This is a genomic window from Thioclava sp. F36-6 (genome assembly GCF_002020305.1).
Classification (GTDB): Bacteria; Pseudomonadota; Alphaproteobacteria; order Rhodobacterales; family Rhodobacteraceae; genus Thioclava; species Thioclava sediminum.
This window is the reverse complement of the sequence record NZ_MPZX01000003.1, coordinates 568,896-619,313: the sequence shown is the minus strand read 5'-3', so window position 1 is coordinate 619,313 and position 50,418 is coordinate 568,896. Positions and strand designations below refer to the sequence as shown.

The window sequence follows — 50,418 nt, the reverse complement described above, 5'->3', positions numbered from 1 at the left end:
GCGGTTGTAGCTCAGTTGGTTAGAGTACCGGCCTGTCACGCCGGGGGTCGCGGGTTCGAGCCCCGTCAACCGCGCCACTTTCCCCTCCTTTACGGTAAAGTTGCGTTTGTGAACCGCGCTACCATCGCTTATATCCGGGCGAAGTTTCGGGAGGAGCGCATGCGCTGGATCAAACAGGTTTTCGACCACATCACTCTTCTGCAGGCGGTGCTTTTCGCAGCACTGCTCGGTCTCGCGCCATTCACCCCAGAGCCACATATCTGGGAAAAGCTGAAAATGTTGGTGGCGGGCACGCTGGTGCGTCCGATCGACTGGTTCGATCTGGTGATGCACGGGCTGCCGTGGATCGTGCTGGCGGTGAAGCTGGCGCAATGGGTGAAGACGGGACAGACCGGGAAATCCGGTAGAGGTGCGCAATGAAAGACGACATGGACGCCAAAGGGCTGATCGAGACGATGGGCGCGGCCGCGCGTGCGGCGGCGGCGGAGCTGGCCTTCGCCAGCGCTGAGGTGAAGAAAAAGGCGCTGGAAGCGGCCGCCGATGCGGTGCTCGCGCGCAAGGGCGAGATCATTACCGCCAATGGCGAGGATATGGCCTACGGCGCGGAGAAGGGGCTGAGCCCCGCGATGATGGACCGGCTGATGCTGGACGACGCGCGGATCGAGGCGATCGCCAAGGGCCTGCGGGCGGTGGCGGCTCAGCGCGATCCGGTGGGCGACACGATCGCGGAATGGGACATGCCCTCGGGGCTGCATATCAAGCGCGTGCGCACGCCGCTTGGCGTGATTGGCGTGATCTATGAATCGCGGCCCAACGTGACCGCGGATGCGGGCGCGCTGTGCCTGAAATCGGGCAATGCGGTGATCCTGCGCGGCGGCTCGGAGAGCTTCCATTCCAGCCGCGCGATCCATGCCTGCCTGCTCGAAGGTCTGCGTGCCGCGGGCCTGCCCGAAGCGGCGGTTCAGCTTGTGCCGACCCGCGACCGCGCCGCCGTGGCCGAGATGCTGCGCGCGACCGAATTCATCGACGTGATCGTGCCGCGCGGGGGCAAGGGGCTCGTCGGGCTGGTGCAGGCCGAGGCGCGCGTGCCGGTCTTCGCCCATCTCGAGGGCATCTGCCATATCTATGCCGACGGGGCCGCCGATCTGGAACAGGCGCGGGCGGTTGTGGTGAACGCCAAGACCCGACGCACCGGGATTTGCGGTGCGATGGAATGTCTGCTGATCGACCGCGCCTTCTGGGACACCCATGGCGGCGTGCTGATCGAGGACCTGCTGAAGGCGGGCGTCGAGGTCCGCGTGACCGGCGATCTGCTGCAAATCGAGGGCGTCACCGAGGCGAGGGCGGAAGATTTCGGGCGCGAATTCCTCGATATGATCTGCGCGGCGAAGATCGTGGACGGCGTGGATGGCGCGATCGAACATATCCGCCGCTATGGCAGCCAGCACACGGAATCGATTCTGACCGAGAATGACGCGGCTGCCGACCGCTTCTTTGAGCGGCTCGACAGCGCGATCCTGATGCGCAACGCTTCGACCCAGTTCGCCGATGGTGGCGAGTTCGGGATGGGCGCAGAGATCGGGATCGCGACCGGCAAGATGCATGCGCGGGGCCCGGTGGGTGCCGAGCAACTGACATCGTTCAAATATCTTGTGACGGGGCATGGTTCGGTGCGCCCCTAAGGCGCACCGAACATCCCTGAGCGCTCAGAACGCGATCGTGCCGCCCTCGGTGTCGACCGACCAGTCGAGCCTGCGACCCTGCCGCACCGCCTCGCGCGGCAGCATCGCGAATTGCACCCGCGCGGGCGTCAGCTCCATCTGGGCGCCGTCGAGCACGGCGAAAACTTCCCGATTAGGCCGTGCTTTTTCGGACCGCGCGGTGATCATCCAGCCATCGCCGCAGGGCAGCGCGCGCAGCGTGCCGCCGAAGGGCAGCGCGGTCTCCAGGCAGAGCATCGCGAGAAACGCCAGCTTCACCTCGGCGCGCGGTGCATCGCCCGGCACTTTCCATTCGTAGTCCAGACGGCTTTGCGCCGATAATTCGCCCAACAGACCGGAGACCTCCGCCTCGCCAAGCTGTTGTTCAGCGCCGGCTCGCCCGAAAGCCACCCGGAAGAACTTGACGCGCGCATTCGCCGCCGCCACGCTTTGGGTAATCAACTCGAGCTCGGGGCCGGGCGCATCGCTCGTCATGGTCAGCAATTCGACCCCATTGCCGATCGCCCCGATCGGGCTGATAAGGTCATGACACAGGCGCGAGCCCACAAGGGCGGTCAAATCATCGTCGTCCGTACCGGCATTGGCGGTCTCGAATGGCATTAAACTCTCCAATAGGTGAAATGTGATCTATGAAATTCTCGAACCCGGAATGCTGGTCAGAAACCCGGCCCAGCCCGACTGGGGCACCGGACAGGTTCAATCGCGTATCGGCGAAAAAGTGACGGTAAATTTCGAGCATCAAGGCAAGCTTGTCCTGGACGGGCGGCGGGTCGCGCTGGAATTGGTTTTCTCTGAACAAAGTTGACGAATGGTTAACAGCTTCGTGAGGTCGTGTGGGAAACCTTCAACCTTGGGATGTGGCGATTGAACCCTCCGTGATGCGCCGATGACACGGCGCGCACCGCGCGATATTGCCAATCCGGGCGCGGCTTTCTAAACCGGGCCAGCGAAGATCGGCAGGAGGACGCCCGTGATCGACAGCGCCGCATTCGAAATCAGGCTGGCCCGTGATGCCGCCGATCTCGTGGCGTCGCAGCGGCTCCGTTATCGCGTTTTCGTTGAAGAGCTCGGCGGCGGCGGTGAGACGGTCGATCACGAAAATCGTCTGGAAAGCGACCGGCTCGACCCCGTCTACGATCACCTGCTGCTGGTCGACCCGGCACGCGCGGAAGGCGAGCATGTGGTGGGGGCCTATCGGCTGCTGCCCTCGGATCGGCTGGAACGGGCGGGGCAGTTCTATTGCGACAGTGAATATGACCTCGCGCCGCTGATCGGCACGGGGCGCAAGCTCTTGGAGCTGGGCCGCTCCTGCGTCGACCCGGACTATCGCGGCGGGGCGGCGATGTTGCTTCTGTGGAACGCGCTGGCCGACTATGTGCTGGCCCATGACATCGAGATTCTCTTCGGTGTGGCCTCCTTCCACGGCACCGATGCCGAGATGCTGAAAGCGCCGCTCTCCTGGTTGCATCACCACCATCTTGCGCCCGAACATATGCGCCCGCGCGCACGGCCCGAAGCCTATCAGCCGATGGACCTCGTGCCCGAGGAGGCGCTGGATCGGCGCGCGGCGCTGGCTCAGATGCCCAATCTGATCAAGGCCTATCTTCGGCTTGGCGGCTTCGTGGGTGAGGGCGCCTTCATCGACCGTCCCTTCAACACCACCGATGTCCTTTTGCTGATGGATACCAAGGCGATGAGCGACAAGCATCGCAGCTTCTACACCCGTCGTTTCGAGGGCCGCGCGTGAGCTGGATCGAGGACGAGCCCGATCCCAAACCGCTTGGCACGCTCGATTGGACGCGGGCTGTGTTGCGCGGTCTGTTCTGGGGGTTGATGCTGCTGATCGGGCTGATCGTGCTGCTGCTGGTGCGGCTGGTGGAGCGCCCGGTTCACGGGCTCGCGCGGCCCTGGACGCCGTGGATCACGCAGGCGGTGTGCCGGATGAGCTTCCCGATCCTCGGGATCTCCTATCGCGTCACCGGGCGCCCGATGACCAAGATCGGCGCGGTGGTCGCCAATCACGGATCGTGGCTCGATATCTTCGCGCTCAACGCCTGCCAGCGGGTCTATTTCGTCTCCAAGGCCGAGGTCGCCAAATGGCCCTTCGTCGGCTGGCTCGCACGGGCCACCGGCACCGTCTTCATCAAGCGCGACCCGCGCGAGGCCAAGACGCAGCAGGGGCTGTTCGAGGATCGCATCCGCGCGGGCCATCACCTGCTGTTCTTCCCCGAAGGCACCTCTACCGATGCGCGCCGGGTGCTGCCGTTCAAGCCGACGCTGTTTCAGGCCTTCTACAGCCACGGGCTGGAGCGCGTGATGCAGATCCAGCCGGTCACCGTCGTCTACACGCCGCCTGCGTGCGAGGATGTGCGGTTCTATGGCTGGTGGGGCGATATGGGCTTCGGGCCGCATCTGATCAAGGTGCTGGCCCAGAAGCGGCAAGGCGCGGTCGAGATGGTATTCCACACGCCGCTCTCCGTCTCCGACTATCGCTCGCGCAAGGAGCTGGCTTGGGCGGCGGAAAGTGCCGTGCGTCGCGGCCTGCCTTACGAGATCGCGCGCGCCCGGTAATAGGCCAGAACGTAGAGGCGGATTGCCGTGGCAAGCCCCGTCTCGGTGCCGCGATCTACATCAATTTCGGCTGCCAACTCGTTGAGGCCAAGGTTTTTTTCGGTCGCGATGTCGCGGAAGGCACGCCAGAATTCATCCTCCAGCGTGACCGAGGTGCGGTGCCCGCCCAGCGTCAGAGAGCGTTTCTTCGGTCGGCTCATTCGTCGTGCTCGCGCTGATGCCCGTCGAGATCGCGCCGCTCTTTCGTGGCGCGGCTTTCCTGCAGCGTCTTCTCTGCCTTGCTGCGACCGAATTTCTCAGCGTTCACAGAGCCTTGCTCGCGTTTCTTCACGCGGGCCTGCTGTTTGCGAAACTGGTTGAGATTGGTGACCTTGCTCATAAGCAAAGACTGCCACAGCCGATCGGATCGGGAAAGGGGCTTGGGCGCGCCCGCATGAGGCGCGCCCGAGAGGTTTACTCGACTTCGACCAGCGCGTGGCGCTTCTTGCCCGCGCTCAACTTCACCGGGGTCTCCAGATCGGCCGCGGTGAACATGCGGCCCGGATCGGCGCAGGTCTCGTCATCGACCTTGAGCGCGCCTTCCGCGATCAATCGCTTGCCGTCCTTGCCCGATTTCGCAAGGCCCGAGCGGACCACGAGCTGCGCGAGGCTGATCCCGTCGCCCAGTTCCTCGACCGTCAGCGTGAGCGTCGGCAGATCCTCACCCACGCCGCCTTTCTCGAAGACTTCGCGCGCGGTCGCTTCGGCGGCATGCGCGGCGTCCCAGCCGTGGCAGAGCGCCGTGACCTCATTGGCCAGACGCACCTTGGCCTCGTTGATCTCGGAGCCTTCCAGCGCGCCCAGACGCTCGCATTCCGCCACCGGCAGCTCGGTATAGAGCTTCAGGAAGCGACCGACATCGGCATCGGTCGTGTTGCGCCAGAACTGCCAGAACTCGTAAGGGCTCAGCATGTCCGAGTTCAGCCAGATCGCACCCGAGGCCGATTTGCCCATCTTCTTGCCGTCCGAGGTGGTCAGAAGCGGCGAGGTCAACCCGTAGATCTCGTGATCGAGCACACGGCGCGTCAGGTCGATCCCGTTGACGATATTGCCCCACTGGTCCGAGCCGCCCATCTGCAGCAGGCAGCCGTAGCGGCGGTTCAGTTCGAGAAAGTCATAGGCCTGCAGGATCATGTAGTTGAATTCGAGGAAGGACAGCGATTGCTCGCGATCCAGCCGCGATTTCACGCTCTCGAAGGACAGCATCCGGTTGACCGAGAAATGCCGCCCGATATCGCGTAGAAATTCGAGGTAGTTCAGCCCGTCGAGCCATTCCGCGTTGTTCAGCATGAGCGCATCGGTCGGTCCGTCGCCGTAATCGAGGTATTTCGCGAAGACCTGCTTCATCCCGGCGATGTTTTCGTCGATCGCTTCGGGCGTCAACAGCGGGCGCTCATCGGAGCGGAACGACGGATCGCCGACCTTCGTGGTGCCGCCGCCCATCAGGGTAATCGGCTTGTGGCCGGTCTTTTGCAGCCAGCGCAGCATCATGATGTTCAGCAGGTGGCCGACATGCAACGACTTCGCCGTCGCATCATAGCCGATATAAGTCGGCACGACCCCCTTCGCCAAAGCCTCGTCCAGCCCCTGATAATCCGTGCAGTCGGCCAGAAAGCCCCGCTCGATCATCACGCGCATGAAGTCTGATTTCGGATGGTAGGTCATCGTGCTTGTTCCTTTCGTCTGAGCGTGCGTATATCGGGGCAGGCGACGAGAGGGAAGCCATGTTGAAATCCGGGCCGGTCTGGGCAGTTGGCGCCATGTCGGGCACGTCCTTGGACGGGGTGGACGCGGCGCTCGTTTTGACCGACGGAACCCGCATTCTCGATTTCGGCCGCAGCGACTACCGCCCCTATACCGAGGCCGAGCGTGCGACGCTCCACGCAGCTCTCGGGCATTGGCCCGGAGAGGCGGGGGTGGAGGACGCCTGCGAGGTGGTCGAGACCGCCCATGCGGAACTGCTCAGCGGATTGGGAGAGGCGCAGGTCGTGGGGTTTCACGGCCAGACGCTCGCCCATGATCCCTACGGGATGCAAGGCCCGCGCCGCACCCATCAGGCCGGCGACGGCTCGGTTCTGGCCGAAGTGCTGTCGCGCCCGGTGGTCTGGGATTTCCGCTCCACCGATGTGGAGATGGGCGGGCAGGGCGCGCCGCTCGCGCCGTTCTTCCACTTCGCCTGCGCGAAATACGCCAAGCTCGATGCGCCGGCGGTGTTTTTGAACCTCGGCGGCGTCGGCAATGTCACCTGGGTCGATCCGCGCCAGCCCTCGGCAGAAGTGCCGGGCGCCGTTCTGGCGTTTGACACCGGCCCCGCCAACGCGCCGATCAACGACCTGATGCGGCTGCGGCGCAAGGCCGAGTTCGATGCGGGCGGCGAATTGGCGCTGGCAGGTAAGGTCGACGAGGCCATGGTCGAGGCCTTCCTGATGCATCCCTATTTCCTGAAAATGCCGCCCAAATCGCTCGACCGGAACGATTTCCACGACATCCTGACCCGCGTCGCGGAGCTGGACGATGCCGATGCGGCGGCGACGCTCACGGCCTGCGCCGCAGCCTCGGTCGCTCGCGCGGGCGAGCATTACCCGACGCCGCCGAAAGCGATCTATGTCTGCGGCGGCGGGCGGCTCAACACCGCGCTGATGGTGGCTTTGCAGCGGCGCATGAACGTGCCGGTGCAGCCCGTCGAGGATATCGGGCTCGATGGCGACATGCTCGAGGCGCAGGCCTTCGCCTATCTCGCGGTGCGTGTCGCGCGCGGCATGGCGACCTCGGGACCCTCCACGACCGGGGTCTCGGCGCTGATCGGCGGCGGCAAGGTCTCGCGGCCCGGCTAAATTCATATCACTTGACGCCGATCATGCCGCGCCGCGGCGCAAGGCGCTAGGATCGGCCTCATTGAAGAGGGTAGTCCGATGTCTGAAACTCCAACCGATCCCTGTCCCACGCCGCAGGCGCGCAAGCAGGCCCCGTTCTCGAACCGGGCCGCGGCGGTCTTCCTCGCGGGGCTCAGCTTTGTCGTCATGGTCATCTCCGGCCTCGTCGTCAGCATCGCGCCCTCGGGCCGGGTGGCGCGGGATATCGACTGGTCGCTCCTCGCGCTGAACCGCGCCGATTGGGAGCTGTTGCACCTCGCGATGGGGGTGCTCTTCATTTTCGCCGGGGTCTGGCACATCAAGCTGCACTGGCCGGTGATCCGCAACCTGCTGTGGTCGGCAGCGGCGCAGACGCTATGTCACCGGCGCGAACTGGCGCTGGCGGTCGGGCTGGTGGGTGCGGTGATCGTGCTGACGCTGCTCTGGTGGCCGCCGATCAGCTGGCTCGATCAGCTATCCCGCTGGGCGAGCATCGGGCTCTGGTGATCAGCGGGGGATGTCGAAGCCTCTCGGAGCCAGCTCGAACCCCTCGAAGCGAAAGCCCGGTGAGACGGTGCAGCTGACGAGGCTCCACGCCCCGGTGGAGCGCGCCGATTGCCACTGGCCCGCGGGCACGATCCCCTGCGGTTGATCGCCGCCGAGCACGTCGGGGCCCAACAGCAGTTCCAGCACCGGCCCCGCCTCCTGCGGCGCGATATCGAGCTGCACCGGCGCGCCTGCGTGGAAATGCCAGATCTCGGTCGCATCGACCCGGTGCCAATGGCTGCGCTCGCCCGCTTTGAGCAGGAAATAGATGCAGGTGCCCGCCGGGCGCGCACCGTCTGCGGCCTCCGCCTCCCAGGTCTGGCGGTAATGTCCGCCCTCGGGATGGGGCGCGAGACCGAGGGCTTCGATGATCGCGTCGGCCTCACTCATGCGAAAAGCTCCTTCGCCAGCGTCTCGAAATCGGGCGCGATCGCGTCCCATTCCTCGCTCGCCACAAGGTCCTTGTCCTGAGCGGGCCCGTATTCGGTGGGGCGCGGCACGAAAGCTGTCTGCAGCCCCAAGGGCCGGGCAGCTGCGAGGTCGTCGTTATGCGCGGCCACCATCATCACCTCTTCGGGCGGCAGGCGCAGCGCGGCGCAGGAGGCCAGATAGACCTCGGGCTTGGGTTTGTAGTCGCGGGCGATATCCGCGCCGAGAATGCAATCCCACGGCAGCCCCGCATGGCGCGCAAGCCGCGTCATCAGCGCGATGGACCCGTTGGAACAGGGCGCGATGATCGCATGGCGCCTCAGCGCGTGAAGGCCGCCGACCACATCGGGCCACGGGGTCAGCCGCTCCCAGACATGCGAGAGGCTATCGGGCGCCGAGACCGCAAAGCGTTTCGCCACCCGGTGCAGGTTCTCGCGATGCAGATCGTCGAGCGCCACATAGCCGCGCCCGCCGTCGCGAATGCGCCGCATCGCAGGATCGTATTCGGCGCGCCACGCATCTGCGAAGGCAAGGGAATCGATCCCGGGAAAGGCGATTTCCACCTCATGCGCGACCGAGTTGCGCCAATCGACACAGGTGCCGAACACATCGAAAATCAGAGCCTTGATCATGGCCCGACAGTGACGCGGATCAGGGCGCGGCGCAATCGCCCCTTCGGCTTGGCTCAAATATCCTCGCCGAAGGCGAAACGAAAACCCCCGGCGAAGCGCGTGCTCCGCCGGGGGCTTGGGTGTCTCAATTCAAGACGCGCTTAGCGCAGGATCGAGCGACCCGCATATTCCGCCGTCTCGCCCAGCGATTCCTCGATACGGATCAGCTGGTTGTATTTCGCGAGCCGGTCCGAACGTGCCAGCGAGCCGGTCTTGATCTGACCGCAGTTGGTCGCGACCGCGAGATCGGCGATGGTCGCGTCCTCGGTCTCGCCCGAGCGGTGGCTCATCACGTTGGTGTAGCCCGCGCGATGCGCCATATCGACGGCCTGCAGCGTCTCGGTCAGGGTGCCGATCTGGTTGACCTTCACCAGCATCGAATTCGCGACGCCCTGCTTGATGCCATCGGCCAGACGGGTCGGGTTGGTCACGAAGAGATCGTCGCCCACCAGCTGCACCTTGTCGCCCAGACGCTCGGTCAGGAGCTTCCAGCCTTCCCAGTCGTCCTCGGCCATACCGTCTTCGATCGAGATGATCGGATAGGCGCCCAGCAGCTTCTCGAGATAGTCGACATTCTCTTCCGAGGTCAGCGACAGGCCTTCGCCCTTCATCTCGTATTTGCCGTTCTTGTAATACTCGGTCGAGGCGCAATCCATCGCGAGGTAGATGTCCTCGCCCGGCTTGTAGCCCGCTTTTTCGATCGACTTCAGGATGATGTCGAGCGCGGCGGTGGTCGAGCTGAGTTCCGGCGCGAAGCCGCCCTCATCGCCCAGACCCGTTGTCATGCCCGCCGTCGAAAGTTCTTTCTTCAGCGTGTGGAACACTTCCGAGCCCATGCGCACCGCGTCGCGGATATTGCCCGCCGAGACCGGCATGATCATGAATTCCTGGATGTCGATCGGGTTGTCGGCATGCTCGCCGCCATTGATGATGTTCATCATCGGCACCGGCAGGACGCGCGCCGAGGTGCCGCCGACATAGCGGTAAAGCGGCAGGGTCGAGAAATCAGCGGCCGCTTTCGCGCAGGCCAGCGAGACGCCGAGGATCGCGTTCGCGCCGAGGCGGCCCTTGTTCTCGGTGCCGTCGAGTTCGATCATCGCGCGGTCGATCTCGACCTGCTCGGTGACGTCTTCGCCGACGAGATTTTCCGCGATCTCGCCGTTCACGGCCATGACCGCTTCCAGAACGCCTTTGCCCATGTAGCGGGCCTTGTCGCCGTCGCGGCGCTCGACCGCTTCATGCGCGCCGGTGGACGCGCCCGAGGGCACGGCCGCACGGCCCATCGTGCCGTCTTCGAGGATCACGTCGACTTCGACGGTGGGGTTGCCACGGCTGTCGAGAATCTCGCGGGCGTGGATGTCGATGATGGTGCTCATGGGGGCGCTCTCCTCGGGCTCCGGTTGATGCTTGGCTAGGTGCATACACCCGTGCTGCGCCTGCGAAAAGGCCGTAAGGGCGATTTCTGGAAGAAATGTTACCGCTAACGGCGGCCTTCACGACGCAATTTGGCCTGACGCCACAGCGCGTAAAGGCCAGAGCCCACGATCACCGCCCCGCCGATGAGCGTCCAGCGATCCGGCGGCTCGGCGAAAACGAGGGTCGAAATCACGACGGCGAAGGCGAGGCGCGAATAGCGAAACGGCATGATGACAGCGATCTCGCCCAGCCGCACCGAGGCGATCAGCGCGTAGTAACCGACCGGCCCGATTGCGAGCGCGCCCGCAAGGTAGAGCCAATCCATCGGCTCGGGCGTAACGATCGGCTCGGGTAGGACCGCCAGCAGCACCAGACCCAGCGGCAGCACGCAGAAGAAGCCCAGCGTCGCCACCTGCAGCGAGGTCACATCGCGCGGCACGCGTCGCGTGGTGACGTCGCGCATCGACAGGCCGATGACCGCGCCGACTGCGAGAAGCGAGAGCATCGAGAATTCGTCCGTGCCGGGGCGGATCACGACCAGCACGCCCAGAAAACCGACCAGAATAGCCGAGAGCCTGCGCCAGCCGACCCGCTCCTTGAGGAAGATCGCCGCGCCAAGCGTGGTCGCAAGCGGCGTCGCCTGATGGATCGCAGTCGCCTGGGCCAGCGGGGTGAAGGCCACGGCGGACACGAAGAAGCCGGTGCCGACGATCTCGCCAACGTTGCGCAGCCAGAGCGCCGAGGACAGCAGCGAGCGGGTGAAGATCCGTTCGCCTTTGAGCTTGGCGATCACCGCGAAGATCGTCGCGCCGCCAAGCCCTACGGCGGCGAGAATTTGCCCCACCGGCCAGTCGCCCGCGAGCATCTTGATGAACATATCCTCAAGCGCGAACCCCGCCATCGCGAGGATCATCAGCATCGAGCCGCGCAGGTTGTCGTGGTCGGTGGGTTCGGGTGTCATGGGGTGCTCCTGACCGGATGGTCAAGGCCCACCTAGCGCGGGTGTGATCGGCCTTCAAGGCGCGTCACGCGCGGGGATGCGCCCGGGTGACAATGCCGCCGATATCGGCCCAGATCGGCAGGTGATCCGAGGCCACCCGCGCCAGCGGCGTATCCAGCACGCCCTTGCGCACCACGCGCAGCCCCGGCGAGGTCACGATCCGGTCGAGCTGGCCGATCGGCGCGCGCGAGGGGTAGGTCGCGCCCGGCGCGTGGATGTGAAACCCGGTCAGCGCCTCGAACCCGTGCCGCGCGCGCCACTCGTTGAAATCGCCGATGGCGAGGGCGGGATGCGGTTTGACCCCCGCCATGATCTCCGCGATCCGCGCCCATTGCGCGCGCCGATCCGTGCGCCGCAGCCCCAGATGCGCCGCGATCAGCAGGAAGGGCGCGCCGCTGTCGGGCGCGATGTTCACCGCAATCGCGCCGCGTGGCTCGAGACCGGGTAGGGTGACCGGCTCGACCCCCAGCACCCGCGAGCCGCGCCGCACCAGAACGACCTGCCCATGCCAGCCCAGCGAGGCGGCGGTGGTGCGGGGCATGTCGTGCCGGATGAAGTCGGTCTCTTCCTCGATCAGCTTTTGCGGCAGTGCCGCCGGTCTCTCGCCCATGCGTTTGTCGACCTCCTGCAAGGCGATCACATCGGCATGCAGCGCATTGATGACATTCACGACCCGCGCCGGATCATGCTTGCGGTCGGTCCCCACGCATTTGTGCAGATTGTAGGAAGCGATCCGAAGTGTCATTTTTCTGAGTGCCTTACAGGGTGTTCTTTATGTGCCGCAGAAGGTCCGATACACCCGTTCATCGGATTTCGGCGCAGCTTCATATGCGGCGTAACGCGGGTCCTCCGCATAGGGATCCGCGAGCGCGGCCATGAGGCTATGGAGCGGGCCGTCATCGCCTTCGACCGCCGCCGCGATCATTTCCTCGATCCGGTGATTGCGCGGGATGCGCAGCGGGTTCGCGGTGGCCATGACGGAGCGCGGATCGTCCTCACTGGCGATCCGCTTTTCCCAGCCCTCGCGCCAGAGATCGAAGGCCATCGGCTCGGTGAATTCCTTGCTCGCTGTCTTAGGATCGCGCCGCAACGCACTGAAGACGCTCGTGAAATCAGCTTTCTCGGTCGACATTCGGTTCAGCAGATCCTCGATCAGTGGCAGATCGTCCTCGGTCGCTTCCGCGATGCCGATCTTGCGGCCCATCAGTCGCAGCCACTCGCGCTGATAGACGCCGATGAAGCTGTCGACCGCGGCGCTCGCCTGTTCGATGGCGGCATCATCGTCACCGATGAGCGGCATCAGGCAGGTCGCGAATTGCGCGAGGTTCCAGACCGCCGCTTGCGGCTGGCGCGCATAGGCATAACGCCCTTGTTGGTCGATGGAAGAGAAGACGCGCCCCGGATGGTAGTGGTCCATGAAAGCGCAGGGGCCATAGTCGATCGTTTCTCCCGACAGCGCCATGTTGTCGGTGTTCATCACGCCATGGATGAAGCCGATCGCCATCCATTTCGCGACCAGCTCGCCTTGCTTTGCTGCGACCGCTCGCAGCACCTCAAGTGGTGTTTCGCAATCGGGATAGTGGCGCTCTATCAATGTGTTGAGGAGCGTTCTTAATCCTTCTCGGTCATTGCGCGCCGCGAAATACTGGAAGGTGCCGACGCGGATATGGCTGCGCGCGACGCGGGTCAGGATCGCGCCGGGACGCCCCGAGGCGTCGCGCACCACCGTCTCGCCCGTGCGCACCGCCGCCAGCGCGCGCGTCGTCGGCACGCCCAGCTTCGCCATCGCTTCGCTCAGCACATATTCGCGCAGCACCGGGCCGATCCACGCCCGCCCGTCAGAGCGACCGCGCGAAAACGGCGTGCGCCCCGCGCCTTTCAGCTGAAGATCGAACCGCGCGCCGTCCGGCGCCACGATCTCGCCCAGCAGCACCGCGCGCCCGTCGCCCAGACGCGGCACGAAGCCACCGAACTGGTGGCCCGCATAGGCCTGCGCGATCGGCTCGGCACCTTCGGGCATCGTGTTGCCCGCCAGCATCGCGAGACCTTCGGGGCTTTCCAGCCAATCTGCATCGAGACCCAAACGCTCGGCAAGGTCGCGGTTCAGGATCACCAGCTCGGGCGCTTTTACCGGTTGGGGCGGCTGACGCTCGAAGAAGCTGTCGGGCAGGCGGGCATAGCTGTTATCGAAGGGAATGGTCATGGGGTCTCCTTGCCTCCCTATCTAAGCCATGTGCCGGTCAATCCAATCCCCGTGGATGACCCGCAGCCCTCAATGGTCCATATCGGGCAGACCTTCGCGCGAGAGCAGCACCGCCAAGGGTCGCAGGCGCGGGCTTTGCGCGCAGATGATCATCAGCGCCACCATGATCGGCACGGCGAGGAACATCCCCGGCAGCCCCCAGACCGCGCCCCAGAAGGCGAGCGAGATGATGATCCCGAAGCTCGACAGCCGCAGTGCATGGCCCATCAGCATCGGGTCGATCACGTTGCCGATCACGAATTGCAGGATGCCGACCGCGACCAGCACCGTGCCCGCGGTATAGGGGTTCTGGGTCAGCACATAGACCGCGAGCGTCGCGATGACGGTTGCGATGATCGAGCCGATTGAAGGGATGAAGTTCAGCGCGAAGGTGATGATCGCGACGGGCAGCGCCAGATCGAACCCGCCCACGGTGAAGACGCCATAGACCGCGACGGCGGTGACCGCGCTGACGATGGCTTTCACGAGAAGGTAGTGGTTCACCCGGCGCATGATCGTGCCGACCATTCGCGCGATCCGCTCGGCGCTCTCGGAATCACCCATCAGCGAGTTGAGCTTGGCATCGAACCAGATCCGCTCGGCAAAGAGGAAGCCCACGAAGAGGATGATCAGGATTGTGGCCGACAGCAGGTTCGAGGCCTGACCCGCCAAGGTGGTCAGATAGCCCGCCACCTGAATACTCTGCATCGATTCCAGCACCGATTGCTCGACCTCAGGGCCCATCCAGCCGAAGAGCTGCGCGATCGCCTGCTGCGCGGGGCCCGCATAGTTCAGCACCATCGTCACGACCGTGTTCACCTGAGAGATGAGCACCGCGCTCAGCGTCAGCAGCCCGCCCGCGATCAGCGCCAGCGCCACCAGCGACGCCAGACGCGGCGGGATCGAGACCGGCCCGATCCGCAACCGTCCGACCGCGTTGATCGCCTCGGAGGTCAGCGAAAACAGGATGATCGCAATGGCCAGAGAGATCAGGATGAACTTCGCCTGCACCATCAGGAACAGCGCCAGCGCGAAGGCGATGATGCCCAGAAGCACATTGGTGAGCGCACGCGGCTCGAACGCGCGCCCATCGATCAGGGCAGGGCGGCCCTCATCGGGAGTGTCCTTCATCTTCATCATCTTCCTGTGCCTGACCCTGACGGGGGCGTAACCTGTTTTTCTTATGCTAGGAGCCGCCGCGCAGGCGCGCAAGCGCCGAACCCGCGTGATTTCAGGGCTTTTTCATGACCTGCGCATTATTCCGGATCGGGTCTTGCATCCCGCCCGGATTTGCGGATAAACCCGCCGGCGGAGCGGTGGCCGAGTGGTCGAAGGCGCACGCCTGGAAAGTGTGTAGGCGGGGAACCGTCTCGAGGGTTCGAATCCCTTCCGCTCCGCCATAATTCCCCAGCATTCGCCAATAATACCCGCTTTGCGCAGGCAACGCGTGATCTCTTTTCGGTCATGTCCACGCGGGCAGGCGCGCCGCCCGCGTGTTCGGTTCACGTCACCCCACCACGTTGAAGCCCGGCCCGTAGGGATAGCCGGTGATGTCTTCGCCGCCGGCCTCGGTGATCACGAGGATGTCGTGCTCGCGGTAGCCGCCTGCACCGGGCTGGCCCTCGGGGATCGTCAGCATCGGCTCCATCGAGATCACCATGCCGGGCTCCAGCACCGTGTCGATATCCTCGCGCAGCTCCAGCCCCGCTTCGCGCCCGTAGTAATGCGACAGCACCCCGAAGCTGTGGCCATAGCCGAAGGTGCGGTATTGCAGCAGGTCGCGCTCGGCGAAGAAGGCGTTGATCTTCTCGGTCACCTCGGCACAACTCGCGCCCGGCTTAAGCAAGCTCATCCCGTATTCATGAGCGGCGACATTCGCCTCCCAGATCGCGCGCGAGGCGTCGTCGACCTCGCCCACGAAGAGCGTCCGCTCCAGCGCTGTATAATAGCCTGAAATCATGGGGAAGGTGTTGAGCGAGAGGATATCGCCGCGCTGCAACACGCGCCCCGTGACCGGGTTATGCGCGCCATCGGTATTGATCCCCGACTGGAACCAGACCCAGGTGTCGCGATATTCGGCCTCGGGAAAGCGCTTGGCAATCTCCAGCTCCATCGCGTCGCGGCCCGCCATCGCAACGTCGATCTCGCGCACGCCTTCGCGGATCGCCTCGCGGATCGCGTAGCCACCCACATCGGCGACGGCCGCGCCTTGCCGGATCAGGTCGATCTCGGCGGGGGATTTGTGCATCCGCTGGCGCATCGTGGCCGGAGCAATGTCATGGGTCACCGACGGTTCGAGGAAATCCTGCAGAAGCGCTGCCTGCGCCAGCGTCAGGTGATCGGATTCGACGCCCAGCACCCGGCGCTTGCCCGTCACCGAGGCAATCGCGCGCCAGTAATTGTTCCGCGCCCAGTCGGTATAGGTGATGTTGTCGCCATGGCAGCGCCGCCACGGCTGCGCGGCATCGATCCCTGCCGAGATCGTCACGCTGTCGGTCGGTGTCACGACCAGCGCATAGGGCCGCCCGAAGGCGCAGTACAGAAAGCCCGAATAATAGGCGATGTTATGCATCGAGTTGAACAGGCAGGCATCAATGCCCGCCTCATTCATCGCCGCGCGCAGACCCGCGAGCCGTGCGTCGTATTCGGTGGCGGCGAAGGGCAGGATGCGCTCGCCTTGGTGAAAACGGTAAAAAGCAGGACGGTCCATCGGCACTCTTCCTTATCAGAGGCCACAGCGCGCCGAGGGACGATCTTCCCCCGTCGCGCGCTGCGACAAAGCAAGATCCCGGCGTGCAGGATGGGTGAGACAGGGCAGGCGCAAGCTGCGCCGGCGACGCCATCGCCTTCAGCCCTGCGCGGCAGATTGGGCGAAAATCTCCTCGCTGCCAAGTCCCCTCATTCCGTCGCGTGCGATTTGCTTTTTCACAAATCGGCGGAACCCGGCGCACGCATGAAACATTGATCGATCCGAGGGAACCCTGCCGAGACGTGCGGGGATTGGGCGCCCAGTCTCGTCAACCGACGCGATCCGGCGCACCAACAGAAAGGGAGACCAATGCACGATAAGATGCCGCAAGAACGGCTGTTCATATTCCCCAAGGTCCACAAGACGGTGTTCCTCGTCTCTGCGGTCCTCATCATCGGGTTCATCATCTTCGGCGCCATGTTTAGCGATCAGGCCAAGGCGCTCTTCACCGGCTTGCAGGACTGGCTCGCGACCAATCTAGGCTGGGCGCTGATCGTCGAGGTGAACCTGTTTCTCGCCGCGACCGTCTTTCTCGCCTTCGGGCCTTACGGCGATATCCGACTGGGTCGCATGACCGACAAGCCCGCTTACGGGCTTTTTTCATGGACGGCGATGCTGTTCTCCGCCGGGATCGGGATCGGTCTGATCTACTGGGGCGTGGCCGAGCCCCTGTATCACTTCTTCGCCCCGCCTGTCGGTGAGGCGGAAACCCAAGCCTCCGCCCGGCAAGCGATGACCATCGCCTTCATGCACTGGGGCTTCCAGGCCTGGGCGATCTATGCGGTCGTGGCGCTGGCGCTGGCCTATTTCCACTTCCGCAAGGGCCTGCCGCTGACGATCCGCTCGGCGCTCTATCCAATTCTGGGCGAGAAGATCTACGGGCCGTGGGGCTCTGCGGTCGATATTCTCGCGGTCTTCGGCACCATGTTCGGGATCGTGACCTCGCTGGGTCTGGGCGCGATGCAGATCAATTCGGGCCTCGGCACCGTCTTCGGCATCGACCAATCGCCCTTCGTGCAGATCATCATCATCGCCTGCATCACGGCGGCGGCGACCCTGTCGGTCGTGGCGGGCCTCGATGGCGGGATCAAGCGGCTGTCGAACCTCAATATCGGCCTTTCGATCGTGTTCCTCGCCTTCATGGTGATCGTCGGCCCGACCATCTTCATCTTCGACCTCTTCGTCCAAAGCTATGGCGATTACATTGCGGAGCTCGTCAGCTGGGGCTCCCGGACCGAGGCGTGGCAGAAGGACGGCTCGTGGCAGAATAGCTGGACCATCTTCTACTGGGCGTGGTGGATTTCCTGGTCGCCCTTCGTGGGCGTATTCATCGCGCGCATCTCGAAAGGGCGCACGATCCGCGAATTCGTGGTGGGCGTGATGCTCTTGCCGACAACGATCATGTTCTTCTGGTTCTGTGCCTTCGGCGGCACCGCGCTCGACATCTCGCTGGGCGGTGACAGCACCATCGTGGATGCGACGAAGAATGCCTATGGCGACGCGATGTTCGCGCTGCTCGAGCATTTCCCGCTGGCGAGCCTGATGTCTGGCTTCGCGGTGATCCTGATCGTGATGTGGTTCGTGACCTCCTCGGACTCGGGCTCCTTCGTGATCGACATGCTGACTGCAGGCGGCGATGCCGATCCGCCGAAGGTGCAGCGGATCTTCTGGGCGATCACGGAAGGCGCGGTGGCCTCGGTGCTGCTGCTCGCAGGCGGGCTGAACGCGCTGCAGGCGGCGGCGGTCGTCGCGGGCTTCCCCTTCGCGATCGTGTGCTTCTTCATCCTCATCGGCTTGCTGAAAGCGCTGCGATGGGACCCCTTGATGCTCTATCGCCACAACCAGCGCTACCAGAGCGACGAGGAGGCCGATCATGCGATGCCCTCCGAATTGCCGGGCGATCTCTACGGGGCCGATCCGACCCCGCCGCCCGCACCGCAGGGCGCGCAGGCTAAACCTGCGGAATGATCGCAAGATCGAAGACGAGAGAAGGCCGGGCCACAGCGCCCGGCCTTTCCATGCGGCGCGCAGGAGGGGCCGCGATTTGGCGTTAGGGATTTCTTAATCGTGTTGACGCAGCGTTAGTGGAGTTCCTAACGGATGGGTAAGGTCGATGAAGATTTCCCTGATTACTGCGGTCTATGACGCTGAGGACACCGTCGGCGATGCCATCGCCTCGGTCGCGCGGCAGAGCCACCGTAATCTCGAGCATCTTATCATCGAGGGGCGCTCGCACGACGGCTCTCTCGCGGCGATCGAGGCTGCGCGCCATTCTCGGATGATAGCTTTCAGCGAGGCCGATGGGGGCCTCTACGATGCGCTCAACAAGGGTATCGCGCGGGCCACGGGCGAGGTGGTCGGCTTCGTTCATGCCGATGACATGCTGGCCCATCGTGATGCGCTGGCCCATGTCGCCGCCGCCTTTGCCGATCCGCAGGTCGAGGCGGTCTTCGCCAATCTCGATTATGTTCTGCGCGGCGACCCTGATACGGTGATCCGTCACTGGGCCAATGGCGGCTTCACCCCGGCCAAGCTGCGCCGGGGATGGGCACCCGCGCACCCGACGCTCTACCTGCGGCGTTCCACCTATGCGCGGCTGGGAGGCTTTAACACCTCTTACCGGATCGCGGCGGATTACGACTTCATGCTGCGGGTCTTTAGCGCGCCCCAAGGTCGCGCGGTCTACCTGCCGGAGCTTCTCTACAAGATGCGGCTGGGCGGCGTCAGCAACCGCTCGCTCGCGCATCTGCGGCGCAAGATGGCCGAGGACTACCGGGCGATCCGTGCCAATCATCTGGGTGGGCCGGTCTCGGCGCTCGGCGTGCTCGCGCGCAAGAACCTCTCCAAGCTGCGCCAGTTCGTCGAGCGTGACCAAGGCGCCACCACACCAGCCGATCACGCCCTTTTGCTGGACGCGAACCCGCGCAAGGCCCTATAGCTTGGGGAAATGATCCGCGCTGGGGGCAGGGCGCACCCGTCCCACGCGCCATCCGGAGCGCAGAATGTCGAAGACCATCCATATCCTCAACGGCCCGAACCTGAACCTTCTGGGCAAGCGCCAACCCGAGATCTACGGCTCGGACACGCTCGAGGACGTGGAGCGGATCTGCCGCGAGGAGGCGCAGCCCAAGGGCTTCGAGGTCGCGCTGTTTCAGTCGAATTTCGAGGGCGAGATCGTCGAACAGATCCACCGCGCGCGCGACGCGGCCTGTGCCATCGTGATCAATGCCGGCGCCTATACCCACACCTCCGTCGCGATCCTCGATGCGCTCAACACCTTCGAGGGGCCGGTCTTCGAGGTGCATATTTCGAATGTTCACAAGCGGGAAAACTTCCGCCATCATTCCTTCATCTCGCAACGCGCAGAGGGGGTTCTGGCGGGCTTCGGAATTGAGGGTTACGCCCTCGCCACCCGCCGCGCCTGTTCGGTTCTAAGTTAAGAGAGGGCTTTAAGATCGGTCTGCAAGCATTTGAAAAATCAATAAGTATTGCCCGCGGTGTCGCCCCCGGCGCCACCTGCCTTGCGCTTGCACTCAGCCTCGCGCTCCCCGCGCAGGCGCGCGACACCGCCGCCGATCGCAACATCGCCAGTTCCGGCAAGATGAGCGATCGCGACTTCTACCGAGCGATGGCCTGCGCCGCGCGACCCGGGGGCGCCTGCACCTTGCCCTATCGCCGATGGGCAGCCAGCAAGTGCCGCGATCTGACGGTGGGCCTCGCTTTCCGCTCAAAGCACTTCCCCGCCAAGCGCGCCCATGCCATCGAAGAGGCCGCCCGCGCGGCGATCGACCAGATCAACAAGACCGGCGCCGCGCTGCACCTGAGCTATGCCGGGGCGCGCCCCGCGGATATCAATCTCTATCTGACCGACACGCCCGTTGGCGGCACCGTGCGGGGAACGCCCTCGCACCGCCTCAACGGCAGGCGGCTCGGTCGGGGCACGGTCGCGAAAGTGACCTTCTATTGGCAGACGAATACGGGCCGGATCACCGATGCCGATATCGCCTTCAGCCGGGACATCCAGATGCGCGACATCCGCTCGGTCGTACTCGAGGAAATCGTGCAATCGCTGGGCTTCTCGACCGATCTGGAAGACCCGTACTATACGCAAAGTTCGATCTTCTCAGAGAACGGGAATTCGGTTACGCGGCTGATCGGGCAGGACGCGATGACCCTGCGCAGCCATTACCCGCCGCGCTGATCACATCACCTGCATCCCGCCGCGGATCAGCAGCAGAACCGACAGCACCGCCAGCATGATCTGGATGACCCGCATGTAGAGCTGCTGCGACAGCCGCGCGGTCAGCCAGCGCCCCGCAACGGTGCCCGCGATCCCCGCCACCGCAAGCCCCGCGACCAGCGACCAGTTCAGCCCGTCGAGCTGGCCGATCACCCAATAGGCGGGCAGTTTCACGATATTGCCGATCGCGAAGGCGATGGCGATGGTGCCCGCGAATTCCAGTTTCGGCAGTTTCTGCGGCAGGAGGTAAGCCTGCACCGGCGGCGCGCCGGAATGGGTGATGAAGCTCGCGATCCCGGTCAGCGTGCCCCAGAACAGTCCCGGCACGACGCGGGCTTCGCCTTGGCTATCGTCATGCCGTTTCAACCACGCCCGCGCGACATGCCAGATCCCGATCAACCCAGTGAAGACCAGCAGCGCCCATTCGGGTGTGTAGGGCGTGATAAGGGTTGCGATGGCCACACCCGCGAGGATCGCAGGCACGAGGATATAGAGGTTCCGCTTCGAGAAATGGTGGCGGTAGAGCCAGACGCCCACCCAATCGGTCACGATATAGACCGGCAGCAGCGTCGCCGCCGCTTTCACGGGGTTCATGAACAGCGCCAGCATCGGCACCGCGATGGCCGCAGCGGTCGAAAGCCCACCCTTCGACATCCCGACGATCAGGGCCGCCACGATCAGCAAAACGGTTTCATACATGTAAGTGGGGTCCGGTCGGGAAGGGTGGATCGGGCGGCCCGGCGGGCCGCCCGAGTGTTAGGAAAGATTAAGCGCCCGCTTCGGTCAGGCGGCGCATCTCTTCGTCAGTCAGGCTCATCTCGACGGCCTTCGCGAAGCTTTCCACCTGCGAGAGGCTTGTGGCGCTCGCGATCGGAGCGCTGACGCCCTCGCGGTTGATCAACCATGCCGTCGCGACCTCGGCCGGTTTCGCACCTTTCTGGCTGGCCACGTCTTCAAGCACGTCGAGGATCGCCATGCCGCGATCTGTCAGGTATTTCTCGACCATTCCGCCACGCTTGCGGCCCTCAAGATCGGCTTTCGAGCGGTATTTCCCCGACAGGAACCCGGCGGCGAGCGAGAAATAGGTGACCACGCCGATATTCTCCCGCAGGCAGAGGTCGCGCAGCGGCCCGTCGAAGCCGTCACGGTCATAAAGGTTATATTCCGGCTGAATCACCTGATAGCGCGGCAGACCTTCTGCAACCGCGGTCTCCAGTGCCGCCATCAGCAGATCGGCATCGTAATTCGAGGCCCCGATCGCGCGGATCTTGCCTGCCTTCAGCAGCTTGTCATAGGCGGCCAGCGTCTCGGCATGGCTGACGCTGTCATCGGGCCAATGCGAGAAATAGAGATCGACGTGATCGGTCTTCAGCCGCTCCAGCGAACGGTCGATGGCCTTGGAAATCCACTCCGCACCGAGGCCTTTCTCGCCCGGTCCGCCCATATCCGAGCCGACCTTGGTGAACAGCTTCACCTTCTCGCGCATGCCCGGACGCGCCTCGAACCAGCGGCCCAGAACCGTCTCGGATTCGCCGCCCGAATTGCCCTCGGCCCATTTGGAATAGACATCGGCCGTGTCGATCGCATCGAACCCGTGGTCGACGAAGGCGTCGAGGATGCGGAAGCTCTCGGCCTCGTCCAGCGTCCAGCCGAACACGTTGCCGCCAAAGACGATGGGGGCGATCTCGAAGCCTGTCGTGCCGAGGGGGGTGCGTTTCATGGGAGGTCCTTTCGCTTGCTCAGATCAGCAGCCCGCCGCCTTCGACAAAGACGGTGGAGCCGGTCATGTAAGGGTTGTCCATCAGGGCGAGCGCCTGAATGGCGATATGTTCGGGCAGGCCGACCTGACCCACGGGCAGACGCTCGGCCGCATTGTCGAACATCGCGCGGCGTCCATCGCCCTCGAGCGTGTCATACATCTCGGTTTTCACCAGCCCGGGAGAGATGCAGTTAACCCGCACCGGCGCGAATTCCAGCGCGAGGCCACGGGTCAGCCCTTCGAGCCCTGCATTGATCGCGCCCTGGATCGCCGCGCCGGATTTGGGCCGTTGCGACAGAAAACCCGAGGTGAAAGTGAGCGATCCGCCTTCCGCGACCTTGGCCGCGCGGGCGAGGCGGTAAGCGCCCCAGAATTTCGACTCGAAAGAGGCTTGTGCGTCTTCCAGCGGCAAATCCTTCACCGCGGCGACCTTGGTGCTAGCCGCCGAGCAATAGACATGGTCCCACGGTTCGCGCTCCGCGAAGAAGGCCTCCAACGCGGGCGCATCGCCGGTGTCGAGCGTTACGCCCTCGACGGAACCGCTTAACCGCGCGCAGGCCTCGTCGACCTTCTGCGCCGAGCGCGAGGCGATTGTGACCCGTGCGCCGCGCGCGAGCGCCGCCTGCGCCACGCCGAAGCCGATCCCGGACGAGCCGCCCACGACGAGAATGCGGTTGTCTTTCAAACTCATGGCGAAGGTCTCCTGCTTGGCCCGGCAGCGTTCGAACACGCCGCAGCCGCTCCAGATCGACATAGGGCCAGGGCTTCGGCGGTCCCGAATTTCTTTTCACTTTGTGCGGAGCACGGCGCGGTTAGGCGGCGATTGCGTCGGTGTACCGTTGTCGAAAATCAATGCCGCGCCCTCGATGGCACGGCACGCTGGCTTCCGACCGCGTCCATGGGCAAGGGAGGCCCGCATGAGTGATCTCGAAGGCTATACCGACCGGACCGAGGCGGGGATCGTCCTCGCGCGTCAGCTTGTGGCCTATCGCGGGCGCGACGCGGTGGTTCTTGCGCTGCCGCGTGGCGGAGTGCCAGTCGCGTGGGAGGTGGCCGAGCGCCTGGATCTGCCGCTGGATCTTGTCTTCGTGCGCAAGCTCGGCGCGCCCAGCAATCCCGAAGTGGCGCTTGCGGCGATCGCGGGACTGCGTGGCGAGGTGCTGGTGCGCAACGCCGATGTGATCCGCGCCAGCGGCTGCGATGAGGCAACTTTGGAGGGCCTCGCCGCCCGCGAGCGCGAGGTGATCGCGGACCGTGTCAAGCGCTACGGCGCGCCGGGTCTGCCGCTGGCCGGGCGGGTCGCGATCCTCGTGGATGACGGGGTGGCGACGGGGGCCACGATGCGCGCGGCATTGCGCGCGGTACGGGCCGCCGGTCCCGAAGAGCTGGTCTGTGCGATCCCGGTTGCCTCCGAGGACGCTCTGGAGGCGATCCGCACCGAGGCCGACCGCGTGATCTGCCCGCTGGTGCCATCGTATTTTGGGGCGGTCGGGGCCTATTACACCTATTTCGGGCAGGTTCCCGATGCGGAGGTCGCGCAAATCCTCGCCACGGCGCAGGCGCGACCGTTGGGCAAGGATCGGGCGTAGCGGCCCCTCCCGGTCAGGCGATCAGGCTGCGCAGCGAGTGGCGCATCGCTTGCGTGACCTGCCGATATTCGCCCTCGGAAATCCGTTCATGCAGCAGATCGAACACCGCCGCCACTTCCGCTTCGGGATCGTCGAGCGGGCGGTCGGCAAACGCCTCCGCCACTCGTCCGACAAAGGCGTCCCGATTGCGCGGATGCGCGGGCTGGCGCGAGGGCACGAAGCCGTCGTAGTAAATCCCGCGCAGCAGCACCGGAAGCTGCGCCCCGAGATCGGCAGCTTCCGCAGTGGTCAGGAAATCGCGGATTGCGTGCAAAGTCGTGCGCAGCAGCAGATAGGCGTGGCTGCGGTCCTTGTTATCCAAGCGATATTCGAGATCGTTGAGCCATTCCGCCACGATCTGCGGGGCGTGGTCGATGGCACTCAGGCCGGTCACTTTCATCGGTCAAACCTCCCGGTTGGAGCGCTGAGGACGCCGCCTCAGCTTTGAATGCTTGCGAGATATTCCGCGATCAGCAGGATTTGCCCGCGGGTGTAGACCTCCGCGTTGAGCGCACCGACCGTCCCTGCGGTCTCCTCCATCATCGTCGGGCCGAAGCTGGGCATCGCGCCCCGGTGGAAGGGCATCTGCTGGCCGCCGTCGATCAGATGCACGACCCGCGCGAGCGGGAATTCCCCATTATTATTCGCCGAAAGCTGGGTCAGCGCTGGCACCTGAGTGGTGAAATATTCGCTGAGCGGCCCGTCGCCCGCAGCGCTCTTGCCATGGCAGGTGGCGCAGTAATTTTGGTAAAGATCGGCCCCCATCTGCGCCGCGGTCATCGGGCTGCTGGAGTCCTCTTCCGCGCTGGCGGGCAGGGCCCATGCGAGGGCTGCGAGGGTTGCAAATACGGGTCTGGTCATCGGACTGTCCTCCCGGTTCAGGGGGCGGTCCGTCGCGCTGACAGTTCGGGGCGCGAAGGGCCGCCCGGGTGATGCGCGCTCATCGCGCCTTGACGTCGATGCGGCGATCTTTCTCGCGCGCTTCGGCGGCTTTCGGCAGGGCCACGGTCAGGACCCCGTCGCTCAGACATGCAGAAACTCCCGTGAGAAATGTCTCGGTGGAACGAGTTCAAGCCTCTCACGACCGGCGCGGCGCCCGCATTGACGGCGCGCATAGCGGCGCGCGGCCTCGCGAAAGGATCCGACGTTGCGCACGATCAATGCCGTTTTGCGCGCAGCGCCGTAGGTTCGGGCCGATGTGACCATTCAGGAGCCCCAAGATGATTCCGCGCACCCTTGCCGCTGCCTTTCTAGAGACCGACGAAGCCCGCTGGCTCGCCCCGATGGCGGCCGCGCTGTGTCGCCGCTTCGAGGCGCATCTGATCGGGGCGCATGGCGTCGAGCCGCTGCCGTTGTTGGGCGGCGATCTGGCGAGCGATCCGATCGTCTATCCCGAATTCGTCGAATGGCAGCGCAAGGAGGCGGCTGAGATCCGTGAGACGTTCGAACATGCGCTCAAGGCCGAAGATGTGCAGGGTGAATTCCGCAGCCCAAGCGGTGTGCGCGACGCGCTGATCGATTTTCTCGTCGATAGCTGCCGCGCCGCCGATCTCGTCCTGTCCGCGCAGGTGCCGGCCCATGCCGGGCGCGCGGGCGATCTGCGTATGCAAGAGCAACTGATCCGCCAGGCCGGGCGTCCGGTTCTGGTGGTGAGCGAGGCTGCGCAGCTCGATAAGCCCGCGCAACATATCCTCGTCGGGGTTTCGTGCAGCCGCGAGGCGATGCGGGCGGTGCATGACATGCTCTACCTTGCGGCGCATGGTGCGCGGATCGATCTGCTTTCCGTGTCGCCGTCGGAAGGCGAGCGGGAGGCCGTGGACGATTTGCGCGACGACCTCGCGGCGGCGCTCGACCGGCGCGGCTTCGATGTAACCCTTCTGGATCGGATGAAGACGACCTCGGAAGCGGGCGATGCGTTGCTTCACACCGCGCGCGAACGTGGGGCCGAGATGATCGCCGTCGGCGCTTACGGTCATTCGCGGCTCTATGACTTCGTGATCGGCGCGGTGACCACGCGCCTGTTGGAAAAATCCCACCTGCCGGTGCTGTTCTCAAAATAGGTGAGCCGATGCGACAGCCGAAGAAAACCGAATGGATTGTGGTGATGAACGCCGCCAGCGCGCATGTGCTGGCCGATGCCGAGGGAAAGAAGGCGGTCTTCGAGCTGAAAGCGCCGCATGAGAGCCCGCGCGATAAGGCGGGTCGCAGCTTCTCGAGCGGGTCGCCCGGGCGGCGGGCCACGATGGCGCCGCATGGCGATCCGGACCACGCGCCGGAGATCGCTTTCGCGCATCAGCTGTGTGAAGGTCTCGAAGAGAGCCTCGGGCGAGAGCAATTCGACACGCTCGTCCTCGTAGCGCCGCCGCGGATGCTGGGCGCGATGCGGGATGCCATGTCCGCGGCTCTGGCGGCGCGGGTGAGCCGGGAAATCCACTCCAATCTCGCGAGCCTCTCGCCGCGCCATTTTCGCGAAAAGCTGCAAGAGGCACTCAAGGTCACGTGAGCCGCGCGTTTGCATTTTGCAGTGACGGCGATCAATGCGCGACGTCTTGCAGCTTTGCATCTTGCCAACCTGTCGCACGGTTCAAAATCGGATCAGAGGAGAAACGCCATGGCCAAGACATCCAGCGACGCAGCACACGAACGCGCCGATATCGAGGATCGCGAGCGCCACGCCGTCGAGGCGATACGCGCCGATCTCGAAGAGCTGCGCGATGATGTAAGCGAATTGGCGCAGGCGCTTCGCCGTCACAGTCGGTTGCGGGCCAGAGATCTCGGCGCGGAGGCGACGCGGCGGGGCCACGATCTCGTGGAGGATACCCGCGACGCGGTTCTTGAAATGCGCCACTCGCTGGCAGAGGCGCAGCATGACCTGCGTCGAAGCGTGCGCAGCCATCCCGTGCCCTGGGCCGGGGTGCTTCTTGGTATGGTCGGAACCGGCTTGCTGGTGGCGCTGCTGATGGAGCGTCGCAATTGAGGGGAACTGGCATGTGTGTGGGGGCAGGCCGCGCGGGCGGTAGGGGTCGATAAAGAGACACCGCTCGCAGTGTCTGTCAGGGGGGAGTGGCGCGCGTTTCCGTATCGGGAGCGCGCGCTGCGCATTTCGGGGGCGCGTCGCCGCGTGGTCCGTGTCGGTCTTCCCCAGTTCCCTCCGGCCCGAGTCGCGCGGCTCTCTCCATAAGCACGGCCAAGACCCGTCGGTATCAACCGAACAGCTCCGAGATATTCGCAATTTCCGGCTTCTCGTAGATTCAAGCGGTGGGCTTTTCCAACCGTGTCTTGTCGCGCGTCAATGCGCCGGGACGCGGTGTGAGTTTCGCCACCGGACAACCCTCCGAATGGCGGCCTGCGTCTCACGCAGATGGCATTTCGTCATTGCGCGGGCGCAAGCGAGACCGCCATGGCTCGCGCCCCATCCGTCGCAGCCCGTCCCGCGCCCGCGTCACGCGCTGACCCGTTCGGGGCAACTGCGCGGCCATATGCGCGCAGTGGGCAAGGATATCGCGTCTGGCGCACCACTTGCGCCGGTGGGTGAACTATCGCGGGCGGTCCGCGGTCGGGCGGTGCCGAAGGGGCAGCGTTCAGGCCGAAGCGCATGGCGATCGGGGCGTCTTCGATGATGTTTGCGTCCCCGATCCCGGCGCAGCTCCGGCGTAGCGTGGAAGAACGATCGGGACGCGGATCCGGATCGATCAACATTCTTTAGTCTGGAGACCATCACCATGAAACATCTGCTTCTCGCCACCGCTGTCGTTCTCTCCGGCGCCGGAGCCGCCCTCGCAGGCGGTAACGTGTCGCTCACCGACCAGATGGGTTGGTTCAACGGGTCGAGCACGACGCAGCTCGGTATGAACAACGCGGCCATCACCGTGCAGCGCGACTACGGCAACACCAGCACCACGGTGCAACGTGGGATCGCCAACTTCTCGGGCACCGGTCAGACCGGCGCGTTCAACAACTCGATCACCGATCAGCTGGGCCTCGGGAACTACTCGTCCACCATTCAGGGCAATGTCGGCAACTCGTCGGCCACGGTCCAGACCGGTGTCGGCAACGTGTCGAGCACCGTTCAGAACTGACGTCCCATGGTTGATCGGGCGGGCTGCGATCCGCCCGATCAACGTCTTGAAGGCGGCTGCTGTGCCGTCGCGACAGCAACAAGGAGAAAGGTTATGAGTTTCGCAACACAGATGAGAGCCCCCACGGCGCCCCCCGCGATCCTCGCGACCGGGCTTTTGGCCGCTCTCGCATTGAGCGTTATCGCGAAGGAAGCTGCGGCGCAGAGCCGGCCTTTCTATGATCCGAGCAGCGCCCCCATCGCATCCATCGCCCCGCAGCCATCACGCGGCAATGTGGCCGTCACGCAGCAGCAGGGCAGCTACAATGACGCCTCCACCACGCAGAGCGGGCACAACAATGTCGCGGGCACCGTCCAATCGGGCTCTGGTTTCGGCAGCTCGATCTCTCAGCTCGGCAGCTACCAGACGGAGACCCATTTCCAGGGTGAGACCCGGCTGGGTGTGACCCGCAGCGGGAGCAGCGTTGGCGGAAACGGCTCGATCGGCATTCAGTTCGAGCTGAAATGAAACCGATAGCCGTCCGTTTAGCCCCGCCCGTCGCAACGCGTGCGGGGCAGGGGGACGAGAAAGGAGGCACACCATGCCTCGGAACCTGCAAATGCTCGACTACCTGCGTCGCGGAGGGCTGCTTGTCCTCATCGGAGGGATGCCATTCGGAATGGCGCTCGCGATGAGCGCGCAAAGCTCACAAGGCGCAGCCCCTCTCAGCTGCGAGATCGCAGAGCGCCCCGCAGCTCCGCATCTCGAGCTGACCGCGCGGGTGCAATCGGCGCGCGCAATGCGCGGGCGCTACTCCTTCACCGTGATCTCGAGCGGTGCGGGCGGCACCTCCAGCACCACGCAGGGCGGCGCTTTCGCCACCCGCGCGGACGAGGCGCAGACGCTGTCCAAGGTCTATGTCTCCGCCGGTCCACATGCCGTCGTCTCGGCGCGACTGGACGTCGAAGGCGAGGGTGGCGTGACCTGCAGTGCAAAAAAGTGATCGTCGGGACCCGCTGATTCCGCCTCTGTCCGCGCCGCACATTGTCGGCGCGCATAGGCAGGCTTGATGACTGTCATTGTCGAAATTTCTCCGTGGCGGAGGATTTCCTTAATCAGAGGGTTAAGGGGATTTCGCCATGTCTTTGAGCATGCACGCTGAGAACGGCGCAGCGGTCGATCAAATTTTCACATCTGCCATCGAAGGGGATCTATTTCGGTCCGTGCTCGCGGTCGTCGCGATGAATTTTCCCGAAGCGACGCCGATGATTGTCGGGCTGGAACGGATGCAGGGCGCAGGGAACTTCCTGCTTCTCGATACGCCGAACCCGGAATTGCGCCGGGCCTTTGCCGAGGAAATGCGCGCCCCCGATGGCTGGGCGCACAGTCTGCACGGGCAGGAGATCGGCCGGGTCTATGACGACGGCGATCTCGGTGCGGATACGGTGAATGGCGGGCCGATGGGGCAGGTGCTGCGCCGGACGAGCCCGCCCAAAACCTGTCTCGCCGGGGTCCTGTTCGATCGTGGCGAGCGTCATCTTCTGGGGATCGAACTTCGCTATCCGCGCCATCTGGAGGCGGAGCTGCGGCGGCCTTTGAAGGACTTCCTGACCCGGCTCGCCCGGCAGCTCGATGTGGCGACGCGGATCATGGAGGTGCGCCAACGGCTCGACGCGGCCGAGCGTCTGAGCGGTAATCTTCTGGAAATTCTGCCCTTCTCGGTGGTGCTGTGCAACGAGCGGCGCAGCGTTTCGCGGATGAACGGGCGGGCGCGGGCAATCCTGCGCAATGGCCGCGCGCTGCAGGTCTCGCCAGATGGGACGCTGCGGCTGTCCGATCCCATCGTGGATGATGAATTCGCGACGCAGATCCAATCGCTGCAAGGCAGCCTGCGCCAGCGCGTCGCGGTCATGTCCGTGCCGCGAAATCGCGGTGAGCCGCGTGAGATCCTGACAATCATCCGGCTGGCCGCGGGCGAGGCGGTTGGCCTGCCGGGCGCCGGGCCGAATTTCGCGGTGATCTACGAAGACCTCGATATGCCGCTCGAACTGGATCAGGATTTTCTTTGGCGGCTCTTCGGCATGAACGCGAAGGAGGCCGATCTCGCTTTGGCGCTGCTGGCGGGGGAGTCGATCGGCGAGCTGGCCTCGCGCCGGCGGATGTCGAAGGAAACCTTGCGCAATCAGCTCGCGGCGGTGATGCGCAAGACCGAAACGTCGCGCCAACAGGAGCTGGTGGCCCTTCTGAGCCGCCTTGCTACGATCAATGCGACGGCGTGACGGCATAGTCCGCCCCATCGGCTGCGCCCTTGGGGGGCTGGTCGCGCTGGCCACGCTGACGCCCCCGGCGCTCGCGCAGCCGCCCTCGATGTGGCAGGGCTGGTCGCTCGCGCCGCCCCAACGCGGACCGTTCGTGCCGGGGCTGGGCACCCAGATCACCGGAGAGGACGGGCGCGGCGTGGAGTTCGGGCTGCAAGGCCCCGTGCGCCCTCTGCAAATCCTGCCGCAGGCGGGCTGGACCCCGGATTTCTCGACCCGGCCTCAGCTCGGTCTGAGCTTCGGGCGCGGCTCCGGTTTCGCGCAGGCGCAAGCTGTCTCGGGTCTGCCGAGTTCCGGTACGCTCCTTCTGACGGGGCCGCGCACGGGGCAGGGCAATATCGCGATCGATCTGAACCCGATGCTTGGTGCGGGGGGCACGCTGTCGGGGGCGAATGCGACAGCCTCGCTGTCCCTTCCCGACGGGCATGGCGGCACCGTTCATATCGAGCAACAGTCCTTCTCGCCCGCAGTCACTGGCAATCGCATCGAGACCTACGCGTTTTCGCCCGGCGCAGGCGGGGGCGGCTTCGCGGCGCTCAGTCTCGATGGCGCTACCGGAGAGGCCACAGCTCTGGCGGCCGTGTTCGATCCGGGCGGGTTTTCCGTTATCGGTCTCGGTGCGCCGGACAGCGTGAAGGTCGCGCAACGGGTCAGCGCCCATAGCCGTGTGCGCGAGCTGGGCGGAGTGATCGCGAGCCCGCTGGGGCACAGCCGCGACTGGAGCTGGGGCCCGCGTCTCGGCTTCGGGGATCTGTCGCGCCACACGGGCGAGACCTACACGACGACGGCCTCTCTCACGGCGAGCCGGGCCATCCCGGCCATCGAGAGCGCGCGCCGCACGCGCCTGCATGAGCGCAGCCAGAGCCTCACCTTGGGGCTGGGCGGGCGGCGTCTCGTGACCAGCGACCTGTCCTTCGGCCTCTATCTCGACCTCGGCGCGAAGGCGGTGTCGGCAAGCGGGCGCAGTGAGGAAACCCTCTCGATCCCGGGGATCGCCTCGGCCAGCAACGCGCCCGAGCGGTCCCGATATTCCCATGTGGAACCGGTCCTGCGGGCGGGCATGGTCTTCGAGCAGCAAATCGGCCGGAACAGCGCCTTCGCCGTCTCTCTGGGGGTGCAGGAGACGGGGCAGGCGTCGCTCATTTCGCGCTCTTCGGGGACGACGACGGTCGGCTCCGGTTCGGTCTCGGCGGCGGCGCTCTCGACCGCGGGCGAGACCATCCGGCATGACGAAATTCGGTGGCGGCACGGGTTTGAGGGAACGATAACGTTTAATTTCCTCTACCGTTTCTGACCCTTGATCACCATCAAAGACAGGGCGGACAGGGGGCGCCGATCATGACATAATTCGGGAAAGGGTTTTGCGGCGCCATCAAAAGCGCGGCGGCGCTCCCGATAGGTGCGGAGGGGATAGGAGGTCGCGCCTGTGGAACAGCAGACAATTCTCGTCGTCGAAGATGATCCTTGCGTACGCGGCGCGCTGCGGGACTGCCTTGAGGCGGAAGGCTGGGCGGTGCGCGAGGCATCGGACGCCACTGGCATGATGCAGGAGATTGAAGCGGGCGACGTCGATCTCGTGACGCTCGATCTGGGGCTGGGGGCCGATGACGGTCTCGCACTCGCCCGTGTCCTGCGCGGGCGCAGCAATATTCCCGTCATTTTCATCACCGGGCAAGGACAACCGCTCGACCGGGTGCGCGGTCTGGAGGCGGGGGCGGATGACTACATCGTCAAACCCTTCGCCGCGCGCGAGGTCGCGATCCGCATCCGCAGGGTGCTCGACGGCTATCGGACCCGCAACGTGCCACGCGAGCGGCTGCGCATCGATCACAGCAGTATCGACCTGCGTCACGGCGTGATCGAGCATAATGACGGTCGCCGTGAGGATCTGACCGGAACGGAGGCGAAACTGCTTGAGTTGTTCCTCAGCCGCCCGGAGCAGGTGCTCTCGCGCGACGACATCAACCGGGTGCTCCACGGGCGCGACTGGTCGCCCTATGACCGGACTATCGACACCCATATCGCCCGGCTTCGGCGCAAGATCGAACCGGCGGATGATGCCAATCGGATGATCCGATCCGTGCGCGGCGTGGGATATGTCTTCACCGGCCAGATCACGGGGGAGGTCCCTCCGGCTTGAGCGCACGCGCGACCGCCGCACTCAACGTCGAGAGAGAATAAGGCTTCGTGAGCAATTCCACCTCGCGTTCGGCTTCGGGGCGCCCGGAGAAATGCTCGGACGTATGGCCAGAGGTCAGAAGCACGGGCAATGCGGGATCGCGGGCGCGGGCGCGATCGACAAGGTCGAAGCCCGAAAAGGTGCCGGGCAAGACGACGTCGGAAAACAGCAGCTCGACCGGCTCCCCCGCCTCGATCTGTTCCAGCGCCTCGGATGCGTTCGCGGCCTCGATCACCGCGTAGCCCAGAGCCTCCAGCCGGTCGAGAACCGCCTCGCGCACCAGCGGGTCGTCCTCGACCACCAGCACCAGCTGACCATCTCCCATTCGCAGCGCGTTGCGATGGTCGGCAGGCGCGGGCGTGGGCTCTCCCTCGGTCTCGGGCAGGTAGAGAGTGATCGTGGTGCCTTTGTCGGGGGCCGTGTCGATATGCAGGAAGCCGCCCGCTCGCGCGACCGAACTCGCCACGCTGGTCAGGCCGAGCCCGTTCCCGACATGCGCATGTTTGGTGGTGAAAAACGGATCGATAGCCTGCCTGCGCACCTCGGGCGTCATGCCCTGTCCGGTATCGGTCACGCTCACCGTGAGGAAGGAGCCCGGCCGCGCGCCGTCGATCTCGGCGGCCCGATGCGCGTCAAACCGCGCGCAGCCGGTCTGAATGGTGATCGTACCGGTGGCCGTCATCGCGTCGCGCGCATTGATGACGAGATTGAGCAGCGCGCCGTCCAGCTCCCCGCGATCCATGTAGACTTGGCCGTGATCGGCGCCGGGCAGGAGACGCAGATGCACCTGTTCGCCCAGCACACGCTCCAGCAGCGTCCATGTCTCGGCGAGTTGCGCATCGAGGCCGAAGCGCACCGGCTTGGGCGTCCGCGCCCCAGCAAGCGCCAGAAGCCGCTGATTGAACCCAGCGCCGATCTGCGTCGCGTCGATCGCGCGTTCCAGATGGTCACGCGCGATATCTGCCATCTCGGCGCGCGAGGCAAGCTCCAGATTGGACAGGATGACGGTCAGCAAGTTGTTGAAATCATGCGCAATAAGGCCCGCCATTCGGCCCACGGTTTCCAGCCGCTGCGCCTGTACCAGCGCCTCCGATATCCGCGCGCGCTCCGTGCGATCAAGGATCGCGCCGACGGCGCCCAGCGGACGGGGCGGGTCGCAGGTCTCGTCGAACCGGATATTGCCGCGCAACTCGATCACCTTGGGCTCGGCGCTATCGGCGAGCTTGAACTCGATCGAGAACTTTCGGCTGCCCGTCGGGTCCAGCGCCGCGCGATAGACCGCGTCGAACTGCGCACGATCCTCCGGCGCGGCGAGGGCGAGCCATTTCTCGTAGCTGTCGGGCACCTCCTGCGTCTCCAGAAGCTGCCGGGCGGATCCGGTCGCGAGGAATGCATCACGGTCGAAATCCACCTCGAACAGGGCGATCCCGGCGGCATCCATGGCCTCGGCGATCCGTTCCGCGCGCAGAGCGGTCGGCGGCTGCGAGTCCTTCCCTGCGCTGATATCCTCGATGATGAGGATGATCCCCGCGACGCCGCCGTCGCGGTGGATCGGTGCGGTAATCCAGCGGTTCCGGATCACACGCCCATCGGGGAGCGTCGTCCGGGTCTCGTCGCATTGTACGACCTCTCCGGCGAGCGCCTTATCGCGCGCGGCGGGGTAGCCCTCTGGCAGCCAGGGCAGCAGGTCGCCGTCACCCGGTCCGCTCGCGCCGGCGAGATCGACGTCGTAGCTCTCCTGAAACGCCGCCGAGGTCGCAACCAGACGCGTCGCGGTGTCGAACACCGCGACCGGGATCGGCATCAGCGAGATCATGTCTCCCACACCATCGGCGAGCGCCGCGCGCGAGGCACGCGTCTTCGGTCCGGTGTCTTCGCGTTTGGAATTTACCACTGGCGCCACCTCATTTCGCGCTTGGCACCACGCCCTGATCACTCATGAAATCATACTCGGTTTCGTGTCCCGCCGTGGAGGAAAGACGAAAAATCGCACAAAACTATATCTGCCGGGCCCGCCGTTGAGAGGCAGATCCGGCCGTCCCATTGCGGTCGCTCAGACCGGCGTCGCGTGGCGGTGCTCGCCGAAACCCGCCCCTTGCAGGGAGGTCATGAACAGGTCCCGCGCCTGTTTCTGGGTGTCGAACACCGTCTCCGTCATCTCCTCGGCATATTGCCCCCAGAGCCGGCGATAGAGCGCGGAATAATCGTCGATCGCGCCGGAGTAGAACTCCGACCAGGCGGAGGCGATGGCGGCGGGATCGCCGGGATTGGACAGGCTGGCGAGCAGGGCGCGGTCGCAGGTGATCCGATCGGTGGTGAAGCGCAGCCATTCCTGATTGAACTGCAACATGCGATCGGCCGCCTGAGTTTGCATCGCGACGATCGGGCCAAGCAGTGCCGGGTCCGGCCCGTCTGGCGGTAGCAGGCGTTTCACGAGGTCAGCATAGCCCGCGTTGGTGCGGGCGGTCGCGTCGGATTTGCGTGGCATAGGGGCCTCCCGGGATGTGATCTGACACATCGCGAGCTTTGCCGCGCGTGAGGTCGCGCGCATTGACCACGATCAATGCAGGTTGCGCGATGTGTGATCCGCCGAGACATTCCGGGCCGGCGCGTCCTCGTTCTATCGCTGCCCTCCGCGTGTGGCGAAGTCCGGTGTGCGCCCGGGCGCATGTCCCTCGGACCCGAGCTTTGAGACGGGGGCTTTTCCGCCCCTGGACCATGTCTCGCGTTGAGACAGGCGCGGTGCGGGATCGGGCTCGGCAAGGGCCGCGCCGATCCGCTCGTTTTGGTATTTCGCAAGCCGTCGCAAGCGTCCGAGATCCCTGACTTCGAGATGGTCGGGCGCAAGCAGGCGGATCGCGCCGCGCTCTTCGATCTGGTGCAATGCGCGGCACAGTGTCTCCACCGTCATGTTCAACAGCGAAGCCAGATCGCGCCGCGTCAGCACGATGTGAATTTGCGGTGTGCTGCCTTCGGGCGCGCCGGGTAACTGGTCGATCAGCCAAAGCGCGAGCCGCTGCATGGTACTGCGCCCGCGCATCTTCACGACGCTCAACTGCAACTCCTCGAACTGCCGGTTGAGTGCCGACAGACAGCCGCGGAAGATCTGCGGATGCGCTTGCAGGAAATTGTGCCATGTCTGGCGCGGCATCCAGCAGATCGCGGTATCGGTGGCGGCCTCGCTGGAAAACCCGTTCACCTCGCGGTCCGGATCCCCGATCAGGTGACCCGCGCGCAGGATTTGCAGAACGTATTCGTCGCCGCCTTCGGTCAGAACGACGACCTTCACCAGCCCGGAGGCGACGATGCCGACCCGTTCCGCCACTTCGCCCTGAGCCGCAATCTCGGCGCCTTGGTGATAGGTTTCACGGTAGCTGCGATGAGCAAAATCGAGGAGCGCCTCGCTATCGAAGGCGCTACAAAGTCCTGTCTGGCGCGCTATGCAGTCCTCGCATTTCGCGTCGAATTGAGGCCGTATGGCCTGATTGTTAAACATATTCCCCCCCTTTATGCCCCCCGATCGTTGGCAGTTGTCGGGCAACACGCGTCTTTTGTGACTGCAGGAATCTTGCCGTCTCCGAGGCCATCTGTCAGGCGCCAAATTGTAGAGAAATGTTAACTTTGGAAATCTGAGCGGCATTCTGCGCAACAATATTGCGTGAGGGGTCGCGTGAGAGTCGGCCGTTTGGCACGGAGCCGCCAAAGTTTCGAAATGGCATGAAAACGGCCCCGCCGGCCGAGCCTTGGGGACAGGCGCGCGTTGGCCGGCGGGTTTCGCGAAAGGCTCTTCGAGCGGACTCGAGCGGGTGAGGTAACCCCAGCCCTTCACGAATGTCCAATCATGCACCCGCGCGACGCGCGCGCCATTATCAGGCGTCAATCGCTGCCATGATCGCGCGCAAATTTTGGCCCGATGCTTGTCCCGCCGTGACACGACGAGAACCCTTGATCGGGGGGGGGCGATCGTTTTTGACCGAAGTTCGATGTGAGAATGTGGGAATCGCGCGTCGGACGATGGTCCTTCGGCACGTCGGGCATCAGCGCTCCGGGTTCGGTCCGCTCTATGACCCAAATCAGTGCCTGAAGTGTGACCGGAGGCGATGCGCCTCCGCGCGCCTTGTGTGGATTGGCAAAACCCTGCTCAGACAGCGTGCAAAACAGAGTCTGCGCGGTTTGCATTGACGGCGGTCAATGGCGCGGCGAGGCGGATGCGGTTTAGCTGAACGGGCCTCATAGCCAAGCTCGAAGGAGTGTGCGGATGTTTCGTTGGATCACCCCAGAAAACAGCCCTGACCTTCTACCGCTGCCGCGTAAGCCACGGCAGGACAGCCGCGCGACGAAGACCATTCCCTGGCCTTTGTCGGGGGCGCGCCCTCGGGAAACGGGACCGGATCGCGCGCTGGAAGTCTCGGCGCTGAGCGATCTCGGCCTCTCGACGCAGGAGATCGCGCGCTATCTCGGTCTCGCCCTGCAGGAGGTCGCCCGGCTGCAAGAGGCGGATCTCGACCTTGGCGCAAGTCTCGACAACAATATGACCCCGGTCTATCGCACCCACGCGGACGGGATGCGCCGCGTGGGCTGAGAGGTCGGCTCGGCGATCACCCGCGCGTCATGCGCACCGCCATCTGGCACAGAATCTCGAACATCACCGAGACGCCGAGGAAGGCGGTCGCGCCGGACGGGTCGAAGGGCGGGGAGACCTCGACCAGATCGGCGCCGACGATGTCCACCCCGTCGAGCAGGCGGATCACCTGCAGCGCCTGATAGGAAGTCGGGCCGCCCACTTCGGGCGTGCCGGTGCCGGGGGCGAAGGCCGGGTCGATGAAGTCGATATCGTAGGAGAGATAGGTGGGCTTGGTGCCGACGATCTCGCGCGCCTCGGCCATCACATCCTCGACGCCGCGGGTGTGGAACTCCTCGATCGGGATCACGCGCACGCCGACGCTATCGGCGAAATCGCGGTCCTCGCTGTCATAGGTCGAGCCGCGAATGCCGATCTGCACTACGCGTTTCGGGTCCAGGAGGCCCTCTTCGATGGCGCGGCGGAAGGGCGTGCCGTGGGTGTACATATTGCCGCCGAAATAGCTGTGGAACAGGTCGGTATGGCTGTCGAAATGCACCATCCCGAGCGGCTCGGGCGTGCCCAGCGCGCGCAGGATCGGCAGCGAGTTGAGGTGATCGCCACCCGCCGTGATCGGGCGGATGCCATGCGCGCGGACGGTCTCGAAGAACCGGGTGATCCGGTCCATCGCATCCTGAATGTCGGCGGGGTTGGGGGCGACATCGCCGAGGTCGGCGCAGTTGACCATCTCGAAGGGGCGCACGCCGGTCGCGCCGTTCTGCGCGCGGATCATTGTCGAGAGATCGCGCAGTTGGCGCGGCCCGTGGCGCGGACCGGGACGGTTGGTGGTGCCGGAATCCCACGGGCTGCCGATGAACCCGACCTGCACATCCTTCAGGCGCGGATTGTCGAGTTCGACATGCGGCAGGCGCATGAAGGTCGGCACGCCCGCAAAGCGCGGCAGATCGAAGCCGGAAACCGGGTGGAAAAGGGGATCGCTGGACATGGGGTCGCTCCTGTCAGGTCATGACGCTGCCACCGTTCACGCCGAAGCATTGACCGGTGATGAAATTGCTCTGCGGGCCCGCGAGATAGCAGGCCATCGCGGCGATATCCTCGGGCTGGCCGAACCGGGCGAGCGGCGTCGCCATGTCGATTGCCAGCTGTTCGGGGCTCATCGAGGCGGGGCTCGTCATATCGGTCTCGATCGAGCCCGGCGCGATGGCGTTGACGAGGATCTTCGGCGCCAGCTCACGCGCGAGCGTCCGGGTCAGCGCGATGATCGCACCTTTCGAGGCGGTGTAGGCGGACATTTCCTCGCGCCCCAGAAAGCCCAGATCACTCGCGATATTGATGATCCGGCCTTCCTCGGCCCGGCGCACGAAGGCGCGCGACGCGAGGAAAGTGCCGCGTAGGTTCACCGCGATCACCCGGTCGAACTCGTCGATCTTCGTCTCGGCAATCGGGCTTTCGCGCAAGATGCCCGCGTTGTTCACGAGAATGTCGATCCGCCCGAAGCGGGACATGACGGCGTCGAACATCCCCTCGACCTGTGCCTCGTCGGAGACATCGGCGGGCAGGGATTCCGCCTCGGTCAGCTTTTGAAGCTCGGCCAGCGTGTCGTGCGCCTGCGCGTCGTCGGGATGACAGAAGGCGACTTTCGCGCCCTGTTCGGCCAGCGCCAGCGCGATGGCGCGCCCGATCCCGCGCGAGCCGCCAGTGACCAGCGCGACTTTTCCCTGAAGGCTCATGACATTACCTCGCCGCGGTCGACGTTGAGCGCCTGACCGGTGATATTCGCGCCCGCCTCGGACGCGAGAAACATGTAAGGATCGGCCATATCGGCGGGCACCATCAGCCCGTCGATCGCTTGTGCGGCCATGATTTCGGCTTCGACCTCGGCCTCGCTGCGACCGCTGGATTGCGCCAGTTCCCGCAGCGAATTGGCCGCCGGTCCGGTTTTCACCCAGCCGGGGCAGATCGCGTTGACGCGGATGCCGCGGGGGCCCAGTTCCTGCGCCCATGTACGGGTCAGGCCCAGAAGCGCGTGTTTGCTCGCGACATAGGCCGAGAAGCCCGGCACGGCGGTGCGCGCCCAGATCGAGGCGGTGTTCAGGATGCGCCCGCCTTCGGGGATGCGCGAGATCAGCGCGTCGGTCACGTTCTGGGTGCCGGTGATGTTGATCGCCACGATCCGCTCGAAGGTCGCATTGCCCAACGGGTTCGCACCGTTGAGCGGGGTTGGGCGTTCGAGGCCTGCATTGTTCACCAGCACATCGACGCGTTCGATATCGGCCAGCGCTTCGGTCACCATCGCGGCGTCTGCGATATCGCAGCGGATCGCGCGGACCTTGCCGGGCAGGCTTTCGGCGGCGTCATAGATAGTCTCGGTCTCGGACAGGATGATCAGATCGGCGCCCGCGCGCGCGAAGCCTTCGGCAATGCCATAGCCGATCCCGCTCGAAGCGCCGGTGACCAGAACGGTCTTGCCGGTGAAGTCGAATGTCACGCTCATTCCTTGCCGCGTCCTTCCTCTCGCATCAGCCGCATCAGATGGGCCTCCAGATCGGAGTAGCCGTCGAGTTTCACGGCCCTTTCCTTGTCGGCGATACGTGCGCCTTGCTTGAACTCGGGCACGATCACCTCTTTCACGCGGCCCGGATGGCTCGAGAGGAAAACGATTTTGTCGGCGAGGAAGATCGCCTCCTCCAGATCGTGGGTGACGATCACCATCGTCGTGTTGGTCTTCTCGGCGACGTCGATCATCAGCTCCTGCATAAGCCAGCGGGTCTCGGCATCGAGCGCGCCGAAGGGCTCGTCCATCAGCAGCACTTCCGGGTCGTTGGCCAGCGTGCGCGCGATAGCCACGCGCTGACGCATCCCGCCCGAGAGCTGCGACGGGTAGGCCTCGGCGAATTTCCCGAGCCCCACGAGGTTGATGAAGCGTTCCGCGCGTTCGCGGCGCTCGGCGGCCGGGACGCCGTTGATCTGCATCCCGAACTCGACATTCTTGCGCACCGTCAGCCAGTCGAAGGAGGTGTAGGCCTGAAAGACCATGCCCCGGTCGCGGCCCGGTCCCTCGACGCGGCGTCCGCCGATGATGATCTCGCCGCCGCTCGGGGTCTCGAGCCCTGCGATCATGCGCAGGATCGTCGATTTCCCGCAGCCCGACGGGCCGAGCAGGACACAGATCGAGTTGCGTTCGACGGTGAAGCCCGCGCCCTCGACGGCGACCAGCTTGCGCCCGCCCGAGAGCTCGAATTCCTTCGAGATCTCGCGGATTTCCAATGCGGTTTCGGCACTCATGGTCACGCCTTTCTCAGATAGGGGAAGGCCCAGCGGTGCAGGGCGGAGAAAGTGAGGTCGAAGAGCAGCCCCAGCACCCCGATCACGACGATCCCCGACAGGATCTCATCGGTGTTCAGGAAGCGACGCGCGCGCATCATCATCGCGCCGATACCGGTGGTGGAGGCGACGATCTCGGCGATCACCAGATAGGTCCAGGTCATCGCCAGCATCTGGCGCATCGCGGTCACGATATCGGGCAGCACGGCGGGGAAGATCACGCGGGCCACCACCTTGCGGCGCGGCGCGCCCAGCGTCAGGGCGGTCTCGACCAGCTCCTCGCGCACATTCTTGGTGTGATCCATGATTAGGGTGATCAGGAAGAAGATCACGCCGAGGAACAGCAGCGCCAGTTTCGGCGCCTCGCCGGTCCCGAACCACATCAGCAGGATCGGGATGAAGGAGGGCGCGGGGAGGTAGCGCCAGGCCGAGACGAAGGGTGCGAAGAAAGCCTCGATCGCGGGGAAGGACCCCATCATCACACCCAGCGGCACCGCCACGGCGCTGGCCAGCGCGAAGGCGATCAGCACGCGGCTGATGGAGATCAGGACGTCGCTGCCGAACCCGCGGCTGAAGAACAGATCGAAGGTGGTCGCGAAGACCTGCTGCGGGGCTGGGACGAGAAGCGGGTTCACCAGACCGCTGGCCGAGGCGACGATCCAGATGCCGAAGAACAGCACCCAGATGGCGAGCGCGGAAAGCAGCTTCTGACGGCGGCTCACGGGCTTGCGCAGCTGGAGAAAGGGAGTGGGTCGGGCGCTCAAGGTAGATGCTCCGGCTTGGGGGAAGGGAAGCGCCGGGGATCGGCGCTTCCCGAGGGGTTTAGTGAGCGCTCAGGCTCTGGCGGTAACCGGCTTCGACCAGATCGCCCATCAGCGAGCAGTCGATGCCTTTCGACGCGTCGATCTTGTTTTCCATCAGACCGAGCTTGATCCACCAGTCATTGGTCATCGCGATCGAGTCGACCATCGAACCGTTGGCCATCCCGAGCGGGCCTTCGCCGTCGAGTACGCCGCACAGGCGGGCGGATTCGTCGAAGTCCATCATGTAGATGCCGCCCTCGAAGGACTTGCCGTTGGTTCCGATGACGTAGCCGATATCTTCTTCGGGCCATTGCAGGAAGGAGGCGAGCATCTTGTTGGTCTCCTCGGTGTGCTGGTTCCAGTAGGCCAGCCCTTCGCAACGCGCCTTCAGCACGGCCAGCGCCGCCTCGCGGTCATTGGCGATGAAGTTCTTGTTCATATACAGAGCGTCCATGAAGATCCCGGTCTTCAGCATCTCCGGATCGGCGGTGTTCACGATGGACCGCGCGCCGGGTTTTGCCTCGAGAACCTTGGAGATCCACGGCTCGTACATGTAGGCAGCCGACAGATCGCCCGACATCATCGGACCGACGGCTTCATCGGCATTGAGGTTCACCCACTCGACCTGATCGGGGGTGATGCCCTCGGAATCGAGCCAGATCCCCATCAGCAGCTGACCGATATAGGCCTGCGGGGCCGAGACCTTTTTGCCGGGCAGGTCGGCGGGCTCGGTATCGGGCGCGAGGATGACGTGATCGACCCCGTAGGAGGGGTTGAGTTGGGCCACGTTGACCACATCGGTGCCGCGATCCACGACCAGCGGCGTGTAATCGGCGGTGCAGCCATAGACGTCGAGCTGACCCGCGGCGAGGGCGGCATGACCGCCCAGCGGATCCTCGAAGATCGTGATGTTCAGGTCGTAATCGGGGATCAGGTTCTTTTCCTTGGCGACTTCGAGCATGGCATAGCCCGGCCAGGAGACACAGACCCCGACATTGACGGTTTCAGCGGCGGCAGCGGAGAGGCTGCCCGCGGAGAGGGCGACCGCGGAGGCGGCGGCGAGTTTGAGTACGGAGCGCATAAGCGGACCTCGCTGTTGGTATGGATTCTTGATCTTGTACAAAAACTTTATTCGATAAAAACTTTTATGCAATAAAAAATTTGTCTTGACCAAAGATGACCAATTGCCGAAAACTGTTCGCAACCCTAGGAGGACTTAGTGAGCAACCTGCGCGCCCAACAAAAACAAGACCGTCGCAACCGCATCGTCACATCGGCCAAAGAGCTTTTTCGCGAGAAGGGCTATGACAAGACGACGATCGAGGCGATCGCGGTGGCTGCCGGCGTCTCGGGCGTAACGGTCCATAACTACTACGGAACCAAGGCCGGGGTGCTGCTCGCGCTGGTGATCGAAAGCGACAAACAACTGCTGGAACGGCTCGATTCGACGCTGCCCGGGCCGGAAGCCGATCTCGTCGAGCTGACGGTGGCGTTCGCGCACGAGATCATGGTTCACGCGATGCAGACGCTGGAGAAAGACATCTGGCGTCAGGTCATCGCGGCGGTGACGATCGAGGCGGGGACGCAGCTTTCCAAGGCCTATTTCAAGCTCGACGAACAGCTTGCATCGGTGCTGGTGCGCCGGATCGAGGCGATGCAGCGGGACGGGAGGCTCAACGCTGATCTGAACCCGCTCCATCTGGGCCGGGCGCTGTTTCAGCTGCAAAACGCCCGTTTCATCCAGTTCATTTCCACCGACGCCGCGCGCCGGGACGAGATCGAGACCTGGCTGCGCAACGATCTCGTGGCGCTGTTCTCGGTGACGCTCCCGGTGTCCGCCGATCCTTCCTGAGCGGAGAGTGACATGTTTCTCAACCCGATCACCTGGCCCGAGGCCAAGCGCAGCGCCGCCTGCGTGACCTTCGATATCGACGCGGATTCGCTGATCCGCACCGCCCGTCCCGAAGATGCCGAACTGCGTTTGCAGCCGATCTCGATGGGCCGCTACGGGCCGACGGTCGCCGTGCCGCGCATCCTCGAAACCTATCGCCGTCTGGGCCTGACCCAGACCTTCTTCATGCCCGCTTGGGTGATGCAGAATTACCCCGAGACGGTCGAGGCGATCCTGAAGGCGGGGCACGAGATCGGGCATCATTCGTGGATGCACGAAGACCCGATGGAGCATTCCGACGAACGCGAGGCGGAGCTGTTCGAACGCGCGCTGGAGGTCCATGTAACGATGACCGGGCGCAAGCCGCGCGGCTATCGCGCGCCGGTCTATTCCTTCACGCCCGCGATGCTCAACCGGTTGATCGAGCACGGGTTTCTCTATGACAGCTCGATGATGGCTGACGAGTTGCCCTATCTGGTCGAGACGCCGAAAGGCAGCCTGATCGAAGTGCCGCCGCATTGGGGCACCGATGACTGGCCGCCCTTCGCGCATTTCGGCGAGATCGACTACCTGATGCCGATCCGCGCGCCCTCGGACGGCATCCGTGCCTTCGCCGAGGAATTCGACGCGATGCACGAGGCGGGCGGGTTCTGGATGCCGGTTCTGCACCCGTTCCTGACGGGCCGTCTGGCGCGCTGGCGCGAGATGGAGCGTCTGCTGGAGCGCGCCGTGGAGGCGGGCGACGTCTGGTTCGCCCCGATGGAAGAGATCGCTAGCCATGCGAAATCCGGGGCGTCGACGCTGCGGCGGGAACGGATCGGGATGGAGGGGTAACGCCCTCTGCGAAAGCGACTAACCTCCGAATATAAATGCACCGCGGCGCCGAAAAGCGCCGCGGTGTCTTCGTTTAGGCCTGTGAGCGCTCAGAACTTCGCGTTGAAGGACACCTGCAGCGCGTGGCTCTCATAGTCGCTCGAGAAGGTCCCCGAGATCCCGGCATGCAGGCTGGAGGAGAACGTTCCGGTTTGGCTGAGCGGCACGTCGATCCCGACATCCGCCGTCACCCAGTTCATGTCGAAGCCGTCGACCGGGGTTGCGCTGGAGGGCAGCCCGACGAAAGCGGTCTGAACGAGCTGATCGTCGCCGCTGACCTTGTTGTACTTGATCGCACCGGACAGGGTCGGGGCCTGTGCGCTCGACGACAGCGCATATTGGCCACGCATCCCGGCGGAGGCGACGGTCACGGTGCCGGATTGATCCCCGACGGACAGGTTCCACGCGCCCGCGCCGGTTTCGTCGAAGCCGTCCACCGAGAGGTGATACATTTCGAGCGAACCCGTCGGGCCGAAGCGAAGACGATCTTGCCCGAACATGTATTCGGCATCGATCGCGCCGAAGACCTGATGGCCATCCGTGCTCGCCCGTGCGGTCGATCCCATGACATTGCGGCTCATGTCGTAGGAAAGGTCCTGATAGCCGATCATGAACTGCGCCGCGCCGCCATTGCCGAAGGCCGTCCGCACGAAGCCACCGACGAAGCCGCCGGAGCCATCGATGCTGCCGCGGCTCTGATCGGCGTCGGACGTGCCGTCCGAGTAGCCGCCGAAGAGGCCGACCGAGACTTGATTGCCGACGAATTTCTCGCCGCCGACCATCATGTAATGCGATTTGACGTCATAGCCGATCGCATTGGTGGTGCGGTCGTAATTGGCTTTCTGCGCCCCCGCCGAGACGAAGGCATAGGTGTCGTCGCCGATCTTCCACGAGGTCGGCCCGCCCATCGTCGAAAGCGTGACCGATCCGTTCTGCGTCTGCGCAACCGGACGACCGATCCCTTTCGTGATGTTCTGCCCGAACTCGAAGCCGACAGCGCCAAAGGCGGGCAGGAAGCTGTAGCCCGTCGTCTCGAGCATGTCGTTGCGCGCGACCGGATCCGTGATCGCCATGATGTCGCTGATCGCGGTCTGATAGGTCTCCGCATTCCCGATATCGAGATAGGGGATGTTGGCTGCCGCATCGAGGCGCCCGGCGGTTGCGAACTGGTAGCGGGTCGCGGTCTGCTCGACGATCGGCGCGAAGATCGGCGCGATGCGCATCGTGACATTGCTGCCTGCGACATCGCCGAGATCGATGATGTAGTTCAGGTTCAGGTTGCGAAGATCCTCGACCACGTCCTGCGTGTAGAGGCCATTTGCCTGCATCGCCGCGACGATATCGGCAGGCACCGCGCCGCCGCCGGTATAGCCGAGATCCGCGACCGTGACGCCCAGCGAGTCGGCCATCGCCTGCAGCTTGCTGTCCAGATAGGTCGAGCTGTCGACGCCCAGATTGCCATACTGCCACTGACCGGCGCTCAGGTTGTACCACGCGATGAGCTGGGCCTCGTCCGAGGCGACGGCCGTGCCGGTCGCGTCCCAGAAGATCGCTTTCGGCAGCATGCTGTTGTCGATCAGCGAGTTGCCGAAATAGGTGGCCAGAACGCCGTTCGACAGGTTCGTCGCGTCGAGCGTGTTGGCGTTGTTCGCAATGGTCATCTCGGCGGAGGTGCTGTCGAAGAAGCCGATGCCTGCCTCTTCCTGACCGCCATCGCCGAAGAGCCCGTCGGGCAGGTTGAACTTCGAGATGTAATCGGGATCGAAGAGTGCCGCGGTCTGGGGATCGCTCGGGTCGAAGGGGGTGAAGCTGTCACCCGAGCCGGTGCCGAGCTGCACCTTGAAGGCGATAATGCGGGCGCCGGTGAGGTTCGAGGTCTTGCCGTAGGTATAGTATTCCGTGATGCCGCCGCTCGATTGGGTCGAGAGCGTGATATCCATCGGCGTCGGGCCGGTCAGCTGCGTCTTCACCCGTTTGCCCGAGCCGGGAGGGGCCGTGCAAGTGAAATCCGGCGTGTTCGCCATCAGGCAGTTGGTGATGTCCTTCGGATTGTTCGTGTTGGGAAAGTCGGCGTTGACCTCCCCCGTCACGGCCTTGAGGCCGGGCGGCTGCACGCCTTCCGCCGGATCGGAGAAGATGAGGCCATCGCCGGTCACGCTGATGACGGGTGCGTCATCAAAGGTGCCCGACCAGGCCGGATTCCCGAGGCACAGCAGCAAAGCGGCGGGCGCTACGGTGCGTTTCAAATTGGTGAGTAGTGTATTCGACATTCTTTGTCCCCATTCCCCAAGGCAAACGCTACGACAAGAAATCGTACGTCAATCGAGCCACTCTTTACGTAATTGAACTGACAACCTGTCCGTGCGTTTGCCTCGGCGCGTTTCAGAAGTTCCCTCGCACGGACTTCAGTCACCGCGCTAAGCTTCCGCCCGGAAGCTTTCTTTGATTTGTATCAATGATTTGGTGGGGTGTTCGGGGTGTTGCGGAAAAGAGACGGGGTGGATGTCGCTTTTGTCTTGCCGCCTATGAATGGCCTTGAGAAGGGGCTGCGGTTTGCAGCCCGAAAACGGCCTTGAAAGCACAGGGCGGCGCGGAGAATTTCGCCCGCCCTGTGCGCGATTTCGTGCTATTCCGCCGCCGTCTCGGTCGGCATCGCGGGCAGGTCGCTATCCGCCACGAGATGCCCGTCGCCGAGATTGCGCAGCATCAGGCGCTGCGGACCCGTGCCCAGCTTGTAGACCGGGCTCGGCACCTCGCCGGACAGGCGCGGCGTGGGCTCGCGGACCTTGTCGGGATTGGGGATCGGCACGGCGGCCATCAGGCGCTTGGTGTAGGGATGCTGCGGCGCGCCGAAAATCTGCGCGCGCGTGCCCATCTCCACGATCTGGCCCATATACATCACCGCGATCCGGTCCGAGATATTCTCGACCACCGCCATGTCGTGACTGATGAACAGATAGGCGATGCCGAACTCGCGTTTCAGCGCCTCCAGAAGGTCCAGCACACGCGCCTGCACCGACACATCCAGCGCCGAGACGCTTTCATCCGCGATGATCAGCTTCGGCTGCAGCGCCAGCGCGCGGGCGATGCAGATCCGCTGACGCTGGCCGCCCGAAAACTCATGCGGATAGCGGTCGAGTTGATCGCGGGTGAGGCCGACGCGCTCGAACAGGCCCGCGACTTTTTCGCGCTGCTCCTCGGGTGTGCCGATCCCGTGGATGACCAGCGGCTCGGCCACCAGATCGCCCACGCGCATCCGCGGATCGAGCGCGGCCATCGGGTCCTGAAACACGATCTGCACGTCGCGGCGCATCTCTTTCATCTTCGCGCCGCTCAGCCCGCCCATAGTGTGGCCTGCGACCTCGATGCGGCCCTGATGCGGCACGAGCCCGGTCAGCGCTTTCGCGATGGTGGATTTGCCGCAGCCGCTTTCGCCGACGAGCGAGAAGGTCTCGCCCTCCATGATGTCGAAGCTGACGCCTTCGACCGCGTGGACGCGATGCGTGACCTGCGACAGGATCCCGCCGCGAATGTCGAAATGCACCTTCACGTCGCGCAGCCGCGCCACGGGTTTCGCATCCGGGGATGCGCCGGAAGCACCGCTGCCATCGCCCATGCGCGGCACGGCGGCCAAAAGGTCTTGCGTATAGGCCTCGCGCGGGGCGGTGAAAATCTGCGAGACAGCGCCCGTCTCGACCGCCTGACCCTGTTTCATGACGATGACGCGCTCGGCCATCTCGGCCACCACGCCCATGTCATGGGTGATCAGGATAATTGCGGTGCCCATCTCGCTTTGCAGATCGCGCAGCAGGTCGAGCACCTCGCGTTGCACCGTCACGTCGAGCGCGGTGGTCGGCTCGTCGGCGATCAGCACGTCGGGGCGCAGCGCCAGCGCCATCGCGATCATCACGCGCTGCCGCATGCCGCCGGAAAGTTCGTGCGGATATTGGGTCATCCGTCGCTCGGGCTCGGAGATACGCACGCGGCGCAGCGCCTCGAGTGCGCGGGCGCGGGCCTCGCGTTTCGAGACCGGCTCATGCGCGCGGATCGCCTCGGAAAGTTGCAGGCCGATGCTCAGCACCGGGTTGAGCGACGTCATCGGCTCCTGGAAGATCATCGCGATGCGGTTGCCGCGCATGGCGCGCATCCGGCTTTCGGGCAGGCGCGTGAGGTCTTCGCCCTGAAAGCGGATCGCGCCCGAACTGACCCGCAGGGCAGGGGGCGGCAACAGCCCCATGATCGCCAGAGAGGTCAGCGACTTGCCCGAGCCGCTCTCGCCCGCGATGGCGATGGTCTCGCCGCGCGCGAGCGTGAAGCTCAGATCGCTCACCAGCGCCCGCTCGTGCCCCTCGGAGCGCACCGAGATCGTGAGACCCTCGACGGACAGCACCGGCTGGGCGGGCTCCGGGGCCGTGACGGCCCCGGCTTGCGTTTGTTTCATTTCGATCATTCGAACACGTTTCTCGGGAAATAGAAGCTGACGACCCAGTTGGGCATATCGACGATCTCGGAAATGCGCAGATCGCCACAGGTCGAGACCAGCATATAGGCGTCGACCGCCGACATGCCGCGCTGTGCGCACAGAAGATCGATCATGCCGGAGACCGCATCGCGCGCGCCCGACATCAGGTCGGGGCCGATGCCCGTCGTGACTTCGTAGCCCGCCGTGTCGAGATGGCGCGTGACCGGCCCCGGCGTGGTGAAGCGCGGGAATTTCAGCGTCTCGTTCTTGATAAGATCGAAGCTAAGCACGCAGTTCATCGGGCTCTCGATCGCGGTGCCGCAGACCTCGCCATCGCCTTGGGCGGCATGGGTGTCGCCCACCGAGAACAGCGCGCCGTCGACCTCGACCGGCAGATAGAGCGTGGTGCCCGCCGCCAGATCGCGAATGTCGAGATTGCCGCCCACGCGGCGCGGGGGCACGATGGAATGCAGGCCTTTTTCGGCCGGGGCGACGCCGATGGTGCCGCAGAACGGCTTGAGGCCGACCTTGCCCTCGCTGCCCCAAAGCGCCTTGTCGGGCGAGGCCGCGTCGTATTTCCAGATCGTCAGCGCCGGATCTTCGAACTGATCCGCCAGCAGGCCGAAGCCCGGGATATTCGCGGTCCAGCCCCAGGCGGAGCCTTCCTGCTCGCGCGGTGTGAAGCTGTCGATGGTGACCTTGAGCACGTCACCGGGTTTCGCCCCTTCGACATAGATCGGGCCGGAGACCGGGTTGATCTTGCCGAAATCGAGCGTCTTGACGTCTTCCACCGTCGAGGACGGCCCGAGCTGTCCGGCCGAGCTGTCGTGGCAGTGGAATTCGATGGTCGATCCCGGGGCCACCGTCTCGGCCGGGACAAACGAGTTGTCCCAGCCGAAATGGTGCTGTGCGCCATGGATCGTATAGTCACAGGCTTTGCACATGCGCGCTTACTCCGTCACGTACACGTAGTCGTAGTTGACCGGAATCGAGACCGGGTCGACATAGAGCGCATCCGCGCCACCCATACGGCCCGACTTCATGGTGTAACGGTTCTCGTTGAACACCGGGACCCACGGGGCGTCTTCCATGACCTTCATGTAGACGTCGGACCATTTCTGCAGGCGCTCGTCCTGCTTGGCCGGATCGGTGATCGAGTCCGCCTCGGTGGCCATCGCGTCGAGTTCCTCGTTGCAATACCACGACCAGTTCCAGCCGCCCTCGACCGCGCCCGCGCAGCCCAGGATGGGCCCGTAGAAGTTGGACGGATCGGGGAAGTCGGCGATCCACGCCATGCCGCCCGACCAGATCATCGGCGCGGTCTTCGGCGTGCCGCCTGCTTCGATCACGTTGGCCTGCGCCAGCGCCTTGATGTCGACCTTCACGCCGATCTGCGACAGGTCCTGCTGGATCGCCTGCGCGATACGCGGGTTCGGGTCGGTGTTCATCACGTAGAGCTCAGTCTCGAACCCGTCGGGATAGCCCGCATCCGCGAGCATCTGCTTGGCCTTTTCCTGATCGAAGGGATAGCCTTCGTAATCCTTGGTATAGCCCGGCATCGACGGCGGCAGCGGCTGGTTCGCGGGCGTGGCGCGACCGTTGATCATCTGAACGATGCGGTCCTTGTTGATCGCCATGTTCATCGCCTGACGCACCTCGACCTTGTCGAAGGGCTCCATCTGGACGTTGAGCGTGATGTAGCCGGTATGCAGCTGGCCACCCACGACGACCCGCTTGGCCTCGTCGGGATTGTCCATCACCTCGTTGAACTTCGCCGGCGGGATGCCGTCGCCGGGCACGTCCACCTCACCCTGTTGAAGCCGCAGCAGCGCCACGATCGGCTCCTGACCGACCTCAAAAGTGATGCTATCGAGATAGGGCACACCCTCGCGCCAGTAGTCGGCGTTCTTCTCGAACACGAGCTGCTGACCGATGGTCCAGTCAGACAGCTTGAACGCGCCGGTGCCGACGGGATGCTTGCCGAAATCGGTGCCGTATTCGTCGACCGCTTCCTTCGGCACGACCGAGGCGAAGTTCAGCGCCATCACGTGCAGGAAGGTCGCAT

Annotated in this window: 54 protein-coding genes, 2 tRNA genes and 1 pseudogene (1 of these 57 cut by a window edge); 26 read left to right on the top strand and 31 right to left on the bottom strand. The window is 64.7% G+C overall.

Annotated features, from left to right (window positions below):
• From BMI88_RS17130 to BMI88_RS17120, 3 genes are all read left to right on the top strand, one after another.
• Positions 1–77, top strand: a tRNA-Asp gene (locus BMI88_RS17130).
• A gap of 82 nt (positions 78–159) precedes the next feature.
• Positions 160–420 (top strand): RND transporter, encoded by a 261-nt coding sequence (locus BMI88_RS17125; RefSeq protein ID WP_078541348.1) that lies wholly within the window; start codon positions 160–162, stop codon positions 418–420.
• A complete protein-coding gene (locus tag BMI88_RS17120; protein WP_078550662.1) occupies positions 417–1,682 on the top strand; it encodes a glutamate-5-semialdehyde dehydrogenase in 1,266 nt (421 codons plus the stop codon). Before BMI88_RS17125 ends, BMI88_RS17120 begins: the two co-directional genes overlap by 4 nt.
• Before the next feature lie 24 nt (positions 1,683–1,706).
• Here the strand turns inward: BMI88_RS17120 and BMI88_RS17115 are convergent, their stop codons facing one another.
• Positions 1,707–2,321: a histidine phosphotransferase family protein gene (locus BMI88_RS17115; protein WP_078550660.1), complete on the bottom strand. Its 615-nt coding sequence runs from the start codon at positions 2,319–2,321 to the stop codon at positions 1,707–1,709.
• A gap of 25 nt (positions 2,322–2,346) precedes the next feature.
• On the opposite strand from BMI88_RS17115, the gene BMI88_RS17110 reads away from it, so the two are divergent.
• The 3 genes from BMI88_RS17110 (at position 2,347) to BMI88_RS17100 (ending at position 4,292) form a co-directional block, all read left to right on the top strand.
• Positions 2,347–2,526, top strand: a complete 180-nt coding sequence (locus tag BMI88_RS17110) for a DUF3553 domain-containing protein (protein ID WP_093477165.1) — start codon at positions 2,347–2,349, stop codon at positions 2,524–2,526.
• A gap of 165 nt (positions 2,527–2,691) precedes the next feature.
• A complete protein-coding gene (locus tag BMI88_RS17105) occupies positions 2,692–3,468 on the top strand; it encodes a GNAT family N-acyltransferase (protein ID WP_246831917.1) in 777 nt (258 codons plus the stop codon).
• Entirely contained in the window at positions 3,465–4,292 is an 828-nt protein-coding gene (locus BMI88_RS17100; RefSeq protein ID WP_246831916.1) for a lysophospholipid acyltransferase family protein, read from the top strand. The genes BMI88_RS17105 and BMI88_RS17100 overlap by 4 nt, the downstream gene beginning before the upstream one ends.
• Here BMI88_RS17100 and BMI88_RS17095 read toward each other — a convergent pair.
• The 3 genes from BMI88_RS17095 to tyrS all read right to left on the bottom strand — a co-directional run bounded on the left by BMI88_RS17095 (position 4,268) and on the right by tyrS (position 5,996).
• Positions 4,268–4,492, bottom strand: a complete 225-nt coding sequence (locus tag BMI88_RS17095; RefSeq protein ID WP_078523132.1) for a ribbon-helix-helix domain-containing protein — start codon at positions 4,490–4,492, stop codon at positions 4,268–4,270. The two genes, BMI88_RS17100 and BMI88_RS17095, sit on opposite strands and share 25 nt — an antisense overlap.
• Positions 4,489–4,671, bottom strand: a complete 183-nt coding sequence (locus BMI88_RS17090) for a DUF4169 family protein (protein WP_078523133.1) — start codon at positions 4,669–4,671, stop codon at positions 4,489–4,491. Before BMI88_RS17090 ends, BMI88_RS17095 begins: the two co-directional genes overlap by 4 nt.
• Before the next feature lie 74 nt (positions 4,672–4,745).
• Entirely contained in the window at positions 4,746–5,996 is a 1,251-nt protein-coding gene (gene tyrS, locus BMI88_RS17085; RefSeq protein ID WP_078550658.1) for a tyrosine--tRNA ligase, read from the bottom strand.
• Positions 5,997–6,055: 59 nt separating this feature from the next.
• Between tyrS and BMI88_RS17080 the strand changes: the two genes are divergently transcribed.
• Positions 6,056–7,165 (top strand): anhydro-N-acetylmuramic acid kinase, encoded by a 1,110-nt coding sequence (locus tag BMI88_RS17080; protein ID WP_078550656.1) that lies wholly within the window; start codon positions 6,056–6,058, stop codon positions 7,163–7,165.
• Between the two features lie 78 nt (positions 7,166–7,243).
• Entirely contained in the window at positions 7,244–7,690 is a 447-nt protein-coding gene (locus BMI88_RS17075) for a DUF4405 domain-containing protein (RefSeq protein ID WP_078550653.1), read from the top strand.
• Here the strand turns inward: BMI88_RS17075 and BMI88_RS17070 are convergent, their stop codons facing one another.
• The 7 genes from BMI88_RS17070 to BMI88_RS17040 all read right to left on the bottom strand — a co-directional run bounded on the left by BMI88_RS17070 (position 7,691) and on the right by BMI88_RS17040 (position 14,618).
• Complete coding sequence (locus BMI88_RS17070) at positions 7,691–8,119, bottom strand: cupin domain-containing protein (protein WP_078550651.1); 429 nt, start codon at positions 8,117–8,119, stop codon at positions 7,691–7,693.
• The gene (locus BMI88_RS17065) at positions 8,116–8,790 is read right to left on the bottom strand and encodes a haloacid dehalogenase type II (protein ID WP_078550649.1); all 675 of its coding nucleotides are present in this window, start codon (positions 8,788–8,790) and stop codon (positions 8,116–8,118) included. Before BMI88_RS17065 ends, BMI88_RS17070 begins: the two co-directional genes overlap by 4 nt.
• A gap of 140 nt (positions 8,791–8,930) precedes the next feature.
• The gene (gene eno / locus BMI88_RS17060; protein ID WP_078550647.1) at positions 8,931–10,205 is read right to left on the bottom strand and encodes a phosphopyruvate hydratase; all 1,275 of its coding nucleotides are present in this window, start codon (positions 10,203–10,205) and stop codon (positions 8,931–8,933) included.
• A gap of 104 nt (positions 10,206–10,309) precedes the next feature.
• A complete protein-coding gene (locus BMI88_RS17055) occupies positions 10,310–11,206 on the bottom strand; it encodes a DMT family transporter (protein ID WP_078550644.1) in 897 nt (298 codons plus the stop codon).
• Positions 11,207–11,270: 64 nt separating this feature from the next.
• Positions 11,271–11,990 carry an endonuclease/exonuclease/phosphatase family protein gene (locus BMI88_RS17050; RefSeq protein ID WP_078550642.1) on the bottom strand — a complete coding sequence of 240 codons (720 nt, stop codon included), beginning with the start codon at positions 11,988–11,990 and terminating at the stop codon, positions 11,271–11,273.
• A gap of 27 nt (positions 11,991–12,017) precedes the next feature.
• On the bottom strand, positions 12,018–13,448 hold the full coding sequence (locus BMI88_RS17045; protein ID WP_078550639.1) for a protein adenylyltransferase SelO: 1,431 nt from the start codon (positions 13,446–13,448) through the stop codon (positions 12,018–12,020).
• A gap of 69 nt (positions 13,449–13,517) precedes the next feature.
• Positions 13,518–14,618, bottom strand: coding sequence for an AI-2E family transporter (locus BMI88_RS17040; protein ID WP_078550739.1), 1,101 nt, complete (start codon positions 14,616–14,618; stop codon positions 13,518–13,520).
• A 179-nt stretch (positions 14,619–14,797) separates the two neighbouring features.
• On the opposite strand from BMI88_RS17040, the gene BMI88_RS17035 reads away from it, so the two are divergent.
• A tRNA-Ser gene (locus BMI88_RS17035) sits at positions 14,798–14,887 on the top strand.
• A gap of 107 nt (positions 14,888–14,994) precedes the next feature.
• On the opposite strand, the gene BMI88_RS17030 is transcribed toward BMI88_RS17035, so the two are convergent.
• Positions 14,995–16,197 (bottom strand): M24 family metallopeptidase, encoded by a 1,203-nt coding sequence (locus tag BMI88_RS17030; RefSeq protein WP_078550637.1) that lies wholly within the window; start codon positions 16,195–16,197, stop codon positions 14,995–14,997.
• Between the two features lie 348 nt (positions 16,198–16,545).
• On the opposite strand from BMI88_RS17030, the gene BMI88_RS17025 reads away from it, so the two are divergent.
• The 4 genes from BMI88_RS17025 to BMI88_RS17010 all read left to right on the top strand — a co-directional run bounded on the left by BMI88_RS17025 (position 16,546) and on the right by BMI88_RS17010 (position 20,437).
• Positions 16,546–18,204 (top strand): BCCT family transporter, encoded by a 1,659-nt coding sequence (locus BMI88_RS17025; RefSeq protein ID WP_078550635.1) that lies wholly within the window; start codon positions 16,546–16,548, stop codon positions 18,202–18,204.
• Positions 18,205–18,349: 145 nt separating this feature from the next.
• Complete coding sequence (locus BMI88_RS17020) at positions 18,350–19,174, top strand: glycosyltransferase family 2 protein (protein ID WP_078550632.1); 825 nt, start codon at positions 18,350–18,352, stop codon at positions 19,172–19,174.
• A 64-nt stretch (positions 19,175–19,238) separates the two neighbouring features.
• Positions 19,239–19,676 (top strand): type II 3-dehydroquinate dehydratase, encoded by a 438-nt coding sequence (gene aroQ / locus BMI88_RS17015; protein WP_078550630.1) that lies wholly within the window; start codon positions 19,239–19,241, stop codon positions 19,674–19,676.
• Positions 19,677–19,837: 161 nt separating this feature from the next.
• The gene (locus tag BMI88_RS17010) at positions 19,838–20,437 is read left to right on the top strand and encodes a DUF2927 domain-containing protein (protein WP_078550628.1); all 600 of its coding nucleotides are present in this window, start codon (positions 19,838–19,840) and stop codon (positions 20,435–20,437) included.
• On the opposite strand, the gene BMI88_RS17005 is transcribed toward BMI88_RS17010, so the two are convergent.
• The 3 genes from BMI88_RS17005 to BMI88_RS16995 form a co-directional block, all read right to left on the bottom strand.
• Positions 20,438–21,175, bottom strand: a complete 738-nt coding sequence (locus BMI88_RS17005; protein ID WP_078550626.1) for a sulfite exporter TauE/SafE family protein — start codon at positions 21,173–21,175, stop codon at positions 20,438–20,440.
• A gap of 67 nt (positions 21,176–21,242) precedes the next feature.
• A complete protein-coding gene (locus BMI88_RS17000) occupies positions 21,243–22,196 on the bottom strand; it encodes an aldo/keto reductase (protein WP_078550624.1) in 954 nt (317 codons plus the stop codon).
• Positions 22,197–22,215: 19 nt separating this feature from the next.
• The gene (locus BMI88_RS16995; RefSeq protein WP_078550737.1) at positions 22,216–22,926 is read right to left on the bottom strand and encodes an SDR family oxidoreductase; all 711 of its coding nucleotides are present in this window, start codon (positions 22,924–22,926) and stop codon (positions 22,216–22,218) included.
• A gap of 226 nt (positions 22,927–23,152) precedes the next feature.
• On the opposite strand from BMI88_RS16995, the gene BMI88_RS16990 reads away from it, so the two are divergent.
• Positions 23,153–23,824: a phosphoribosyltransferase family protein gene (locus tag BMI88_RS16990; protein ID WP_078550623.1), complete on the top strand. Its 672-nt coding sequence runs from the start codon at positions 23,153–23,155 to the stop codon at positions 23,822–23,824.
• A 13-nt stretch (positions 23,825–23,837) separates the two neighbouring features.
• Here the strand turns inward: BMI88_RS16990 and BMI88_RS16985 are convergent, their stop codons facing one another.
• The 3 genes and pseudogenes from BMI88_RS16985 to BMI88_RS19650 form a co-directional block, all read right to left on the bottom strand.
• Entirely contained in the window at positions 23,838–24,263 is a 426-nt protein-coding gene (locus BMI88_RS16985) for a DUF2267 domain-containing protein (protein WP_078550621.1), read from the bottom strand.
• 38 nt (positions 24,264–24,301) lie between these two features.
• Complete coding sequence (locus tag BMI88_RS16980; protein ID WP_078550619.1) at positions 24,302–24,724, bottom strand: cytochrome c; 423 nt, start codon at positions 24,722–24,724, stop codon at positions 24,302–24,304.
• 79 nt (positions 24,725–24,803) lie between these two features.
• A pseudogene (locus BMI88_RS19650) lies at positions 24,804–24,893 on the bottom strand (hypothetical protein); the annotation flags it as partial.
• A 190-nt stretch (positions 24,894–25,083) separates the two neighbouring features.
• Here BMI88_RS19650 and BMI88_RS16975 point away from each other — a divergent pair.
• From BMI88_RS16975 to BMI88_RS16935, 9 genes are all read left to right on the top strand, one after another.
• Positions 25,084–25,923: a universal stress protein gene (locus tag BMI88_RS16975; protein ID WP_078550618.1), complete on the top strand. Its 840-nt coding sequence runs from the start codon at positions 25,084–25,086 to the stop codon at positions 25,921–25,923.
• 8 nt (positions 25,924–25,931) lie between these two features.
• Positions 25,932–26,366 carry a host attachment protein gene (locus tag BMI88_RS16970; RefSeq protein WP_078550617.1) on the top strand — a complete coding sequence of 145 codons (435 nt, stop codon included), beginning with the start codon at positions 25,932–25,934 and terminating at the stop codon, positions 26,364–26,366.
• A 108-nt stretch (positions 26,367–26,474) separates the two neighbouring features.
• Positions 26,475–26,840, top strand: coding sequence for a hypothetical protein (locus BMI88_RS16965; RefSeq protein ID WP_078550615.1), 366 nt, complete (start codon positions 26,475–26,477; stop codon positions 26,838–26,840).
• Positions 26,841–27,585: 745 nt separating this feature from the next.
• The gene (locus tag BMI88_RS16960; RefSeq protein ID WP_078550614.1) at positions 27,586–27,942 is read left to right on the top strand and encodes a hypothetical protein; all 357 of its coding nucleotides are present in this window, start codon (positions 27,586–27,588) and stop codon (positions 27,940–27,942) included.
• 93 nt (positions 27,943–28,035) lie between these two features.
• On the top strand, positions 28,036–28,449 hold the full coding sequence (locus BMI88_RS16955) for a hypothetical protein (RefSeq protein WP_078550613.1): 414 nt from the start codon (positions 28,036–28,038) through the stop codon (positions 28,447–28,449).
• 73 nt (positions 28,450–28,522) lie between these two features.
• Complete coding sequence (gene csgH / locus BMI88_RS16950; protein WP_078541297.1) at positions 28,523–28,924, top strand: curli-like amyloid fiber formation chaperone CsgH; 402 nt, start codon at positions 28,523–28,525, stop codon at positions 28,922–28,924.
• A 136-nt stretch (positions 28,925–29,060) separates the two neighbouring features.
• Complete coding sequence (locus tag BMI88_RS16945; protein ID WP_078550609.1) at positions 29,061–30,200, top strand: helix-turn-helix transcriptional regulator; 1,140 nt, start codon at positions 29,061–29,063, stop codon at positions 30,198–30,200.
• Complete coding sequence (locus BMI88_RS16940; protein WP_078550607.1) at positions 30,187–31,533, top strand: hypothetical protein; 1,347 nt, start codon at positions 30,187–30,189, stop codon at positions 31,531–31,533. Before BMI88_RS16945 ends, BMI88_RS16940 begins: the two co-directional genes overlap by 14 nt.
• Positions 31,534–31,665: 132 nt before the next feature.
• Positions 31,666–32,379, top strand: a complete 714-nt coding sequence (locus tag BMI88_RS16935; protein WP_078541291.1) for a response regulator transcription factor — start codon at positions 31,666–31,668, stop codon at positions 32,377–32,379.
• Here the strand turns inward: BMI88_RS16935 and BMI88_RS16930 are convergent.
• The 3 genes from BMI88_RS16930 to BMI88_RS16920 all read right to left on the bottom strand — a co-directional run bounded on the left by BMI88_RS16930 (position 32,354) and on the right by BMI88_RS16920 (position 35,914).
• The gene (locus tag BMI88_RS16930) at positions 32,354–34,312 is read right to left on the bottom strand and encodes an ATP-binding protein (RefSeq protein WP_078550606.1); all 1,959 of its coding nucleotides are present in this window, start codon (positions 34,310–34,312) and stop codon (positions 32,354–32,356) included. The genes BMI88_RS16935 and BMI88_RS16930 overlap by 26 nt on opposite strands.
• Before the next feature lie 159 nt (positions 34,313–34,471).
• Positions 34,472–34,906, bottom strand: coding sequence for a hypothetical protein (locus BMI88_RS16925; protein ID WP_078550605.1), 435 nt, complete (start codon positions 34,904–34,906; stop codon positions 34,472–34,474).
• Between the two features lie 132 nt (positions 34,907–35,038).
• A complete protein-coding gene (locus BMI88_RS16920; RefSeq protein ID WP_168174012.1) occupies positions 35,039–35,914 on the bottom strand; it encodes a Crp/Fnr family transcriptional regulator in 876 nt (291 codons plus the stop codon).
• Between the two features lie 762 nt (positions 35,915–36,676).
• On the opposite strand from BMI88_RS16920, the gene BMI88_RS16915 reads away from it, so the two are divergent.
• Entirely contained in the window at positions 36,677–37,000 is a 324-nt protein-coding gene (locus tag BMI88_RS16915; RefSeq protein WP_078550603.1) for a hypothetical protein, read from the top strand.
• Between the two features lie 16 nt (positions 37,001–37,016).
• Here BMI88_RS16915 and speB read toward each other — a convergent pair whose 3' ends face one another.
• Genes speB through BMI88_RS16885 form a run of 6 tightly spaced genes read right to left on the bottom strand, consistent with a single transcriptional unit; the run spans position 37,017 to position 42,208 of the window.
• Positions 37,017–37,985, bottom strand: coding sequence for an agmatinase (gene speB, locus BMI88_RS16910; RefSeq protein WP_078550602.1), 969 nt, complete (start codon positions 37,983–37,985; stop codon positions 37,017–37,019).
• A 13-nt stretch (positions 37,986–37,998) separates the two neighbouring features.
• Complete coding sequence (locus tag BMI88_RS16905) at positions 37,999–38,730, bottom strand: 3-oxoacyl-ACP reductase family protein (RefSeq protein WP_078550601.1); 732 nt, start codon at positions 38,728–38,730, stop codon at positions 37,999–38,001.
• On the bottom strand, positions 38,727–39,494 hold the full coding sequence (locus BMI88_RS16900; protein ID WP_210402040.1) for an SDR family oxidoreductase: 768 nt from the start codon (positions 39,492–39,494) through the stop codon (positions 38,727–38,729). Before BMI88_RS16900 ends, BMI88_RS16905 begins: the two co-directional genes overlap by 4 nt.
• Complete coding sequence (locus BMI88_RS16895; RefSeq protein WP_078550600.1) at positions 39,491–40,285, bottom strand: ABC transporter ATP-binding protein; 795 nt, start codon at positions 40,283–40,285, stop codon at positions 39,491–39,493. Before BMI88_RS16895 ends, BMI88_RS16900 begins: the two co-directional genes overlap by 4 nt.
• A 2-nt stretch (positions 40,286–40,287) precedes the next feature.
• Entirely contained in the window at positions 40,288–41,088 is an 801-nt protein-coding gene (locus BMI88_RS16890; protein ID WP_078550598.1) for an ABC transporter permease, read from the bottom strand.
• A 58-nt stretch (positions 41,089–41,146) separates the two neighbouring features.
• Positions 41,147–42,208, bottom strand: coding sequence for an ABC transporter substrate-binding protein (locus tag BMI88_RS16885; protein ID WP_078550596.1), 1,062 nt, complete (start codon positions 42,206–42,208; stop codon positions 41,147–41,149).
• 138 nt (positions 42,209–42,346) lie between these two features.
• On the opposite strand from BMI88_RS16885, the gene BMI88_RS16880 reads away from it, so the two are divergent.
• Together BMI88_RS16880 and BMI88_RS16875 are read left to right on the top strand one after the other, a co-directional pair.
• Positions 42,347–42,979 (top strand): TetR/AcrR family transcriptional regulator, encoded by a 633-nt coding sequence (locus BMI88_RS16880; protein WP_078550594.1) that lies wholly within the window; start codon positions 42,347–42,349, stop codon positions 42,977–42,979.
• 12 nt (positions 42,980–42,991) lie between these two features.
• Entirely contained in the window at positions 42,992–43,852 is an 861-nt protein-coding gene (locus BMI88_RS16875) for a polysaccharide deacetylase (RefSeq protein WP_078550592.1), read from the top strand.
• 89 nt (positions 43,853–43,941) lie between these two features.
• On the opposite strand, the gene BMI88_RS16870 is transcribed toward BMI88_RS16875, so the two are convergent.
• From BMI88_RS16870 to BMI88_RS16855, 4 genes are all read right to left on the bottom strand, one after another.
• Positions 43,942–46,161 (bottom strand): choice-of-anchor F family protein, encoded by a 2,220-nt coding sequence (locus BMI88_RS16870; protein ID WP_078550590.1) that lies wholly within the window; start codon positions 46,159–46,161, stop codon positions 43,942–43,944.
• Positions 46,162–46,517: 356 nt separating this feature from the next.
• A complete protein-coding gene (locus BMI88_RS16865; protein WP_078550733.1) occupies positions 46,518–48,332 on the bottom strand; it encodes an ABC transporter ATP-binding protein in 1,815 nt (604 codons plus the stop codon).
• A 5-nt stretch (positions 48,333–48,337) separates the two neighbouring features.
• On the bottom strand, positions 48,338–49,297 hold the full coding sequence (locus tag BMI88_RS16860) for an acetamidase/formamidase family protein (RefSeq protein WP_078523181.1): 960 nt from the start codon (positions 49,295–49,297) through the stop codon (positions 48,338–48,340).
• Positions 49,298–49,303: 6 nt separating this feature from the next.
• Positions 49,304–50,418: the 3' portion of an ABC transporter substrate-binding protein gene (locus tag BMI88_RS16855; RefSeq protein WP_078550731.1), read on the bottom strand. The gene runs 517 nt beyond the window's last position; only the last 1,115 of its 1,632 coding nucleotides appear in the window; its start codon lies beyond the right edge, outside the window; the stop codon is at positions 49,304–49,306.

Bases quoted from the DNA above. Each gene is read 5' to 3' on its own strand.
- BMI88_RS16940 (WP_078550607.1), top strand. From the start codon at position 30,187: ATGCGACGGCGTGACGGCATAGTCCGCCCCATCGGCTGCGCCCTTGGG.
- BMI88_RS17120 (WP_078550662.1), top strand. From the start codon at position 417: ATGAAAGACGACATGGACGCCAAAGGGCTGATCGAGACGATGGGCGCG.
- BMI88_RS17070 (WP_078550651.1), bottom strand. From the start codon at position 8,119: ATGAGTGAGGCCGACGCGATCATCGAAGCCCTCGGTCTCGCGCCCCAT.
- eno (WP_078550647.1), bottom strand. From the start codon at position 10,205: ATGAGCACCATCATCGACATCCACGCCCGCGAGATTCTCGACAGCCGT.
- BMI88_RS17125 (WP_078541348.1), top strand. From the start codon at position 160: ATGCGCTGGATCAAACAGGTTTTCGACCACATCACTCTTCTGCAGGCG.
- BMI88_RS17055 (WP_078550644.1), bottom strand. From the start codon at position 11,206: ATGACACCCGAACCCACCGACCACGACAACCTGCGCGGCTCGATGCTG.
- BMI88_RS16995 (WP_078550737.1), bottom strand. From the start codon at position 22,926: ATGAGTTTGAAAGACAACCGCATTCTCGTCGTGGGCGGCTCGTCCGGG.
- BMI88_RS16990 (WP_078550623.1), top strand. From the start codon at position 23,153: ATGAGTGATCTCGAAGGCTATACCGACCGGACCGAGGCGGGGATCGTC.
- BMI88_RS17000 (WP_078550624.1), bottom strand. From the start codon at position 22,196: ATGAAACGCACCCCCCTCGGCACGACAGGCTTCGAGATCGCCCCCATC.
- csgH (WP_078541297.1), top strand. From the start codon at position 28,523: ATGCCTCGGAACCTGCAAATGCTCGACTACCTGCGTCGCGGAGGGCTG.
- BMI88_RS17090 (WP_078523133.1), bottom strand. From the start codon at position 4,671: ATGAGCAAGGTCACCAATCTCAACCAGTTTCGCAAACAGCAGGCCCGC.
- BMI88_RS16915 (WP_078550603.1), top strand. From the start codon at position 36,677: ATGTTTCGTTGGATCACCCCAGAAAACAGCCCTGACCTTCTACCGCTG.
- BMI88_RS16895 (WP_078550600.1), bottom strand. From the start codon at position 40,285: ATGAGTGCCGAAACCGCATTGGAAATCCGCGAGATCTCGAAGGAATTC.
- BMI88_RS16970 (WP_078550617.1), top strand. From the start codon at position 25,932: ATGCGACAGCCGAAGAAAACCGAATGGATTGTGGTGATGAACGCCGCC.
- BMI88_RS16985 (WP_078550621.1), bottom strand. From the start codon at position 24,263: ATGAAAGTGACCGGCCTGAGTGCCATCGACCACGCCCCGCAGATCGTG.
- BMI88_RS17080 (WP_078550656.1), top strand. From the start codon at position 6,056: ATGTTGAAATCCGGGCCGGTCTGGGCAGTTGGCGCCATGTCGGGCACG.
- speB (WP_078550602.1), bottom strand. From the start codon at position 37,985: ATGTCCAGCGATCCCCTTTTCCACCCGGTTTCCGGCTTCGATCTGCCG.
- tyrS (WP_078550658.1), bottom strand. From the start codon at position 5,996: ATGACCTACCATCCGAAATCAGACTTCATGCGCGTGATGATCGAGCGG.
- BMI88_RS17010 (WP_078550628.1), top strand. From the start codon at position 19,838: ATGAGCGATCGCGACTTCTACCGAGCGATGGCCTGCGCCGCGCGACCC.
- BMI88_RS16865 (WP_078550733.1), bottom strand. From the start codon at position 48,332: ATGAAACAAACGCAAGCCGGGGCCGTCACGGCCCCGGAGCCCGCCCAG.
- BMI88_RS16965 (WP_078550615.1), top strand. From the start codon at position 26,475: ATGGCCAAGACATCCAGCGACGCAGCACACGAACGCGCCGATATCGAG.
- BMI88_RS16945 (WP_078550609.1), top strand. From the start codon at position 29,061: ATGTCTTTGAGCATGCACGCTGAGAACGGCGCAGCGGTCGATCAAATT.
- BMI88_RS16900 (WP_210402040.1), bottom strand. From the start codon at position 39,494: ATGAGCGTGACATTCGACTTCACCGGCAAGACCGTTCTGGTCACCGGC.
- BMI88_RS17065 (WP_078550649.1), bottom strand. From the start codon at position 8,790: ATGATCAAGGCTCTGATTTTCGATGTGTTCGGCACCTGTGTCGATTGG.
- BMI88_RS17030 (WP_078550637.1), bottom strand. From the start codon at position 16,197: ATGGACCGTCCTGCTTTTTACCGTTTTCACCAAGGCGAGCGCATCCTG.
- BMI88_RS17115 (WP_078550660.1), bottom strand. From the start codon at position 2,321: ATGCCATTCGAGACCGCCAATGCCGGTACGGACGACGATGATTTGACC.
- BMI88_RS17040 (WP_078550739.1), bottom strand. From the start codon at position 14,618: ATGAAGGACACTCCCGATGAGGGCCGCCCTGCCCTGATCGATGGGCGC.
- BMI88_RS16975 (WP_078550618.1), top strand. From the start codon at position 25,084: ATGATTCCGCGCACCCTTGCCGCTGCCTTTCTAGAGACCGACGAAGCC.
- BMI88_RS16870 (WP_078550590.1), bottom strand. From the start codon at position 46,161: ATGTCGAATACACTACTCACCAATTTGAAACGCACCGTAGCGCCCGCC.
- BMI88_RS16925 (WP_078550605.1), bottom strand. From the start codon at position 34,906: ATGCCACGCAAATCCGACGCGACCGCCCGCACCAACGCGGGCTATGCT.
- BMI88_RS17075 (WP_078550653.1), top strand. From the start codon at position 7,244: ATGTCTGAAACTCCAACCGATCCCTGTCCCACGCCGCAGGCGCGCAAG.
- BMI88_RS17045 (WP_078550639.1), bottom strand. From the start codon at position 13,448: ATGACCATTCCCTTCGATAACAGCTATGCCCGCCTGCCCGACAGCTTC.
- BMI88_RS17050 (WP_078550642.1), bottom strand. From the start codon at position 11,990: ATGACACTTCGGATCGCTTCCTACAATCTGCACAAATGCGTGGGGACC.
- BMI88_RS16905 (WP_078550601.1), bottom strand. From the start codon at position 38,730: ATGAGCCTTCAGGGAAAAGTCGCGCTGGTCACTGGCGGCTCGCGCGGG.
- BMI88_RS17020 (WP_078550632.1), top strand. From the start codon at position 18,350: ATGAAGATTTCCCTGATTACTGCGGTCTATGACGCTGAGGACACCGTC.
- BMI88_RS16875 (WP_078550592.1), top strand. From the start codon at position 42,992: ATGTTTCTCAACCCGATCACCTGGCCCGAGGCCAAGCGCAGCGCCGCC.
- BMI88_RS16920 (WP_168174012.1), bottom strand. From the start codon at position 35,914: ATGTTTAACAATCAGGCCATACGGCCTCAATTCGACGCGAAATGCGAG.
- aroQ (WP_078550630.1), top strand. From the start codon at position 19,239: ATGTCGAAGACCATCCATATCCTCAACGGCCCGAACCTGAACCTTCTG.
- BMI88_RS16980 (WP_078550619.1), bottom strand. From the start codon at position 24,724: ATGACCAGACCCGTATTTGCAACCCTCGCAGCCCTCGCATGGGCCCTG.
- BMI88_RS16955 (WP_078550613.1), top strand. From the start codon at position 28,036: ATGAGTTTCGCAACACAGATGAGAGCCCCCACGGCGCCCCCCGCGATC.
- BMI88_RS17005 (WP_078550626.1), bottom strand. From the start codon at position 21,175: ATGTATGAAACCGTTTTGCTGATCGTGGCGGCCCTGATCGTCGGGATG.
- BMI88_RS17025 (WP_078550635.1), top strand. From the start codon at position 16,546: ATGCACGATAAGATGCCGCAAGAACGGCTGTTCATATTCCCCAAGGTC.
- BMI88_RS16860 (WP_078523181.1), bottom strand. From the start codon at position 49,297: ATGTGCAAAGCCTGTGACTATACGATCCATGGCGCACAGCACCATTTC.
- BMI88_RS16960 (WP_078550614.1), top strand. From the start codon at position 27,586: ATGAAACATCTGCTTCTCGCCACCGCTGTCGTTCTCTCCGGCGCCGGA.
- BMI88_RS17095 (WP_078523132.1), bottom strand. From the start codon at position 4,492: ATGAGCCGACCGAAGAAACGCTCTCTGACGCTGGGCGGGCACCGCACC.
- BMI88_RS16885 (WP_078550596.1), bottom strand. From the start codon at position 42,208: ATGCGCTCCGTACTCAAACTCGCCGCCGCCTCCGCGGTCGCCCTCTCC.